The sequence below is a fragment of the Kitasatospora sp. NPDC002543 genome (genome assembly GCF_053594915.1).
This window is the reverse complement of the sequence record NZ_JBSFWR010000004.1, coordinates 123,237-174,855: the sequence shown is the minus strand read 5'-3', so window position 1 is coordinate 174,855 and position 51,619 is coordinate 123,237. Positions and strand designations below refer to the sequence as shown.

At 74.3% G+C, this 51,619-nt stretch carries 45 protein-coding genes, 1 tRNA gene and 1 pseudogene (1 of these 47 running past the window's edge); 21 read left to right on the top strand and 26 right to left on the bottom strand.

Annotated elements, in window-relative coordinates; all coding sequences use genetic code 11:
- Window positions 1-161: 161 nt before the first annotated feature.
- From ACWD4P_RS03755 to bldG, 3 genes are all read right to left on the bottom strand, one after another.
- A complete protein-coding gene (locus ACWD4P_RS03755) occupies window positions 162-929 on the bottom strand; it encodes a hypothetical protein (protein ID WP_449778440.1) in 768 nt (255 codons plus the stop codon).
- Between the two features lie 420 nt (window positions 930-1,349).
- Complete coding sequence (locus tag ACWD4P_RS03750) at window positions 1,350-1,769, bottom strand: ATP-binding protein (protein ID WP_359817035.1); 420 nt, start codon at window positions 1,767-1,769, stop codon at window positions 1,350-1,352.
- 159 nt (window positions 1,770-1,928) lie between these two features.
- On the bottom strand, window positions 1,929-2,270 hold the full coding sequence (gene bldG, locus ACWD4P_RS03745; RefSeq protein ID WP_030240921.1) for an anti-sigma factor antagonist BldG: 342 nt from the start codon (window positions 2,268-2,270) through the stop codon (window positions 1,929-1,931).
- A 222-nt stretch (window positions 2,271-2,492) separates the two neighbouring features.
- On the opposite strand from bldG, the gene ACWD4P_RS03740 reads away from it, so the two are divergent.
- Window positions 2,493-4,928 carry a DEAD/DEAH box helicase gene (locus ACWD4P_RS03740; RefSeq protein ID WP_449778439.1) on the top strand — a complete coding sequence of 812 codons (2,436 nt, stop codon included), beginning with the start codon at window positions 2,493-2,495 and terminating at the stop codon, window positions 4,926-4,928.
- On the opposite strand, the gene ACWD4P_RS03735 is transcribed toward ACWD4P_RS03740, so the two are convergent.
- From ACWD4P_RS03735 to ssd, 7 genes are all read right to left on the bottom strand, one after another.
- A complete protein-coding gene (locus ACWD4P_RS03735) occupies window positions 4,923-5,459 on the bottom strand; it encodes an Rv3654c family TadE-like protein (RefSeq protein ID WP_449778438.1) in 537 nt (178 codons plus the stop codon). The two genes, ACWD4P_RS03740 and ACWD4P_RS03735, sit on opposite strands and share 6 nt — an antisense overlap.
- Window positions 5,447-5,809 (bottom strand): TadE family type IV pilus minor pilin, encoded by a 363-nt coding sequence (locus ACWD4P_RS03730; protein ID WP_449778437.1) that lies wholly within the window; start codon window positions 5,807-5,809, stop codon window positions 5,447-5,449. Before ACWD4P_RS03730 ends, ACWD4P_RS03735 begins: the two co-directional genes overlap by 13 nt.
- A gap of 340 nt (window positions 5,810-6,149) precedes the next feature.
- Complete coding sequence (locus ACWD4P_RS03725) at window positions 6,150-6,443, bottom strand: DUF4244 domain-containing protein (protein WP_449778436.1); 294 nt, start codon at window positions 6,441-6,443, stop codon at window positions 6,150-6,152.
- A gap of 69 nt (window positions 6,444-6,512) precedes the next feature.
- Window positions 6,513-7,286 carry a type II secretion system F family protein gene (locus ACWD4P_RS03720; protein ID WP_449778435.1) on the bottom strand — a complete coding sequence of 258 codons (774 nt, stop codon included), beginning with the start codon at window positions 7,284-7,286 and terminating at the stop codon, window positions 6,513-6,515.
- The gene (locus ACWD4P_RS03715) at window positions 7,286-8,326 is read right to left on the bottom strand and encodes a type II secretion system F family protein (RefSeq protein WP_449778434.1); all 1,041 of its coding nucleotides are present in this window, start codon (window positions 8,324-8,326) and stop codon (window positions 7,286-7,288) included. Before ACWD4P_RS03715 ends, ACWD4P_RS03720 begins: the two co-directional genes overlap by 1 nt.
- A 139-nt stretch (window positions 8,327-8,465) precedes the next feature.
- Window positions 8,466-9,803: a TadA family conjugal transfer-associated ATPase gene (locus ACWD4P_RS03710; protein ID WP_449778433.1), complete on the bottom strand. Its 1,338-nt coding sequence runs from the start codon at window positions 9,801-9,803 to the stop codon at window positions 8,466-8,468.
- Window positions 9,803-10,927 carry a septum site-determining protein Ssd gene (gene ssd / locus ACWD4P_RS03705; RefSeq protein ID WP_449778432.1) on the bottom strand — a complete coding sequence of 375 codons (1,125 nt, stop codon included), beginning with the start codon at window positions 10,925-10,927 and terminating at the stop codon, window positions 9,803-9,805. The genes ACWD4P_RS03710 and ssd overlap by 1 nt, the downstream gene beginning before the upstream one ends.
- Before the next feature lie 725 nt (window positions 10,928-11,652).
- Between ssd and ACWD4P_RS03700 the strand changes: the two genes are divergently transcribed.
- Window positions 11,653-12,552 (top strand): HAD family hydrolase, encoded by a 900-nt coding sequence (locus tag ACWD4P_RS03700; protein ID WP_449778431.1) that lies wholly within the window; start codon window positions 11,653-11,655, stop codon window positions 12,550-12,552.
- Between the two features lie 383 nt (window positions 12,553-12,935).
- Here the strand turns inward: ACWD4P_RS03700 and ACWD4P_RS03695 are convergent, their stop codons facing one another.
- A complete protein-coding gene (locus ACWD4P_RS03695) occupies window positions 12,936-13,826 on the bottom strand; it encodes a Fic family protein (RefSeq protein WP_359822579.1) in 891 nt (296 codons plus the stop codon).
- 216 nt (window positions 13,827-14,042) lie between these two features.
- Here ACWD4P_RS03695 and ACWD4P_RS03690 point away from each other — a divergent pair, with 216 nt between their 5' ends.
- The 7 genes from ACWD4P_RS03690 (at window position 14,043) to ACWD4P_RS03660 (ending at window position 24,697) form a co-directional block, all read left to right on the top strand.
- A complete protein-coding gene (locus ACWD4P_RS03690; protein ID WP_449778430.1) occupies window positions 14,043-15,050 on the top strand; it encodes an ATP-binding protein in 1,008 nt (335 codons plus the stop codon).
- Window positions 15,051-15,530: 480 nt separating this feature from the next.
- Window positions 15,531-17,963, top strand: a complete 2,433-nt coding sequence (locus ACWD4P_RS03685) for a SulP family inorganic anion transporter (RefSeq protein WP_449778429.1) — start codon at window positions 15,531-15,533, stop codon at window positions 17,961-17,963.
- 242 nt (window positions 17,964-18,205) lie between these two features.
- Complete coding sequence (acs, locus tag ACWD4P_RS03680) at window positions 18,206-20,164, top strand: acetate--CoA ligase (RefSeq protein WP_449778428.1); 1,959 nt, start codon at window positions 18,206-18,208, stop codon at window positions 20,162-20,164.
- Between the two features lie 455 nt (window positions 20,165-20,619).
- Window positions 20,620-22,053, top strand: a complete 1,434-nt coding sequence (gene nhaA / locus ACWD4P_RS03675; RefSeq protein WP_449778427.1) for a Na+/H+ antiporter NhaA — start codon at window positions 20,620-20,622, stop codon at window positions 22,051-22,053.
- A gap of 329 nt (window positions 22,054-22,382) precedes the next feature.
- Window positions 22,383-22,859: a phage holin family protein gene (locus tag ACWD4P_RS03670; RefSeq protein WP_049652144.1), complete on the top strand. Its 477-nt coding sequence runs from the start codon at window positions 22,383-22,385 to the stop codon at window positions 22,857-22,859.
- Between the two features lie 296 nt (window positions 22,860-23,155).
- Window positions 23,156-24,283 carry an alpha/beta fold hydrolase gene (locus tag ACWD4P_RS03665; RefSeq protein ID WP_449778426.1) on the top strand — a complete coding sequence of 376 codons (1,128 nt, stop codon included), beginning with the start codon at window positions 23,156-23,158 and terminating at the stop codon, window positions 24,281-24,283.
- Between the two features lie 204 nt (window positions 24,284-24,487).
- On the top strand, window positions 24,488-24,697 hold the full coding sequence (locus ACWD4P_RS03660) for a hypothetical protein (protein ID WP_359822594.1): 210 nt from the start codon (window positions 24,488-24,490) through the stop codon (window positions 24,695-24,697).
- A 143-nt stretch (window positions 24,698-24,840) separates the two neighbouring features.
- On the opposite strand, the gene ACWD4P_RS03655 is transcribed toward ACWD4P_RS03660, so the two are convergent.
- From ACWD4P_RS03655 to nth, 4 genes are all read right to left on the bottom strand, one after another.
- Complete coding sequence (locus ACWD4P_RS03655) at window positions 24,841-25,539, bottom strand: metal-dependent hydrolase (RefSeq protein ID WP_449778425.1); 699 nt, start codon at window positions 25,537-25,539, stop codon at window positions 24,841-24,843.
- Between the two features lie 238 nt (window positions 25,540-25,777).
- On the bottom strand, window positions 25,778-26,965 hold the full coding sequence (locus ACWD4P_RS03650) for a MarP family serine protease (RefSeq protein ID WP_359822600.1): 1,188 nt from the start codon (window positions 26,963-26,965) through the stop codon (window positions 25,778-25,780).
- Between the two features lie 46 nt (window positions 26,966-27,011).
- Window positions 27,012-27,785: an NUDIX hydrolase gene (locus tag ACWD4P_RS03645; protein WP_359822613.1), complete on the bottom strand. Its 774-nt coding sequence runs from the start codon at window positions 27,783-27,785 to the stop codon at window positions 27,012-27,014.
- An 11-nt stretch (window positions 27,786-27,796) separates the two neighbouring features.
- Entirely contained in the window at window positions 27,797-28,690 is an 894-nt protein-coding gene (gene nth, locus ACWD4P_RS03640) for an endonuclease III (protein WP_359822602.1), read from the bottom strand.
- A gap of 123 nt (window positions 28,691-28,813) precedes the next feature.
- On the opposite strand from nth, the gene ACWD4P_RS03635 reads away from it, so the two are divergent.
- Together ACWD4P_RS03635 and ACWD4P_RS03630 are read left to right on the top strand one after the other, a co-directional pair.
- Window positions 28,814-29,428: a response regulator transcription factor gene (locus tag ACWD4P_RS03635; RefSeq protein ID WP_359822604.1), complete on the top strand. Its 615-nt coding sequence runs from the start codon at window positions 28,814-28,816 to the stop codon at window positions 29,426-29,428.
- Between the two features lie 189 nt (window positions 29,429-29,617).
- Window positions 29,618-32,152, top strand: a complete 2,535-nt coding sequence (locus ACWD4P_RS03630) for an FtsX-like permease family protein (protein WP_449778424.1) — start codon at window positions 29,618-29,620, stop codon at window positions 32,150-32,152.
- Window positions 32,153-32,208: 56 nt separating this feature from the next.
- On the opposite strand, the gene ACWD4P_RS03625 is transcribed toward ACWD4P_RS03630, so the two are convergent.
- From ACWD4P_RS03625 to ACWD4P_RS03615, 3 genes are all read right to left on the bottom strand, one after another.
- Window positions 32,209-33,408 carry a sensor histidine kinase gene (locus ACWD4P_RS03625; protein ID WP_449778423.1) on the bottom strand — a complete coding sequence of 400 codons (1,200 nt, stop codon included), beginning with the start codon at window positions 33,406-33,408 and terminating at the stop codon, window positions 32,209-32,211.
- Between the two features lie 155 nt (window positions 33,409-33,563).
- Window positions 33,564-34,064, bottom strand: a complete 501-nt coding sequence (locus tag ACWD4P_RS03620; RefSeq protein ID WP_359822611.1) for a MarR family winged helix-turn-helix transcriptional regulator — start codon at window positions 34,062-34,064, stop codon at window positions 33,564-33,566.
- Between the two features lie 51 nt (window positions 34,065-34,115).
- A complete protein-coding gene (locus ACWD4P_RS03615) occupies window positions 34,116-35,747 on the bottom strand; it encodes an FUSC family protein (RefSeq protein ID WP_449778422.1) in 1,632 nt (543 codons plus the stop codon).
- Window positions 35,748-35,913: 166 nt separating this feature from the next.
- On the opposite strand from ACWD4P_RS03615, the gene ACWD4P_RS03610 reads away from it, so the two are divergent.
- Complete coding sequence (locus ACWD4P_RS03610; RefSeq protein WP_449778421.1) at window positions 35,914-36,702, top strand: alpha/beta fold hydrolase; 789 nt, start codon at window positions 35,914-35,916, stop codon at window positions 36,700-36,702.
- Window positions 36,703-37,114: 412 nt separating this feature from the next.
- Complete coding sequence (locus tag ACWD4P_RS03605; RefSeq protein WP_030288117.1) at window positions 37,115-37,789, top strand: Crp/Fnr family transcriptional regulator; 675 nt, start codon at window positions 37,115-37,117, stop codon at window positions 37,787-37,789.
- Window positions 37,790-37,932: 143 nt separating this feature from the next.
- Here the strand turns inward: ACWD4P_RS03605 and ACWD4P_RS03600 are convergent, their stop codons facing one another.
- The 5 genes from ACWD4P_RS03600 to ACWD4P_RS03580 all read right to left on the bottom strand — a co-directional run bounded on the left by ACWD4P_RS03600 (window position 37,933) and on the right by ACWD4P_RS03580 (window position 40,902).
- On the bottom strand, window positions 37,933-38,766 hold the full coding sequence (locus tag ACWD4P_RS03600) for an MBL fold metallo-hydrolase (RefSeq protein WP_359824115.1): 834 nt from the start codon (window positions 38,764-38,766) through the stop codon (window positions 37,933-37,935).
- 106 nt (window positions 38,767-38,872) lie between these two features.
- Window positions 38,873-39,049 (bottom strand): hypothetical protein, encoded by a 177-nt coding sequence (locus ACWD4P_RS03595; protein ID WP_449778420.1) that lies wholly within the window; start codon window positions 39,047-39,049, stop codon window positions 38,873-38,875.
- 182 nt (window positions 39,050-39,231) lie between these two features.
- Window positions 39,232-40,098: an NUDIX hydrolase gene (locus ACWD4P_RS03590; protein ID WP_449778419.1), complete on the bottom strand. Its 867-nt coding sequence runs from the start codon at window positions 40,096-40,098 to the stop codon at window positions 39,232-39,234.
- Between the two features lie 181 nt (window positions 40,099-40,279).
- Window positions 40,280-40,747 (bottom strand): RidA family protein, encoded by a 468-nt coding sequence (locus ACWD4P_RS03585; RefSeq protein ID WP_359824107.1) that lies wholly within the window; start codon window positions 40,745-40,747, stop codon window positions 40,280-40,282.
- Window positions 40,744-40,902, bottom strand: coding sequence for a hypothetical protein (locus ACWD4P_RS03580; protein WP_359824105.1), 159 nt, complete (start codon window positions 40,900-40,902; stop codon window positions 40,744-40,746). The genes ACWD4P_RS03585 and ACWD4P_RS03580 overlap by 4 nt, the downstream gene beginning before the upstream one ends.
- Window positions 40,903-41,114: 212 nt before the next feature.
- Here ACWD4P_RS03580 and ACWD4P_RS03575 point away from each other — a divergent pair, with 212 nt between their 5' ends.
- Together ACWD4P_RS03575 and ACWD4P_RS03570 are read left to right on the top strand one after the other, a co-directional pair.
- On the top strand, window positions 41,115-42,188 hold the full coding sequence (locus tag ACWD4P_RS03575; RefSeq protein WP_359824102.1) for an ArsA-related P-loop ATPase: 1,074 nt from the start codon (window positions 41,115-41,117) through the stop codon (window positions 42,186-42,188).
- Entirely contained in the window at window positions 42,185-43,402 is a 1,218-nt protein-coding gene (locus ACWD4P_RS03570) for an ArsA family ATPase (RefSeq protein ID WP_359824099.1), read from the top strand. The genes ACWD4P_RS03575 and ACWD4P_RS03570 overlap by 4 nt, the downstream gene beginning before the upstream one ends.
- A 138-nt stretch (window positions 43,403-43,540) precedes the next feature.
- Here the strand turns inward: ACWD4P_RS03570 and ACWD4P_RS03565 are convergent, their stop codons facing one another.
- Window positions 43,541-43,864: a WhiB family transcriptional regulator gene (locus tag ACWD4P_RS03565; protein WP_195911063.1), complete on the bottom strand. Its 324-nt coding sequence runs from the start codon at window positions 43,862-43,864 to the stop codon at window positions 43,541-43,543.
- A gap of 502 nt (window positions 43,865-44,366) precedes the next feature.
- Between ACWD4P_RS03565 and ACWD4P_RS03560 the strand changes: the two genes are divergently transcribed.
- Window positions 44,367-46,640, top strand: coding sequence for a transglycosylase domain-containing protein (locus ACWD4P_RS03560; protein ID WP_449778418.1), 2,274 nt, complete (start codon window positions 44,367-44,369; stop codon window positions 46,638-46,640).
- A 247-nt stretch (window positions 46,641-46,887) separates the two neighbouring features.
- Here the strand turns inward: ACWD4P_RS03560 and ACWD4P_RS03555 are convergent, their stop codons facing one another.
- Window positions 46,888-47,340: a GatB/YqeY domain-containing protein gene (locus ACWD4P_RS03555; protein WP_359824093.1), complete on the bottom strand. Its 453-nt coding sequence runs from the start codon at window positions 47,338-47,340 to the stop codon at window positions 46,888-46,890.
- Between the two features lie 756 nt (window positions 47,341-48,096).
- Here ACWD4P_RS03555 and ACWD4P_RS03550 point away from each other — a divergent pair.
- From ACWD4P_RS03550 to ACWD4P_RS03530, 5 genes and pseudogenes are all read left to right on the top strand, one after another.
- Window positions 48,097-48,258, top strand: a pseudogene (locus ACWD4P_RS03550) (helix-turn-helix domain-containing protein); the annotation flags it as partial.
- On the top strand, window positions 48,259-49,407 hold the full coding sequence (locus ACWD4P_RS03545) for an ATP-binding protein (protein WP_449778444.1): 1,149 nt from the start codon (window positions 48,259-48,261) through the stop codon (window positions 49,405-49,407).
- Window positions 49,408-49,579: 172 nt separating this feature from the next.
- The gene (locus ACWD4P_RS03540) at window positions 49,580-50,308 is read left to right on the top strand and encodes a CGNR zinc finger domain-containing protein (protein ID WP_449778417.1); all 729 of its coding nucleotides are present in this window, start codon (window positions 49,580-49,582) and stop codon (window positions 50,306-50,308) included.
- Entirely contained in the window at window positions 50,308-51,252 is a 945-nt protein-coding gene (locus ACWD4P_RS03535; protein ID WP_449778416.1) for a metallophosphoesterase, read from the top strand. Before ACWD4P_RS03540 ends, ACWD4P_RS03535 begins: the two co-directional genes overlap by 1 nt.
- 100 nt (window positions 51,253-51,352) lie before the next feature.
- A tRNA-Pro gene (locus ACWD4P_RS03530) sits at window positions 51,353-51,426 on the top strand.
- 172 nt (window positions 51,427-51,598) lie between these two features.
- On the opposite strand, the gene ACWD4P_RS03525 is transcribed toward ACWD4P_RS03530, so the two are convergent.
- Window positions 51,599-51,619: the end of an MrcB family domain-containing protein gene (locus tag ACWD4P_RS03525; protein ID WP_449778415.1), read on the bottom strand. The gene runs 1,083 nt beyond the window's last position; the window shows 21 of its 1,104 coding nt (coding positions 1,084-1,104); the start codon falls outside the window, past its right edge; it ends in the stop codon at window positions 51,599-51,601.

Below are 51,619 nucleotides of genomic sequence, written 5' to 3'. Positions count from 1 at the left end.
GCCTCGGCGGCGAGGACAGCCGGCTCTCGCTGACCGACACGGCGGGCGCCCTGGCCGACACCGCCACCACGACCACCACCACCGTGGTGGGGCAGGTCCGCCGGTGGCCGGTGGCCGGTGGCCGGGAGGGCGTACGCCGGGTCCTTCCGGGCCCTCCGGGCTCAGCTCGCGCTGGGGGCGGGGGACGCCGGAGCGGTGGTCGCACCGGTCGCGGCCGGGCTCGCGCCGTCGGTCGGGCCGGCCGCCGGGGTGGTGGCCGGAGCGCTCGGGGCGTCGGTGGCACCGGGGCCCGGGGCCGGGGCCGTGCCGGTGCCGCCCGGGGCCGGGGTCCCACTCGCGCCGGTACCCGCACTGCCGCTGGCGCCACCCGTCGGAGCGGTGGTCGGGGACGGCTTGCAGCCGTCCTGCTTGGCCATCGCCGCACCGAGGTCACCGTGCTGAAGCTTGCTCTGCGCCTGGGTGGAGAGCGAGGCGAGCTGCTGCACCTGGTCGGCCACGCTGCGCAGCCCGTCGGCGAACTTGGCCTGGTCGTCGTTGGGCAGCGCGTCCAGCTTCTTCTGGACCTCCAGGTAGCCGTCGGCCGCCTTCTTCAGTTCGTCGACGGTGTCCTTCTGGAGGGTCGCGCCGTCCTTCACCTTGGGCGCCCCGGCCGTGTCGATGGCGGCGGCTATGTCCTGGTTGGTCTTCGCCAGCCGCCCGATGTCCGTGGAGAGCCGCTTCTGGAGGTCGGCCGGCGCCTCGCCGGTCTTCACCTGGCCGGTGTCGGCGAGCGCGGTCTGCGCCTGGGCGATCGGGTCCTTGGCGGCGCCGCAGACGTTCGACGCCCAGGACTCCAGCTGCTTGCTGTTGTTGTCGTCGCCGCCGCAGCCGACGGCGCCGAACGCGAGCAGCACGCCGAGGGCGGGTACGGCCAGCAGTCGCTTGTTCACCGGGAGAGGCCTTTCGGTTTCGGTCGTCATCGGTCGTCGAACCTACACGGCCGGTGTCCGTTCCCCGGTTCCCGGTTCTCCCCCGAACCCCGCTGCCCGCTCCGCTCGACGCCCCGACCACGTGTCGTGCCGGGCGTGCGCGGGCACGGCGGGAACGGCCCACCGCGGCCGACCGCCGGGTACGGATCCGCAGGGCCGCCCTCGCCGCGGCTTCCGTGGCTTCCGTGGCTTCCGCGACACGGTCCGCGGGGTCGGCGACGTGCCGCCACGCCCGCCCCGGGATGGGGCGCAGCCTCATCCCGGGCGCGCACGAACCGGGCCCGTGCGCCGGGCATGTGAGTGGGGCCCGTGAGCCGGATGCGAGAAAAGCCGACGGCCCGGGGCAGCGTCGAAGCGGCGCCCGGGCAGCGCCGAAACGGCTCAGACCGCGATGGAGGCGACCGAAACCGGCCAGCTCATCCGGATCAGGCCACCGTCCGCCCCGTTGGTGACCTCCAGGTCCTCGACCAGGCCGGTGATCACGGCAAGGCCCAGGGTGTCGTCGTCCGGCTCGCCGCCCTCGGCGGCGCCGGAGGCCGGGACGGCGGCGGGGCCGGCCTCGTCCTCGACCTCGATGAGGAAACGCTTCTCCTGGTCGGTGAGCGCGACCCTGACCGTGCCGCCGATGCCACCGCGCTGGTGCAGTCCGACCGCACGGGAGCACGCCTCGCCGACCGCGAGCCGTACCTCGTCGAGCACCGACTCGTCGACCCCGGCCCGTCTGGCGACGGCCGCGGCGACCAGCCGGGCCGTCCGCACGTGCTCGGGAAGCGCGCTGAATCGAAGTTCGACGGTTGCCATCTCTCCCCCTCGGGGTACTCCGACGGGGGCCGGAGCTCCGGCCCCTGCGGGCCGGCGGAACCGGCCCAGGGGCGCCCGGCGACGCACCGGGCCACACGGACCCGGGCACCCGGACGCGAGGAACGAGCGGGGCCGGCCACGAGGGCCGGCCCCGCCGCGTCAGTCGGTCGCGCTGACCGCGTCGTCCACCGAGGTGTGGATCGGGAAGACCTTGGTCAGGCCGGTGATGCGGAAGATCTTCAGGATGCGCTCCTGGTTGCAGACGAGGCGCAGCGAGCCCTCGTGGGCGCGCACCCGCTTCAGACCGCCCACCAGCACACCGAGGCCGGTCGAGTCGAGGAAGTCAACGCCTTCCATGTCGACGACGAGGTGGTACTTGCCGTCGTTGACGAGCTCGACCAGCTGCTCCCGCAGCTTCGGGGCGGTGTACACATCGATCTCGCCGCCAACCTCGACGACCGTACGATCGCCGACTGAACGGGTCGACAGGGACAGGTCCACGGAACCTCCAGCACCTTGCCTTGCTACGTCATGTGCGATCCTCGGCCGGACGGCCGCCACCGCATGGTCGCGAGCCCGGGCGCGCCCAGCCAACGCGTGGCAAGCCTCAGCGCTGCGACCCACGGCCATACGGCCGTCACGGCCACATTCAACCACCTGCGGCCATGCCCGCACGATGGCTTACGACGATTCTCCGTCACGCCGGTGACACACTGGGTCCTCATGCCGCCCCGACACAGCCCGCCCGAGGCACTGCTCACGACCCTGGCCACCAGTCGGGGGCGGTCCGACCGGCTCACCCATACGGAGCATCTTCCCGCCCGACCTGCGCGTTATTCACCGTGGCCCGACTCGATCCGTCCGGAGGTCGTGGCGGCGGCGCGCGCCGTCGGGGTGGAACAGCCGTGGGCGCACCAGGCAGAAGCGATGAACCTGGCCAAAAGCGGCCAGACTGTGGTGATCGCCACAGGAACCGCCTCGGGCAAGTCGCTGGGCTACCTCGCCCCGGTGCTCAGCGACCTGCTGGACGGCACCGAGGCCCGCAACGGCCGCGGCGCCACCGCGCTCTACCTGGCCCCGACCAAGGCACTCGCCGCCGACCAGCGACGCCGGGCCGCCGAGCTCGCCCCGCCGCGGGTGCGCGCCGCGCTCTACGACGGCGACACCCCGCCCGAGGAGCGCGAGTGGGTCCGCCAGTACGCGTCCTACGTGCTCACCAACCCGGACATGCTGCACCGGGGGATCCTGCCCGGACATGCCCGCTGGTCCTCCTTCCTCAAGGCGCTGCGCTACGTGGTCGTCGACGAGTGCCACAGCTACCGGGGCGTGTTCGGCTCGCACGTCGCCCAGGTTCTGCGGCGGCTGCGCCGCATCTGCGCCCGTTACGGTTCGTCACCCACCTTCCTGCTGGCCTCCGCGACCACCGCCGACCCGGCCGCGACCGCCCGGCGGCTGACCGGGCTGCCCGCCGTGGCCGTCACCGAGGACGCCTCGCCGCGCGGACCGATGGTCTTCGGCCTCTGGGAGCCGCCGCTGACCGAGAACGTCGGCGAGCACGGCGCGCCCGTGCGCCGCACCGCGACCGCCGAGGCCGCGCACCTGCTGACCGACCTGGTCGAGCGGGAGACCCGCACCGTCGTCTTCGTGCGCTCCCGGCGCGCCGCGGAGCTCGTCGCGCTCCAGACCCAGGACCAGCTCGCCCGCCCGCTCGCCGGACGGGTGGCCGCCTACCGCGGCGGCTACCTCGCCGACGAACGCCGTGCCCTGGAGCGCGACCTCCACACGGGCCGACTGCTCGGCCTCGCCTCCACCTCCGCTCTCGAACTCGGCGTCGACATCTCCGGTCTCGACGCCGTCCTGATGGCCGGCTATCCCGGCACCCGGGCCTCGCTCTGGCAGCAGGCAGGCCGGGCCGGCCGGGAGGCCCAGGGCGCGCTGGCCGTCCTGATCGCCCGCGACGACCCGCTGGACACCTACCTGGTGCACCACCCGGAGGCACTGTTCGCGGCCCCCGTCGAGGCCACCGTGCTCGACCCCGACAACCCGCACGTGCTCGCCCCGCACCTGTGCGCGGCCGCCGCCGAACTCCCGCTCACCGATGCCGACCTGGAACTGTTCGGGCCGTCCACGGCACCGCTGCTGCCGGTCCTGGAGCGACGCGGCCTGCTGCGCCGCCGCAGCGACGGCTCCTGGTACTGGACCCGTCGCGAGCGCGCGGCCGACGCGGTGGACCTGCGCGGCAGCGGCGGCAGTCCGGTGCAGATCGTCGAGGCCGACACCGGCCGGCTGCTCGGCACGGTGGACGCCGCCGCCGCGCACACCACTGTCCACACCGGAGCCGTCCACCTGCACCAGGGTCGCACCTACCTGGTCCGGGAGTTCGACCTGGAGAACTCCGTCGCCCTGGTCGAACCGGCCGACCCGCCGTACACCACCGCCGCCCGAGACATCACCTCCATCTCCGTCCTCGACACCGACACCACCGTGGACTGGGGCGAGGGCCGGCTCAGCTTCGGTTCGGTGGAGGTGGTCAACCAGGTGGTCGGCTACCTCCGCAAACGGATCTCCACCGGGGAGATCATGGGCGAGAGCAAGCTGGACCTGCCGCCCCGCACGCTGCGCACCCGCGCGGTCTGGTGGACCGTCACCGAGGACCAGCTCCTCGACGCGGACATCCCGCTCGACCAGCTGCCCGGCGCCGCCCACGCCGCCGAGCACGCCTCGATCGGCCTGCTGCCGCTGTTCGCCACCTGCGACCGGTGGGACATCGGCGGAGTCTCCGTCCCGTTGCACCCGGACACCGGCCTGCCGACCGTGTTCGTCTACGACGGCCACCCGGGTGGGGCCGGCTTCGCCGAACGCGGCTTCCAGCGGGCAGTCCAGTGGTTGACGGCCACCCGGACGGCGATCGCCTCCTGCGAGTGCGAGCGCGGCTGCCCCTCCTGCGTCCAGTCACCCAAGTGCGGCAACGGGAACGATCCGCTGGACAAGGCCGCCGCCGTCCGGCTCCTGGACGTCCTGCTGGCCGGGGCCCCCGGAGCCGCGGAGGCCCAGGGCGGGCCGGGCGGGTCGGAACCGGACCGGCCCCGGACGGCCGGAGCCAGGGCCGTCCCCGAGGCGGCCCCCGAGGCGGACGACGGAGCGCCGGACGGTTCATGAGGCCGCGGAGGCCGCCACCGCGGAGCTCGGGGCTCCGGACGGAGCACCGCCCGGCCCGCCGTCCGGCACGTCCTCGGGGCCGCCCGTGACCGGGGCACGCACCGGCCCGGCCCTGGCCCTCGCGCGTGCCGGACCGACCCGGAACCGGACCGGGAGCCCGCGGACCTCCGCCTCGGCCACCACCTCGACGGCATCCGCCGAGCGGTCGACCGCACAGGCCACCAGCCCGGCGCCCTGGGCGGCGGCGATCGCGGCGGCCCGGGCGCAGCCGCCGTCCCCGTCCAGCAGCAGCCGGCCGGCCGCGGCGAGGGCCGCGAGGTCGGCCGCCGACTCCGCCCGGTGCCGGGCCGCGACCGCCGACCCCACCGCGAGCGTCCCGCCGAACACCGCCGTGCCCAGCATCGCCAGTGCGAGCAGCCAGACCGTCGCCGAGCCGGCGTCCGGCCCCCGGCCGCCCGTCGCTGCCGCTCGGGCGGCTCGGACGCGTGCCAGCCGCTGCGCCGTGCCCCGCGGCCCGGTCAGGACGGCCATGGGCCACCACCCCGCTCCGCGGCCGCCACCAGGACGTCCTCCCGTGCCGCCACGGCCACCGCCCCGAGCCGGACGGCGAGCAGTCCGCCGAGCCTGCCCGGCCCCGCGCACGGCGCCTCCACGTCGACCCGGACCGTGTCGGCGGCCAGGGCCACCCGGACCTGCGCACCCGGTGGGGCCGCCGCGCGGGCGATTTCCGCCGCGTCCGCCTCCCCGCGTGCGGCCGCCCTGGCGCCGATCCGGGCGGCGTCCACACAGCGGATCTGCGCAGCCGCCGCGAGCACGCCCCAGATCAGCATCGCCGCGAGCAGGACGAGGGCCGGCAGTACCACCGCCGTCTCCGCCGTCACGAAGCCCGCGTCACCGCGCCGCCCCGGGCGCGGCGACCACGTCCGGCCGGCACCACGCGCCACCGACCGACCAGGGTCGGCCCTCAACTCGCTTTCGGCCGCCCGGAGTCCGGGCTGGGCGACGTCGCGACGGCGACGGCGGAGAAGGCGGAGAAGGCGGAGAAGGCGGAGGCCGCCGCGCGGCCCGGACGCGGGCGCCGGCGCGCCTAGCCGGCCGGAGCCGGGGGCGCCTCCCGACCGCCCGGCGGCAGGCCGTCGACGAACGACGGCCGCCCCACGAAGCTTGCGCGCGGGCCTCCCGGTCGACGGCGGCTCGCGCTCGGGAGCTCGGCGACAGTCCCTACGTCGCATGGAGCGCCCGCACCAGCATGTCGGTCAGCGCACCGGTGATGGCCTCGCTGGTCACCACCTTGTACAGCCCGGCCGCGAGGGCGCACGCGCCCAACGTTCCGACGGCGTACTCGGCCGTGGTCATCCCGGCGTCCGAGCGGCCCCGGAGGCCGGCCACCCGGCGGGCACGGCAGGTTGCCCAGCGCACCCGACGGGCAGCCCGACGGCTCCTGCGCCGCCAGGCCCCGACCGACGGGCGGAGCGGGCGGTCGGCGCCGGGCCGGATCGCGATCACTGCGGTCATGAATCTCTCCTGTCGTTCGTTGTTCGTTGTTCGTTGTTCGTTCGGCGGTCCCGCGCAGCCGATTCACCCTCACATCGCCTGGGCGAAGCGGGCGGTGATGCCGACGACCACCGGCACCACGCCGATCAGCACGAAGGCCGGGAGGAAGCAGAGCCCCAGCGGCGCGGTGGCGAGCACCGCGGCCCGGCGGACCCGGGCGTGGGCCGCCCGCGCGGCCGCCGCGCGCTGCCCCTGCGCCAGCCCGATCAGCGGGCCGGCGGCGGGGACGCCGCCGAGGCTGCTGCGCTCCAGGCATCGGGCCAGCGGCGCGAGTGAGGGGTGCTGCTCGCCCAGGCGGCGCCAACACAGCTCCGGCGGTGCGCCCAGGGCCAGTTCGGCCCCGATCGCCACCAACCGGGGCCCCAGCGGCGCCCCCACACTCCGACCCACCGCGGAAACGGCTTCCGAGGGCAGCGCCGCCGAACCGAGGCAGGCCGCCAACAGCTCCGCACCCAGCGGAAGTTGCCTGACCAGCAGCTCCTCCTCGCGGGCCTCCGCGCGGTCGGCGGGTGTCCGCGCCCCCGCCGACCACCGGTGGACGCCCACCGCCAGCAGCACCCCGACGGCCAGCCCGGAGCCACCTCCGAGCAACACCGCCACCCCGAGCCCCGCCGCGGCCGCCGTGACCACCCGCCGCCGGCGCCCTGCGCCCAGGACCGGCACGCCGGTTCGCTTCCCGCTCGCCTCCCGCGCTCGCGCCCGGACCAGCACCCGTCGACGCCTCGCCCGGCCGCGCACCGACGTCCACCCCGCGATGGCCACCCCGGTCGGAAGGGCGACCGCCGCCCACTCGACGCCCCGCATCACCTCACCCCCGCTCCCGCCCCGGGCAGCCGAGCGCGCAGCCGTCGGGACCCGCGTACGCGCTCGCCCGGCCGAAGAGCCGTCGCGGCACGGCCGGAGGCCCGACGCCGCCCGCTCCGCCCCGGCAGCGTCTCCAACGCGCCGTGGGCCGCCACCCGGACGATGCGTGCCGTCCAGAGCACGCCCAGCCCCTCCAGGAACGCCCCCGCCAGGAGGCATCCCAGCCCGGTCGGGGTGTGCAGCAGGACCTCCGACGGACGGGCCCCCAGCGCCGCGCCGAGAAGCAGCCCGATGCCCGGCAGCGCCGCCAGGACGGCGATCGTCGCCCGCGGACCGGCCAGTTCCCCGGCGATCTCCTCCGCGAGCACCCGCTCGCCACGCAACGCCTCCGCGACCCGCTCCAGCGCATCGGCCAACCCCGACCCGCTGTCCGCCGACACCCGCCAGCAGGCCGCGATGGCCGCGGCCCCACCGCCACCGGGACGTTCGGCCAACAGGTGCAGCGCGGCGGGCACGTCCGCGCCGTAGCGGCCGGCCGCCAGCCGGGCCACCGACTCCTCGCCGAGTCCGCGCAGCCCCTCCGGGTCGGCGGCGAGGCGCACGGTGACCAGGTGCAGCGCCTGCTCCGGCGTCGCCCCGCCGCGCAGCTCCCCCGCCAGGCCGACGCAGAGCTCCACCACCGCCGAGGCCCGGCGCCGCGCCTCGGCCGCCAGTCGCCGTCGCAGCCGCCATCCACGCAGCGGCAGAACGGCCAGGGCCGCCGCGAGCGCCGGCACCGGCGAGGCGGTGCCCTGCCCGGCAGCCAAACCCACCGACAGGAGCAGCAGTTCGGGCGCCAGGAACTCCGGCAGTCGTCCACCGACCCGCGCCGTGGCCTCCGAGCCGGGCCCCCGCACCGGGGGCCCGCTGCCGGCCAGGACCAGCCTGGAGCGCCGCCCGCCCGGCAGCTGCTCCTGCACCGCGCGCCAGGCCGCTGCGGCCGCCAGGCACAGCACCACCGTCCAGCAGAGCGCCAACTGACTTTGCGTCACATCGCTCACCTCCGTTCCCCTCGGCCTTTCCGGCCCACGCCGCCGAGCAGCAGCAGGGCACCCGCTGCGCACCCGCCCAAGAGCAGGGCGAGGGCGAGTTCCACCACCCGTACGTCCACACCCACCGCCTTCACCGGCGTCGTCTCGATCACGGCCGCCCCGGTCCGAGCGACACCCCGCGCGCCGCGAGCAGCCCGATCAACCGCTCCCAGCCCGCACCGGGACGCAGGCCGCCGGAGGCTGGGAAGGCCACCGCGGGTGTGGTCACGGCAGATCCGTCACCGGCCCCGGCCAGCGTGTGGATCTCCGCCACCCGACGCCGCCCCGAGCCCGGATCTCGGACCAGGTGCACCACCACGTCGAGCGCGGCCCGCAGTTGGCTGTGCAGCGCCGTCCGGTCGAGACCGGCGAGCGCGCCCAGGGCCTCCAGCCGGACCGGCACGTCCGCCGCCGTGTTGGCGTGGACGGTGCCGAAGCCGCCCTCGTGGCCGGTGTTCAGCGCGGCCAGCAGGTCCGACACCTCGGGCCCGCGGACCTCGCCGATCACCAGCCGGTCCGGGCGCATCCGCAGCGCCTGACGGACGAGGTCCCGCAGCGTGAACTCGCCCAGCCCCTCCTGGTTGGGCGGCCGGCTCTGCAACCGGACCACGTGCGGGTGGGCCGGTTGCAGCTCGGCGGAGTCCTCGGCGACCACGATCCGCTCGTCCGGCCCGACCAGGCCGAGCAGCGCCGACAGGAGCGTCGTCTTCCCCGAGCCCGTCCCACCGGACACCAGCAGCGACAGCCGGGCCCGCACGATGCCCGCGAGCAGTTCCGCGCCCACCGGGGGCAGCGATCCGCCCGCCACCAGTTCGTCGAGCGTGAAGGGCCGGGGCCGGCAGACCCGCAGCGAGATGTGCGTGCAGCCGGCCGCGATCGGCGGCAGCACGGCGTGCAGCCGGGTGCCGTCCGGCAGTCGGGCGTCCACCCACGGGCGGGCGTCGTCCAGCCGACGGCCGGCCGCGGTGGCCAGCCGGTGGGCCAGCCGCCGCACCGCCCCGGCGTCGGCGAAGCGGACTCCGGTGGCGCGCTGCAGGCCGCCGCCCCGGTCGACCCACACCTCCTCCGGGCCGTTCACCAGGACGTCCGTGACGTCGGGCGCCGCCAGCAGCCGCTCCAGCGGGCCCGCACCCACCAGTTCGGCGCGCAGCGAGCGCACGGTGTCCAGGACCTCGTCCCCGCCGAGCGGCGGGCGGGTGGCCCGCAGGGCGGCCGCGACCGATCCGGCCGTCGGGGCGGCGCCCGATTCGGCCAACCGCAGCCGGACCGCGTCCACCAGGGCCGCCGTCCGCTGCTCGCGGGCCGTCCGGCCGTGCGGGCAGGGCCCGTGCCCGGGCTCCGGCGGACCGCCGGACGGCGGCACGCTCCGCAGCGGCGGGTGCTCCCGCGCACCGCCGCCCGGGCCGGGCGGCCCGCTCCCGAGGACTGTTCTCCGCAGACGGACCATCAGTACACCCCTCCTCCGACCGCCGGCACCGGCGGCAGCACTTCGTTCAGGAAGCCCGCGCAGAAGCGCGCGAGCGGGCCGTTGTCCCGGCTCCCGGGCGGGACGCCCTTCACGACGTCCTGGGCCAGGCCCGGCTCCGGCTCCAGCTCCCCCGCCAACGGCAATCGCAGCCCGCGGACGATCTGCCGGGCCGGGAGCCCGCCGGCCCGCACCGGCCGCACCACGGCCCGGACGTCCCCGAGCCGCATCCCGGCGGCCGCCGCGACCCGGTCAGCGGCAGCCACCGCCCGCAGCTCGGCCGACACCACCAGGAGCGCCACGTCGGACTGCTCCAGCGCCTGCCCGGCGGCCGCGTCGAGGTGGCGGGGCACGTCGACCACCACCAGCCCGCCGCGCCGTCTGGAGGCGGCCAGCACGCTGCGCATGGCCTCGGGCGGCACGGTCAGGGTGTCGCCGCGGTCCCAGGAGAGGCAGGACAGGGCGGAGAGCCGCTTGAGCACCGGCAACGCCCGGGCCAGCTCGGCCCCGCTGACCCGCCCGCGGGAGCCGGCCAGATCGGGCCAGCGCAGCCCGCTGACCCGCTCGCCGCCGAGCAGGATGTCGAGGCCGCCGCCCAGCGGATCGCCGTCCAGGAGCATCGTCCGCCGGCCCGCCCGCGCGGCCGTGACCGCCAGCGCGCAGGCCAGCGTCGAGGCCCCGGCCCCGCCGGACCCGCCGAGCACCGCGACGGTGACCGCCGGACAGCCGACTCCCTCGGCCGCGTCGGCGACCCGGTCGAGCAGCCAGGCCTCGGCGTCGGGCAGGAACAGCACGTGCTCGGCCCCGAGTCGGACGGCCCTGACCCACACGCCGGGGTCGTCGAGGTCCAGCCCGAGCAGCAGTACCCCGGCACGCCGCCCCAGCTCGGAGCAGCGGACCGCCTGATCGTCCCCGACCAGGACCAACGAGGCCCCTTCCCAGAGGTCCCGCGTCGGCGGCGCGCCCCGGACCAGCCTCGGCTCGGTGCCCGCGGCCGCGCAGATCCGCAGCAGGTGCTCGGCCAGGCCCTCGTCCTCGGTGACGACGAGCGGCCCGGCGATCGCGGGGCCCTCGGCCGTGATGTGGTCGGCGATCGGCGTCGACATGGTTTCTCCCCTCCGCGCCGCCGGCCACCTGGGGCGGCCGGCGGCGCACGTCGGACGGTTCCGGCAGACGGCCGCCCGACAGACCTCTGGAAGAAGGGGGATGAGGCCCTGCCCGGCGACCGCCGCCGGTCATCAAGGTGGGGGGAGATCCGGATTCCGTCATCCGAGTTCCGATTGCCTGTGGATAACTCGTGGCCGCGGAGGAAAACGTTCACCCGGGCGGGGGGCTATTCGGCGAAGAATTGACGAATGGGGGTCACCGAGATGAACCGGCGGTCAGCCGCATCGCGTTCGGGCGTTCTCCCCGCCGATGTCCGCCGCCCTCCGGACACCGCCTCCGGACGGGCCCGCGGCACCGATCGGAACCAGCCGTTCGGTTCCCGACGGACATGAGCAGATGGCGACGGAGAGTGACGAAAGTCGATCGGCGCGCCGATCCGGCGACACCCCCCGTAGATCGTCCGCGCCACGGCGGCGAACGCGCCGCGAGGGGCGTTCAAGCCCTGAAAATGGCCCCGGACGTGCGACGACCCCCGCCGGGGGGGGAGAGCGGGGGTCGTCTATCCACAGCCCGGCTCGGGGGGGAGGAGCCGGACCGGGTTAGCACGGTCGCGAACGATCCGTGACTTCCATGGTGTACCCGAGCGGCCAGAAACACAAACCCGCACGCCCGCGAGTACACCGAATGGCGGGGTGTTTTGCGGCTCCCTCTATCCTCGGTTCCCGTGGACACCACCGAGAACGCCGACGACCACGCCGACGAGTCCCCGGGCGACACCACCGGGCCCGAAGAGCTCCGCCCGCCCGTTCGCCACCGACCCGGCGGACCGCGCACGGCGGCCTTCTTCGACCTCGACAAGACCATCATCGCCAAGTCGAGCGCGCTGGCCTTCAGCCGCCCCTTCTACCAGGGCGGTCTGATCAACCGTCGGGCGGTCCTGCGCAGCGCGTACGCCCAGTTCGTCTTCCTGGTCGGCGGCGCGGACCACGACCAGATGGAGAAGATGCGCGAGTACCTCTCCGCGCTCACCCGGGGCTGGAACGTCCAGCAGGTCCGCGAGATCGTCGCCGAGACCCTGCACAACCTGATCGACCCGATCATCTACGACGAGGCGGCCTCGCTGATCGAGCAGCACCACGCGGCCGGCCGGGACGTGGTGATCGTCAGCAGCTCCGGCTCCGAGGTGGTCGAGCCGATCGGCCGGCTGCTCGGCGCGGACCACGTGATCGCCACCCGGCTGAAGGTCGAGGACGGCTGCTACACCGGCGAGATCGAGTACTACGCCTACGCCGAGAACAAGGCCGCCGCCATCCGGGAGTTGGCCGCGACCGAGGGCTACGACCTGGCCTCGTCCTACGCCTACAGCGACTCCTCCACCGACCTGCCGCTACTGGAGGCGGTCGGCCGCCCTTCGGCGGTCAACCCCGACCGCGCGCTGCGGAAGGAGGCGCAGGCCCGGGAGTGGCCGGTGCTGGTCTTCGAGAAGCCGGTGGAACTTCGGCGCCGGCTGCCCGAGTTCTCCGCCCCGAGCGGTTCGGTGCTGACGGCCGTGGCGGTCGGGACGGCCGCGGTGACCGCCGGGGTGATCTGGTACCTGGCCCGCCGGCGGCGCCCCGGCGCCTGAGGCACAACCCTGCCCCACCCCTTTGGCCAAAACGGGCAATCGGGACAGACTTCTCGTTTCGGGTTCCCCTTTCCCCCGAAACGCGATACAAATGAAGCACGGCCCGCGAGACCCGGTCAGGACCTAAGAGGTCAAACCGACAACGCAGTTCAGGCCCCACGGACCGCACGTACAGATATCCGGGCACCCACATGCAGCCGACCCGCTGTCGGGCCGCCGGACCAGACGAACGGGCAGGATCCCCGTCTGATCGGCACTTCCGGTGCATGCATGGTCACCCGGTATCTGCACCAGCGGCGGCACCCGGCAGGATCAGGTGCCGCCGCATCCGTGTCTCCGCGCGCCCCCTGGGGCGGGCGCGCGCCGTCCGGCCGGTGCGCCGCTCAGACCATCCCGCGCTGCATCGCCTCGCAGACCGCCGTGCTCTCCCGGGTCCCGAGCCGCAGCGCCCGGCCGCAGTGCGCGATCCAGGCCGCCATCCCCTCGGGGGTGCCCGCCAGGTAGCCGGCCAGGGCGCGGCGGTACGCGGCGGTGCCGAGTTCCGCCAGCCCGACCTCGGCCGGGCAGATCGACTTCGGGTCGAGCCCCTCGGCGATCAGCACGATCCGCTGGGCGGCCCGCGCGATCACGCCGTTGTGGGTGCCGAAAGGCCGCAGCGCGAGCAGTTCGCCGTGCACCACCGAGGCCACGACGAGGGCCGGTGTGCCCACGCCCTGGCCCTCCGCGCGCGCCACCAGCAACCGGGAGAGCTGATCGAGCCGGGCCGCGACCTCCTCGGCGCCCGGAGCGGGCGGCAGCGCGGGCAGCGGCCCGTCCGCGACCTCGGCCTCGACGCTCTCCACCGGCCGGAGCTCCAGCGGGAACAGGTCCTCGGCGTCCTCTCCGGCGCGCCGCGGGCGACCGGCGGCCGGATCGCCGTCGCCGACCGCGAGCAGGTGCAGCCGGGCCAGCACCTGGAGCGGCGAGTGCCGCCAGATGCTGAGCAGCTGGCCGGCCTCGGCGGCGATCCGCAGGGCCGCACCGACCGTTCGGGATTCGGGGTCCGCGCCGAAGTCGCTGCGGCGGCGGACCTCCTCCAGCGGCCAGTCGGCCCCGGCCAGGGCCGCCGACGCGCGGGCCCCGCGCAGCGCGGACTCGGAGGTGACCTCGGCCGCGCGGCGGCGCATCACCCGGTGGCCGTAGAGCCGGTCGACGGCCTTGCGCACCTCGGCCACCGCGTCGGGCACCCCGGGGAGCTGGGCCAGCGGGGCGAGGGGATCAGTTCCAGTGCTCACCTACCCGAGAGTAATGAACGGGCCGCCCCTCCCGGAACAGCAACCCCGCATCACCCGTTAGAGGCAATCCTCACTTCCCGCCCCCGGTGAAACCCGAACCCCGGCTAGCATGGCCACTATCGGAGACGATAACGATTTCCAACTAGGGTCCGCGCGACGCGGCCCCTGGGCAGTCGGCCCACTGCGAGGGCCCTGAGCGAGAGCCGGAGTCCCCAGATGAAGATCGCCTTCGTCGGCAAGGGCGGCAGCGGGAAGACCACGCTGTCCGCGCTGTTCATCCGCCATCTGGCAGCCCTGGGCCGGCCCGTCGTCGCCGTGGACGCCGACATCAACCAGCACCTGGGCCCCGCCCTCGGGCTGACCGACGATCAGGCCGCCGAACTGCCCCCGCTGGGCGGATACCTGCCGGAGATCAAGGAGTACCTGCGCGGCAGCAACCCGCTGATCCGCTCCTCCGACGAAATGATCAAAACCACGCCGCCCGGCCGGGGTTCACGGCTGCTGCGGATCGTCGAGGAGAACCCGGTCTACGCCGCCTGCGCCCGTCCGATCGCGCTGGACGAGGGCTCGGTCCGGCTGCTGGCCACCGGCGCGTTCACCGAGGAGGACCTCGGGGTGGCCTGCTACCACTCCAAGGTCGGCGCGGTGGAGCTGCTGCTCAACCACCTGCTGGACGGCCCGGGCGAGTACCTGGTGACCGACATGACCGCGGGCTCGGACTCCTTCGCCTCCGGCCTGTTCACCCGCTTCGACCTCACCTTCCTGGTCGCCGAGCCGACCCGCAAGGCCGTCTCCGTCTACCGCCAGTACCGGGACTACGCCCGCGACTTCGGCGTGCAGCTGCGTGTGGTCGGCAACAAGGTGCAGGGCCCGGAGGACCTGGCCTTCCTCCGCCGCGAGGTCGGCGGGGACCTGCTCACCACCTTCGGGCAGTCGGAGTGGGTGCGCCGCCTGGAGCAGGGTGCCGAACCTCCGCTGAGGTCCCTGGAGCCGGCCAACCGGGCCGTGCTGGACGAGCTCCGGATCGAGGCCGACGCGGCGTACGGGCGGCGGGACGCGCGCCGCTACACCGAGCAGGCGGTGCTCTTCCACCGCCGCAACGCGGAGAGTTGGGCCAACTCCAAGGTCGGCATCGACCTCGCGACCCAGGTGGACGAGGACTTCGTCCTGGGCGAGTGCGCGGAGAGCGACGCGCGCACGGCCCCGGCGGGCGCCCGCGCCTGACCTACGACACCACAGCACCGCGACACCACGACACCACAGCACCACGGCACCGCAGCCGGACGGGCCGCGGTCTCCCCACGCCACGGGGAGGCCGCGGCCCGTTCGCCGTGTCCGGCCCGGGCAGACGGACCCGACCACTGCCACCAGCAGATTCCCAGCCGTTCGGCCACCACCCAATGGAGTGAACCAGGGGGTTTTCCGCTTCCCTCCCGGAACCACGCTGTGCAAAGCTTTCATTACCCTCGGTTTACCGAGTCTTGATGGTTCGCCCGACGGCCCCGGTGAGACGTCCCGCACCTCGCCCGGAGCCCTGGCGTGCCAGATGGTCGACGCCGGCCGGTGACACCCGCACTCCCCCGCCGCGCCCACGCCATCCCGCCACACCGTCGCGACCCACGACAGCCGATCCGCCCCGGAACCCCACCCCGGACATGCCACCGGACCTGACTGCGTTCGCTCCCCCGGACAGACGGGAAGACCATGACCCTCGACATCTCCAGCGCCCCCATCGCCTCCGACACCACCGACCACGCGCCACCGAGCCCGGGCCCCCGGATCCGGTGGGCCCAGGACCTCTCCGCCTCCCTCGTGGTCTTCCTCATCGCGGTGCCGTTCTCCCTCGGCATCGCGCTCGCCACCGGCGCCCCGCTCACCGCCGGCCTGGCCGCGGCGGCCGTGGGCGGGATCGTGGTCGGGCTGTTCGGCGGCACACCGCTCCAGGTCAGCGGCCCCTCGGCCGCCCTGACGGTGATCACCGCCGGGCTGATCGCCCAGTACGGCTGGCAGGCCACCTGCGCCATCACCGTCGCCGCCGGCCTGCTCCAACTCCTGCTCGGTGCGCGCCGGGTGGCCCGGACCGCGCTCGCCGTCTCCCCCGCGATCGTGCACGGCATGCTGGCCGGGGTCGGCATCACCATCGCCCTCGCGCAGCTGCACGTCGTCCTCGGCGGCTCGCCGCAGAGCTCCGCGATCGCCGACATCCTGGCCCTGCCCGGCCAGTTGGCCGGCCCGCACCCGCCCGCGCTTCTGGCCGGAGCGGTGACCGCGGCCGTCCTGGTCGGCTGGCCGCGCCTCGGCCGACTTCCGGGCCGTGCCGGCGAATTGGGCGCCCGGCTGGCGAAGGTGCCCGGCCCGCTGGCCGGTGTCGCGCTGGCCACCGTCCTCGTCCTCGCCCTGGACCTGCGGCTCGCCCACATCGAACTGCCCGCCTGGCGGCCGCAGGTGCTCCTGCCGGCGCTGCCGCACGGCCCGGTCCTCGGAATCCTCGCCGCCGTCCTCACCGTCACCGCCGTGGCCAGTGTGGAGTCGCTGCTGTCCGCCGTCGCGACCGATCGGATGTCCCGTCGCACCGGCGACCTCGACCGCGAACTGCGCGGTCAGGGCCTCGCCAACCTGGTGAGCGGCCTGGCCGGCGGGTTGCCGGTCGCCGGCGGCGCGGTGCGCAGCACCGCCAACGTGCGGGCCGGTGCCCGGACCAGGTGGTCCTCGGTGCTGCACGGCGTCTGGGTGCTGGCCGCCGCGCTCGTCCTGACCGGCGGGCTGCGCCGGATCCCGCTGGCCGCGCTCGCCGCGCTGGTGCTGGTGGTCGGGTTGCAGATGGTGAGCTTCGCGCACATCCGCAAGGTCCACCGGCACCGCGAGTTCCCCGTCTACCTGGTCACCGTGCTCGGCGTGGTGGCCGCCGGGGTGCTGTGGGGCGTCGCGATCGGCGCCGGCACCGCCATACTGCTCGCCCTCTACCGGCTGACCCGCGCCCACGTGGACGTGGAGACCGGCCCCGACGGCACGGTCACCGTCCGGACGCACGGCCCGCTCACCTTCGCCTCCGTGCCCCGGCTCGGCCTGGCCCTGGCCGGCATCCCGGCCGGGGCCGGGGTCACCGTGGTCCACGACGGCTCCTTCCTGGACCACGCCGCGTACGAGACGCTGCACACCTGGCGGGCCGGGCACCAGGGATCGGGCGGCCGGGTCTCGATGGTGACGCACCGCCAGGACGACGAGGTGCTCGACCCGGACGGCACCGTCCGTGCGGGAAGTTCGCCGGGCCCGCACCGCTGCCGCGCCTGGACGCCCTGGGTCGGCCACCACTGCATCGAGCAGCAGGAGGACCCGCACGGCCGACTGCTGGACGGCGTCCGGGTGTTCCAGCTGCACACCGCTCCGCTGGTCCGGCCGGAGCTCGCCCGGCTGGCGCGCGAGGGGCAGACGCCCTCCCAGCTCTTCCTGACCTGCGCGGACTCCCGGATGGTCACCAGCATGATCACCAACAGCGGTCCGGGGGACCTGTTCACCGTGCGCAACGTCGGCAACCTGGTGCCGGCCCCGCACGAACCCGGAGCGGCGGACGACTCGGTGGCCGCCGCGGTGCAGTACGCGGTCGAGGTGCTGGAGGTGCGCTCGATCACGGTGTGCGGCCACTCCGGCTGCGGTGCGATGCAGGCTCTGCTGGACGGCGTGCACGAGCGCCCCGGGCCGCCCACCCCGCTGGCCCGCTGGCTGCGCAACGGACGCGGCTCGCTGGACCGGCTCCGACGGGTCCCGGCGGAGTTCGCCGCCCGGCCCGTGGTGGACGTCGTGGAGCAGCTCTGCATCACCAACGTGGTCCAGCAGCTGGACCAGTTGATGGCGAACCCCGCGGTGGAGCGCCGGGTCGAGGAGGGCACCCTGCGGCTGGTCGGGATGTACTTCGACTTCGCCACGGCCCAGGCCTACGTCCTCGACCGGGCCGCCGGGACGTTCAGCCCGGTCGAGGCCCGCGCCGGAGGGGGCCCGAACGGAATCGAACGCCACACCGAGGGCGCCTCCGGAACCGATCCCGGTGTCCGGCCGGACACGGCGTCGGCCGAACGGGTGAATGTGGATGATCGTGTTCCGGTCGAGGCGGGCGAGGAGGGCCCCGGACTGGCCGCCTGAGAGCCGGGTCCGTGTCCCCGCCGGGCGGGCCGGGGCACGGGCCCACCCACCCCCGGGCGGTCTCCCGGCCCTCCTCGGCGCGCCGCGCACGACGCCGACCGGTCGCCGGTCAAAGGTCTACACCAATTCACAGGAGCCTCTTGTCAACTGCCCCGTTCGCCTGGTGAGCTGTGCGCTGGGACACACGGGACAATCCCCACGCACGGGATCGCCCCCGATCATGACTCGATGAGGAGTGCGCGTTGAGCAACGAGAGCCTGGCCAACCTGCTCAAGGAGGAGCGGCGCTTCGCCCCGCCGGCAGAGCTCGCCGCAGCCGCCAACGTCACCGCGGCCGCGTACGCGCAGGCCTCCGAGGACCGTCTGGGCTTCTGGGCCGAGCAGGCCCGCCGCCTCACCTGGGCCGTCGAGCCGACCGAGACCCTCGACTGGTCCAACCCTCCCTTCGCCAAGTGGTTCGCCGACGGCAAGCTCAATGTCGCGTACAACTGCGTCGACCGCCACGTGGAGAACGGCCTGGGCGACCGGGTCGCCATCCACTTCGAGGGCGAGCCCGGCGACGGCCGTTCGATCACCTACGCCCAGCTCAAGGACGAGGTCTCGCAGGCCGCCAACGCGCTGCTGGAGCTCGGTGTCCGCAAGGGCGACCGGGTCGCCGTCTACCTGCCGATGATCGCCGAGGCGGTCGTCGCGATGCTCGCCTGCGCCCGGATCGGCGCCACCCACTCGGTGGTCTTCGGCGGCTTCTCCTCCGACGCCGTCGCCTCCCGCATCCAGGACGCCCAGGCCAAGCTCGTCATCACCGCCGACGGCGGCTACCGCCGGGGGAAGCCCTCCGCCCTCAAGCCGGCCATCGACGAGGCGCTCACCAAGGCCGACGGCGTCGAGCACGTCCTGGTGGTCCGCCGCACCGGGCAGGACATCCCGTGGACCGAGGGCCGCGACGTGTGGTGGCACGAGGCCACCGCGCGCCAGTCCACCGAGCACACCCCCGAGGCGCACGACGCCGAGCACCCGCTGTTCATCCTCTACACCTCGGGCACCACCGGTAAGCCCAAGGGCATCCTGCACACCTCGGGCGGCTACCTCACCCAGGCCAGCTACACCCACAACGCGGTCTTCGACCTCAAGCCGGAGACCGACGTCTACTGGTGCACCGCCGACATCGGCTGGGTCACCGGGCACTCGTACATCGTCTACGGCCCGCTCTCCAACGGCGCCACCCAGGTCATCTACGAGGGCACCCCGGACACCCCGCACCAGGGCCGCTTCTGGGAGATCGTCCAGAAGTACGGCGTGACCATCCTCTACACCGCGCCGACCGCGATCCGCACCTTCATGAAGTGGGGCGACGACATCCCCGCGAAGTTCGACCTGTCCTCGCTGCGGGTGCTGGGCAGCGTCGGCGAGCCGATCAACCCCGAGGCGTGGGTCTGGTACCGCGAGCACATCGGCGGCGGCAAGTGCCCGATCGTGGACACCTGGTGGCAGACCGAGACCGGCGCCATCATGATCAGCCCGCTGCCGGGCGTCACCGAGACCAAGCCGGGTTCGGCCCAGCGCGCCCTGCCGGGCATCGCGGCCACCGTGGTGGACGACAACGCCGCCGAGGTGCCGAACGGCTCCGGCGGGTACCTGGTGCTCACCGAGCCGTGGCCGTCCATGCTCCGCACCATCTGGGGCGACGACCAGCGCTACATCGACACCTACTGGTCGCGCTTCGAGGGCCGCTACTTCGCCGGTGACGGCGCCAAGAAGGACGAGGACGGGGACATCTGGCTGCTCGGCCGGGTGGACGACGTCATGCTCGTCTCGGGCCACAACATCTCCACCACCGAGGTCGAGTCGGCCCTGGTCGGCCACCCGTCCGTCGCCGAGTCCGCCGTGGTCGGCGCGACCGACGCCACCACCGGCCAGGCCATCGTCGCCTTCGTGATCCTGCGCGGCGGCGTGGCCGAGGGCCCCGAGCTGGTCGAGGAGCTGCGGGCGCACGTCGGCCGCACGCTCGGCCCGATCGCCAAGCCGAAGCAGATCAAGGTCGTCGGCGAGCTGCCGAAGACCCGCTCCGGCAAGATCATGCGCCGCCTGCTGCGCGACATCGCCGAGGGCCGCGAGGTCGGTGACACCACCACGCTGGCCGACAGCACGGTGATGAGCCAGATCCAGGCCCAGCTGCCGTCCTCGGACAACGGCAACGGCTGACGGGCAACGGCTGACCTGAGTCGTCCTGACACGACCCTGGACGCCTCAGGACGGACCGACGAAGAGCCGGGGACGAGCCGAGACGAGCCGGGGACGAGCCGGGACGAGCTGAACCGACGGCTGTGCCCCGGGCGGAGACCACCGCCCGGGGCACAGCCGTCTCGCATGCGCCGCTCGGGCATCGAGCCGCCAAGCGGGCAACGATCCGCCATCCGGGTGCCGATCTGCCGTTCGGACGCCGGGTCGCCGTTCCCCCGGAGTGCAGAACCAGCGCGCAGGGTTTAAGTCCTTTGTTAGGACAACCCGTATGTCACCCGAACGTCCCGCTAGACTATTAAGGACGCATCAAGATCCCTTGACGGGAGTCGTGGGCGTCACAGGGCGCGCCGGGAAGTCTGGTCGGCAACTGCACCACAGGTGCATCCGTTGCCGTTCCCAGCCCCAGGAGGTCCCGCGTGACCGACCAGCCGCCCGTCCCCCGGCCGACGACCCGCCGCCGGCAGTTCCTCGGTCGGCTGTCACTGCCCGAGCGCACCTTCATCGCCGACGCCCTGCGCACCGAGACGGTCGGCGGCATGCTGCTGCTGGGCGCCGCCGTCGTCGCCCTCGTCTGGGCCAACGCCTGGCCGCAGGCCTACCAGAGCGTGCTCGACTACACCGTCGGGCCCTCCGCCCCGCTCCACCTCGACCTCTCCCTGGCCACCTGGGCCAAGGACGGCCTGCTGGCGATCTTCTTCTTCGTCGCCGGGATCGAGCTCAAGCGCGAGTTCGTCGCCGGTGAGCTGCGCACGCCCAGTGCCGCGCTGCTGCCCGTGGTCGCCGCCGTCTGCGGGGTGGCACTGCCCGCGATCCTCTTCGCCCTGGTGAACTCCGGCAGCGGCGGACATCCCGGCGGCTGGGCGATCCCGACCGCCACCGACATCGCCTTCGCCCTCGGTGTGCTGGCCGTGGTCGGCAGCCACCTGCCGTCCGCGCTGCGCGCCTTCCTACTCACCCTGGCCGTGGTCGACGACCTGATCGCGATCCTGATCATCGCGATCTTCTACAGCCACGGCATCAAGTTCTGGGCGCTCGGCCTCGCCTTCGCCGGGCTGGTGCTGTTCTGGTTCCTGCACCGGCGCGGCGTCCACGGCTGGTACCTCTTCGTGCCGCTGGCCGTCGTGACCTGGGCGCTGATGCACGAGAGCGGCATCCACGCCACGGTGGCGGGCGTCGCGATGGGCCTGATGCTGCGCTGCCACCGCGAGGGCGACGAGCAGCACTCCCCGGGCGAGCACATCGAGCACCTGGTCCGCCCGCTCTCGGCCGGCCTGGCCGTCCCGGTGTTCGCGCTGTTCTCGGCCGGGGTGGCCGTCTCCGGTCCGAAGCTGCGCGAGGTGTTCACCCAGGCCGCCCCGCTCGGCATCGTGATCGGCCTGCTGGTCGGCAAGACCATAGGTGTGCTCGGCGGTGCCTGGCTGACCGCCCGGTTCACCAGGGCCGAGCTGAACCCGCGGCTCAAGTGGGCCGACATGGTCGCGGTCTCGGTGCTCGCGGGCATAGGTTTCACCGTCTCGCTGCTGATCAGCGAACTGGCCTTCCCCGACGACCCGGCGCTCGCCGCCCGGGCCAAGACCGCCGTGCTGGTCGGCTCGGTGCTCTCCGCGGTGGTCGCCACCATCCTGCTGAAGCTGCGCAACCGGCACTACCGCGCGATCTGCGAGGAGGAGGACCGGGACGTGGACGGGGACGGCATCCCGGACATCTACCAGGAGGACGACCCGGCCTGGCAGGCGAGGACGGCCGGGTTCGCCCCCCGGCCCGACGCGGAACACGGCACGGAGAACGGCGCCGACGCCGACGCCGGATCCGGTCACCGGAACCGCCACGGACACCCCGGACAGCCCTGACGGTCCCGCCGGGGCGCCCCCGAAGAGACAGTGCGGGGCCCCTCGGGAGGCCTTCGGGAGTCCCCCGGAAAAGCCTTCCGGGGCCGGCGCCGGGCCCCGTCGGACGGCTCGGGCCGACGCGCCCGGAACGTCCTCGCGGGGACGCCCGGAGCGTCCCGGCCCCCGGGACACGTCCCTCCGCCGGGGCCCCGGAGTGGTGTCCGACTGACCGGTAGGGGCATGATTCTGAGCTGTCGACAACCCACAGACGCCTCCGGACCCCCCACCGGCCCCCGGAACCGCACAACCGCGGCGGCGTCACGCCGTACAGCCGCAGAGGAGAACCGCTGATGCCCGCAGGAGCCGCAGACCCGTCCAGCAACGGCCGGGCGCCCTACGAGGGCGAGCGTTCGGTGGGGCAGCTGTTCGCGGCGGCCACCGCCGACCTGTCCGCGCTGGTCCACGACGAGATCGCGCTCGCCAAGTCCGAGATCCGGGCGGACGTCAAGCGGGGCGTCTCCGGCGGCGTCTCGCTGATCGTCGCCGGTGTGGTGGCGCTGTTCTCCATCCCGATGCTGAGCGCCGCGGCGGCCTTCGGCATCCACGCCCTGGGCCTGTCGCTGGGCTGGTCCTTCCTGATCGTGGCGGGCGCCTACCTGCTGCTCGCGGTGCTGCTCGGGATGCTGGCCTGGCGCTCGTTCAAGAAGATCGAGAAGCCGGTGCGCACCATCGAGGGTGCCCAGAAGACCGCCGACGTGCTGAAGAACGCCAGGCCGCGCCCGGCCACCCAGGAGGAGATCGACCGGGCCTTCGGCCGCATCCCGTAACCGGGCCCGCGTCGGCGGGCGCCGGTGACCGGCCCCGCCGACGGGCGGCCCCACCGACGGACGGCGCCACCTCGGCGCGCACCGAACCGGCCGATGGGCACCGAACGCACCGGCGGGCACCGCACCCGCCGATGAGTACCGAACGCACCGGCGGTCACCGAACCCGCCGATGAGCACCGAACGAGCCAACGGTCACCGAACCAACCGATGGGCACCGAACCGGCCGATGCGCGCCGAACCCGCCGACAACGAGTGCCGGGCACGTGTCCGGCGCGCGGATGTGACACGCTCTCGGTATGCCGCTTGACCAGAAGCCCGTGCCCGCGCAGCCGTCCGCCGACTCCGGCCCCGACTCCGGCGCCGGGCTCACTCCCGAAGGCCCCGCCGGCCCGGAAGGCCCCGGCACCGCCCCCGAGGGCAGCGGCCTGGCACCCGCGCGCGAGCCCGGCCCGGAGCCCGGACGGGAGCCCGGCCGGGAACCCCGCGAGTCGGCCGCCGCCGGGGCCCCGACGGAGAGCGGCGAGGCCTGGAGCATCCGGCAGACCGGGCCGTGGACGCACCGCGACCTCGCGGCCAACGGCGCCCGTTTCCACATCGCCGAGCTGGGCTCCGGCCCGCTGGTGCTGCTGGTGCACGGCTGGCCCGAGTACTGGTGGGCCTGGCGCCACCAGCTGACCGCGCTCGCCGAGGCCGGCTACCGGGCGGTGGCGCTCGACCTGCGCGGTATCGGCGGCAGCGACCGCACCCCGCGCGGTTACGACCCGGGCAACCTCGCGCTGGACATCACCGGCGTGATCCGCTCGCTCGGCGAGCGCCGGGCCCACCTGGTCGGGCACGCCTCAGGCGGCACTCTGGCCTGGGTGGCGGCGGTGATGCGGCCCTCCGTCATCCAGAGCCTCACCGTGGTCTCCGCCGCGCACCCGAGGGACCTGCGCCGGGCGCTGCTGACCGACCGCCGGCAGTTCGCCGCCTTCGAGCACGTGCTGGGCTTCCAGCGGCCGTGGATACCGGAACGCCGTCTGGTGGCCGACGACGCGGAGCTGGTCGGTCGCTACCTGACCTCCTGGACCGGCCCGAACGGCCTGGACGAGGCCGCGGTGCGGGCGTACCGGCAGGCGATCCAGATCCCCAGCACGGCGCACTGCTCGATCGAGCCGTACCGCTGGCTGCTGCGCTCGATGGCCCGGCCCGACGGCATCCAGTTCGCCCGGCGGATGAAGAAGCCGATCACCGCGCCGACCCTGCACGTCCAGGGCGCCGCGGACCCGGTGCTGCTGTCGCACACCGCCCTGGGCGGCGGCGAGTACGTGGCGGCGCCGTACCGCTGGCGGTTGCTGCCGGGGGTCGGGCACTTCCCGCACGAGGAGGCGCCGGAGGAGTTCACCACCGAGCTGCTGGACTGGGTCGGCCGCCACAAGGAGTGACGCGCACTCCCCGGGAGCGCCGCCAGGGAACCGGGGCACCGCGAAACGCAGCGGTGCCCGGCGGGACACAGCCGAACGTGCGGTCGAGGGGAAGGGCCGGAAGCCCCAACTCCCTTGTTTTGTCGCTCATATGACAACCGCATAGGCCAATTTCGGCACGGCCCGGGCGGTTACCTCGACCGGCCCAGGGGCATCCCTTCCGGTATGAGTTGGATGCCCGAAAGCGGCGGCGCCCCGCGCGGCCGACGTCACAACAGCCCCCAGCGCTCCGCCCACCGGCCCGACCGGGCGGACGACCTCGGCTTCGACGGCCCCGACGGCCGTCAGCGCACCGAGCGGCGGCACCTCGGCATCCCCCGCATCCTCGGCCGACGCGCCCGCTGGGTGGGCGCACGGCTGCGGCGCGAGACCTGAGCCCCGCGCCGCGCCCGGCGCCCGGCACACCACCGCCCGGCCCACCACCGCCCGGTACGCCTTCGCCCCGGTACGCCTTCGCCCGGCACACCACCACCTGGTGCACCGGGCGATACACCGGGCATCCGATGCCCGGCGCCCCGTCAGTTGACGATCGTCGGCGACAGCGCGGTGAACCAGAGCAGGACGAAGGTCGCCACCGACATGATCGGTACCAGCACCTTCGTCTCGACGCTGTTGCCGCTGCGCTTGATCAGCACGATCTCGTAGCGCTCCTTGTGCGGCCAGAGCAGCGGCGCGCCCTTCTTGGTCAGACAGTCGCCGAGCAGGTGCGCCAGCGTGCCCAGGGCCACCGCGTACGGCAGCCAGCCGGGCGAGTTGGGCATCCAGGTGTTCATCCCGAAGGTGCCGAGCGCGGCCAGGCCGATGACGGTGATCCACGCCTCCGGGCCGTCGCCCGGCGGGCAGAGCCGCAGGGCCCGGATCGCGAGCGCCAGCAGGAAGAACGTCAGCCCGAGGGTGAAGTAGCGGCCCACGAAGGTGACCCCGGCCCAGGTGCCCGCACCCATCAGCGCGACGAACAGCAGCGAGTGGGTGGCGTGCCGGTGGCCGCCGGAGATCCAGGCCACGAAGCGGCAGAGCACCTTGGAGACCGGGCCGAGGAAGTTGGCGATCGAGCCGTCGTGGTGGTCGAGGTCCGGCAGCAGGGCCGCGCCCGCGCACAGCACCGTGCCCATCAGTATGTCCGCGGGCTGCAGGGTGGTGTGCAGCAGCAGCGGGGGCAGGAAGGGGGCCGAGGCCGCGTACAGCATCGCCCCGCTCACCGCATGCGAGTGACCCATCATCGGACTGCCAAGCCCTCCCGTCGGGCCCACTCCGGGACGGCGCCCGGTTGAGCCGAACGGGTGAGCGCGGCCGAGGCTACCAGGGCCGCCTGACGGAGTGACGGATATCGGATGCCACGCCCCCCGCACGAAGGGGATGGCCCGCCCCCGGGCCGACCGGACCGCCCGCCCGCGCGTCGCCCACCGGACCGCCCGCCCTCGCGTCGCCCGCCGGGCGGCCCGCCCCCGGGCCCGGTCAGAGCGCGCAGCCCTGGGTGTCCACCCGGGCGGTCGCGGCGCCGCCCTGCAGGGCGTCCTCGCGCACCTCGGCCGCGGTCAGCACGTAGCCGGTGTCCGCGCTGTCCAGGGACTTGGCGAAGACCACCCCGTACACCTCGCCGTCCGGGGTGAGCAGCGGGCCGCCGCTGTTGCCCTGCCGGACCACCGACCGCACCGAGTAGACGTCCCGCACCACCTGGCCGCGGTGGTAGATGTCCGGGCCGTTGGCCTGGATCCGGCCGCGGATGCGGGCCGGCTGGACGTTGAAGGCGCCGTTCTCCGGGAAGCCGGCGACGATCGCGCTGTCGTTGGTCCTCGCCTCGCCCGCGAAGGCCAGCGGCGGCGCGTTCAGCTTGGGCACGTCCAGCACGGCGATGTCGCGCTGCCAGTCGTAGCGGACCACCGTCGCGTCGTACAGCTGGCCCACGCCGCCGATCTGCACGGTCGGCTCGTTGACCCCGCCGACCACGTGGGCGTTGGTCATCACCCGGTGCGGGGCGAAGACGAAGCCGCTGCCCTCCAGGGTCTTCCCGCAGGAGGTCGCCGTGCCGACCACCTTGACCAGGCTCTGCCGGGCCCGCGCCACCGCCGGGCTGCCGGCCAGCGCGGGGTCCGGGGTGTCCACCTGGGTGATCGGCTCGTGCTCGAAGGGGTTGAAGACCTGCGGGAAGCCGTTGCGGGCGAGCACCTTGGAGAAGTCCGAGAACCAGTTCGGCGCGTCGCTGGGCAGCGCGTTCTGCACCCCGCCGAGGACCGCCGAGGAGCGGACCTGCCGGGAGACCGTCGGGAGCGACGCCCCGGCCAGCGCCGAACCGATCAGCCAGGCCACCAGCAGCATCGAGACGACGTTCACCACCGCGCCGCCGCTCGCGTCCAGGACCCGGGCCGGGCGGCGACCGATGTGCCCGCGCAGCTTCCAGCCGAAGTGCGCGGTGACCGCCTGGCCGATCGCGGCGAGGACGATCACCACCACGACGGCCACCACCGAGGCCGTGGTGCCGGGGCCGATGCGGTCGAGCAGCAGCAGCGGCAGCAGTTCGACGGCGAGCAGGCCGCCGCCGAGGAAACCGACCAGCGACAGCACGCCGACCACGAAGCCCTGCCGGTAGCCCGACACGGCGAATGCCACGGCCGCGGCGATCAGCAGCACATCCAGGACGTTCACTCGGACACCCTCCCACGGCCCGCGCGCCGGACGCGCCGACGGCCCGTCACGAAGCGTCGGCGTCGCCGCCCGGCAGCACCCGGGAGTGTTCGAGGTCGCCCTGGACCAGGGCCAGGGCGTCGTCCGAGAGGTCGACGATCCGGGACTGGTCCCAGGGCAGCTCCAGGCCGCTGTGGTGCAGCACCCGGTCGATCACCCCGGCGGTGAAGCCCCAGACCAGCCGCCCGGCGACCGCGAAGGCCGGCCCGAGGTGCCCGGACGGCTGGCGCAGCCGCACCCGGTTCGCCGGGTCGGCCAGCTCCGCGATGGTGACCCGGAACACCGCCCCGGTCTCGGCCGCGTCCACCGGGCGCACCGGCGTCTCCTCGCGCCACCAGCCGAGCACCGGGGTCACCACGAAGCTGCTCACCGGGATGTACAGCCGGGGCAGCTCCGCGAAGACCTGCACCCCGGCCGGGTCCAGGCCGGTCTCCTCCCAGGCCTCGCGCAGCGCCGCCGCGATCGGGCCGGGGCCGCTCGGGTCGCCGTCCTCCGGGTCCAGCGCACCGCCCGGGAACGACGGCTGCCCGGCGTGCGAGCGCAGCGAACGGGCCCGCTCGATCAGCAGCAGGTCGGGGCCCTCGGGCCCCTCGCCGAACAGCATCAGCACGGCCGCCGGCCGGCCGCCCTCGACCGGCGGCAGGAAGCGGCTCAGCTGCTCCGGCAGCACCCGCTCGGCCGCTTCCCGGACCGGCTCCAGCCAGCCCGGCAGCCCGTCCAGCTCGATGCCCCGGGCGACTCCCCCGGCCTCCGGTCCGGCGTGCCCCGGGTGCCCGTTCATCCGTCCGCCGCTCACGCGTCCACCCCCAGGTCCGCGACCCGTCCGTGGTGGACGGCGGCGTCCGCGCGGGCGGCCGCCTCACCGGGGAAGTCGGCCGGCGGCCGCAGCCGCTGCCCGGGCTGGCCGCCCATCTCGTACTTCAACAGCTTGCGTGCCTTCTCCGGGTCGGTCTCCCCCTCGCCGAACGAGGGGCAGAGCGGCGCGATCGGGCAGGCGCCGCAGGCGGGCTTCTGGGAGTGGCAGATCCGGCGGCCGTGGAAGACCACCCGGTGCGAGAGCATCGTCCACTCCGACTTCGGGAAGATCGCGGCAACGGCCGCCTCGACCTTCACCGGGTCGTCCTCGGTGGTCCAGCCGAACCGCCGGGCCAGCCGTCCGAAGTGGGTGTCCACGGTGATGCCGGGAACCCCGAAGGCGTTGCCGAGGACGACGTTGGCGGTCTTGCGGCCGACGCCCGGCAGGGTCACCAGGTCGGCCAGCCGGCCCGGCACCTCACCGCCGAACTCGTCGCGCAGCGCTATCGAGAGGCCGATGAGCGACTTCGCCTTGTTCCGGAAGAAGCCGGTCGGGCGGATGATCTCCTCCAGCTCCTCCGGGTTCGCCGCCGCCATGTCCTCCGGCGTCGGGTACGCCGCGAACAGCGCCGGGGTGGTCTGGTTCACCCTCAGGTCGGTGGTCTGCGCCGACAGCACGGTGGCCACCAGCAGTTGGAAGGGGTTCTCGAAGTCCAGCTCCGGATGCGCGTACGGGTACAGCTCCGCCAGCTCGCGGTTGATCCTCCGGGCCCGCCGCACCATCGCCAGACGCGATTCCGGCTTCCTCGGCTTCACCGCCGCCGTCTTCACCGCCGCCGTCCTCGCCACCGGCTCCTTCGCCGCGGCCTTCCGGACCTTGCTCTCTGCCATGCACGAAGGCTACGCCGACCGGCGGACCGCTCGGGGCCGATCAAACACGGAAACCGGCCCTGGCAAGGGCTGTTGTCTGATGAACTCCGTCCGTGGCCGTCACCTGACAGGGGGAGATCGCGGATGATCAGGGTTCTGCTGGCCGAGGACATGAGCATGGTGCGCGGTGCGCTGATGGCCCTCCTCGCGTACGAGGAGGACCTGGAGGTCGTCGCCGACGTCGAGCGCGGGGACGAGGTGGTGCCGACCGCTCTGGAGGTGCGCCCGGACGTCGCGGTGCTCGACATCGACCTGCCCGGACTGGACGGGCTGCGGGCCGCGGCCGAGCTGCACGAGCGGCTCCCCGGGTGCCGGACGCTGATCCTCACCGGACTGGTGCGACCGGCCTACCTGCGCGCCGCGTTCTCCGCCCGTGCGCTCGGCTTCCTCGGCAAGGACGCACCCGCCCGGGACCTGGCCGCGGCGATCCGCCGGGTGGCCGCCGGTGAGCGCGTCGTCGACCCGGAGCTGGCGCTGGCCGCCCTGGACACCCGGGATAACCCGCTGACGCCCCGGGAGTCGGAGGTCCTGCGGCTCGCGGCGCGGGGGGACTCCGTCACCGAGATCGCCGCCCGGCTCTTCATCTCGACGGGCACGGCACGCAACCACCTGGCCGCCGCGGTGGCCAAGACCGGGGGGCGCGGCCGGGTCGACGCGATCCGGATCGCCGAAGAGATGGGCTGGCTGCCGACGACATAGGGCCGGAGCGCCCCCGGTACCCGGACGGGCGGTTCGGCGGCCCGTGCGTTTCGCACGGATCCGGCCGTGGCCGACCCACGGTGAGGCTTGACGGGGCCTTCCTTCGCCAACGAATGGAATTCGGCCGGGCCGCCCCGGAGCTAGGCTCGCGAGGTCGTCGAGCGCACACCACCCGGGGGGCCGAGCCACGTGTTGAAGCTTGCCTGGCGGACGGTGCGGGGCCGGAAGGCGGCCTTCTCGGGCGCCTTCACCGCACTCGTCTGCGCCCTGGTCCTGACCGTCGCCTGCGGGGTCCTGATGGAGTCCGCCGAGCGCGCGGGAGCCCCCACCGAACGCTGGGCCGCGGCACCGGTGGTCATCGGCGACGGTCACCGCGTCCCGGATGCCGGACCGCTGACCGCCGCACTCGCCGGGCTGCCCGGCGTCACGGCCGCCGTCCCGGAGGTCTCCTTCCCGGCGGCCGTGGTCACCCCCGACGGGAAGGTCCTGTCCGGACCGCGGGGCGGCCCCTCCCTCGGACACTCCTGGGCCGGCGCCGTGCTCGCCCCGTTCCGGCTGACAACCGGCCGCGCCCCGACCGGCCCCGACGAGGTGGTCCTCGACACCGCCACGGCGGCCCGCGCCGGGGTCACGGCCGGCGACACCGTACGGCTGGCCGCCATCGAAGCGCCGCGCGACTACACCGTGTCCGGACTGGCGGCTCCACCCCGGGTGCCGACCCGTCAGAGCACGCTCTTCTTCAGCCCCGCGCAGGCCGCCCGACTCGCCGGAACGGCGACCGGCGCGGACGCGATCGGCCTCACCGCCGAGACGGGGACCGACCTCCGGGCACTGGCCGAGCGGGCCCGGCAGGCGGTGGCCGCGGCCCGGCCGGACGGCGGCGACGCGTACCGGTCCGGGCCCTGGGCGCACACCGGCGACGAGCGCGGCGAACTGGAGTTCTCCGGCGCCCCCGGGGACGGCCTCTCCTCGCTCGCCGGGACGATGGGCGTGCTGTCCCTGCTCGTCTCGGTCTTCGTGCTGTCCGGGGCGCTCGCGCTCTCCGTCCGGCAGCGGCTGCGCGAGATGGCCCTGCTACGGGCGGTCGGCGCCACCGCCCGGCAGGTCCGGCGGATGATCGCACTGGAGACACTGGTCCTGACCTTCGCCGCCTCGGCCGTCGGCCTCCCGCTCGGAACCGGCCTCGCCGCGCTGCTGCGGGCCGAACTGGTCGACCGCGGGGTGGTCGGCGAGGACGTGCCGCTGTACGTCGGACCGACCGCCCCGCTCGTCGTCCTCGGCGGTGTCCTGATCACCGCGCAGTTGGCCGTCCTGGCCGCCGCCCGCCGGGCCTCCCGGGTCGAACCCACCCGGGCCCTGCGCGACGCCTCGGCCCCGCCGCCACGGATCGGCCGGATCCGGACCGCCCTCGGGCTGGTGACGCTCGCCGTGTCCGGCGTGGTGCTGGCCGACTCGGCGGGCAGCCGCGCCGGGGCCGGAACGGCCGAGAGCATGGTGCTGGCGCTGCTGCTCGGGGTGGCCCTGCTCGGGCCGCTGATCGGACGGGTCGCCGGCGTGCTGATCGGCGGACCGGTGGGTCGGCTCTTCCCGGTCACCGGGTTCCTGGCCTCCGCCGCCCTGCGCTCCCAGCCCCGCCGCTTCGCCGCCACCGTCACCCCGCTGGTGCTGGCCGTGGCCTTCACCGGCAGCGTGCTGTTCGTCCCGGTCGTCAAGGCGCGGGCCGGTGCGGCCGAGGACGCCCGACGGCTGCTGGCCGACCACGTGGCCCAGGCGAGCGGCGTCGGCCTGCCGACGGAGTTCACCGAAGCCGTCCGCGGCTTGCCCGGCGTCGGGGCGGCCGGCGGCCTGCTCCCCGGCTTCGTCATGGTCTCCTCCGACAGCACGGAGGACGCCGCCGGCTCCCACGGGGCGACCGCCCTGATCGTGGACCCGCAGGGGCTGGAGCAACTGGTCGACCCCGGAGTGACGGCCGGTTCGCTGGACCGGCTGCACGGCGACGGCATCGCGCTGGGACGGCGGACGGCCGCCCGACTCAAGGCCGGCGCCGGCGCCACCGTCCGGATCCACTGGAACGACGGCGGTGACAGCACCGCCACCGTGGCGGCCGTCTACGACCGTGACGCCCGGTTCGCCGACGTGCTGCTGCCCACCGGCCTCGCCGCCGCCCACACACCTGACCCGCTCGCACCGACCGTGCTGGTCCGCACGGCCCCCGGCGCCGACCCCCGGCAGGTGGGCCGGGCCCTCCGGAGCCTCACCCCGGCCTACCCGATGGCCCGGATCAGCGACCGGGCCGACTACGACGCCGCACGCCGGCACCAGCAGGAGGCGGCCACCGCGGTCGGGCGGCTGCTGCTCGGCGTGATCAGCCTGTTCACCGCGATCGCCGTGGTCAACACCCTGGTGATGGCCACCGGCGAGCGGCTGCGCGAGTTCGCGCTGCTGCGGCTGGTCGGGACCACGCGCCGCCAGGTGCTGCGGATGGCGGCCTGGGAGGGCGGGATCATGTTCGCGGTGGCGCTCCTCCTCGGGTCGGCGGTCACCGCCGCCGTCCTGGTCCCGGTCAGCCTCGCGCTCACCGGTGCGGCCTGGACGCCGCTGCCCACGAGTTGGGCGGCCGCGGTGCTGGGCGGGGCGGCGCTCCTGGGGCTGGGCACCGTGCTGCTGACCACCCGGTCGGCGCTACGGCGGGAGCCGGTCGAGGCGATGGGGCTGCACGAGTAGCCGGGCCGTACGTACAGGCGGGCCGTACGTACAGGCGGACGGACGGGACGGGACGGTCAGGCGGCGCGGGCGGCGTCCCGGGCGGGCGCGGCCTCGACGACGGCCGTCAGGCGGAACCAGCCCGTCCCGTCCCGCTCGGCGGTCAGCCGGCCCCCGACGGCCCGCAGCCGCGCGGTGAGGTTCCCGATGCCGCGGCCGTCCCCCGGTGCGCGCGGAGCGCCGTCCGGGCCGTCCGGTTCGCCCGGCACACCGTCGTTGGAGACCACCAGGCGCACGGTGCCGAGCCCGTCCCGCTCGGCCCGGATCCCGCAGCGCCGGGCCGCGCTGTGCCGCAGCAGGTTGGTGACCGCCTCCCGCACCACGGTGGCCAGCACCGCGTCGACCTCGGACGGCAGCCCCGCGCAGTCCAGTTCGGCCTCGACCTCGATCCCGGCCGCCCGCAGTGCCGCGACCGCAGACCGCGCCTCCCGCGCCAGGGACAGCCGGAGGTCCCCGCTGGAGAGCCGGCGGGTGTCCGTCATGGCCTGCCGCACCAGCGCCAGCACCTCGGCCATCTCCGCGCGGGCGCGCTCCGGGTCCTGCCCGGCCAGCCGCTCGGCGAGCTGGCACTTCAGCGCCGCCACGGAGAGGCTGGAGCCGAGCAGGTCGTGCAGGTCGCGGGCGAAACGCAGCCGCTCCCGGTCCACCGCGAGCTCGGCCAGCTCGGTCCGGGCCGCCCGCAACTCGGTGATCAGGTCGGCGAGTCGGGCCACCCCGTAGACCACGATGCCACCCACCGCGGTGGACACCGAGGCGTTGACGCACTGGCCGAGGGCCCCGCCCAGCGCCGCGCAGATCGGGTACTGGGCGGCCACCAGCGCGGCGAACAGCGCCCAGGAGCGCGGCGCGACCGTCAGCAGCAGCGATCCCGCGAACGAGCCGGGTAGGCCGACCCACGTCCCGTCGAAGAACAGGAACGGCAGGTAGGTGAGCACCCCGTGGGCGGCCAGGCTCCACGGCCACCAGCGCCGGGCCAGCCGCCACGGGCCGGCGTGCCCGATCTGGAAGCCGAGCAGGACCAACAGCATTGCCACGGCGGGCAGTTGGTAGGCCAGGCCGTCGTGGTTGCGGACCGTGGCCACCGCCGAGGCGGCGCAGAAGCCGACGGCGACCATGACCACGATGCCCCGGGTGAGCCGGGAGAGGGGGTCGCCGGAGCCACCCGTGCGCTCCGCCGGGGACCGGCCACCGCCGGTCCGGTCCGCGCTGTGGTCCAATGCGACTCCCGGTGGACGACTCGACGGTCCGCGCCGCACGGGAGCCCGATTCGCACAGGCGCTCCCCGTACGCCCGCCCCACGAGCATAGTTTCCCGGCGGAGCAACGCTGTTGGCGCTCCGTCACGGTCCGCGGGCTCGGCCCGGGGTGCGGGCTCAGCCCGGGGTGCGGCCGATCGTCCCCTCCAGGCTGTTCAGCAGGCCGCTGAGGGACTCGGCGAGCCGGTCCTGCTCGTCGGGGGTGAGGCCGGCCAGCAGGGCGCGGTCGTAGGCGACGAGTTCCTGGATCAGGCCGTCCACCAGCGTCCGGCCCTCCTCCGTGAGCGAGAGGTGGGCGACCCGGCGGTCCCGGTCGTCGGTGCGGCGGCTGACCAGGCCGCGCTCCTCCAGCAGCCGCAGGCGCTTGGTGACGGCGGCGCCGGAGGCGAAGCTCTCCCGGGCCAGCTGGGTGGGGGTCAGCTCGCGGTCGAGGCGGAGCAGGGCGCCGAGGATGTCGAACTCGGCACGGGTGAGGCCGGCCCGGGTGAGCGGGTCGGGGGTCTGCTGGAGCAGGGCGGCGCAGCGGTTGATCCGGCCGAGGACGGCGATCGGGCCGGTGTCCAGCCCCGGGTAGGCCCGCTCCCACTGGCGCAGCACACCTGCGACGACGTCCTCCACGTGTGCTGCTCCCGTTCTGCGGCCTGCCGGTCGGCTTCGACCCTGTCGATCCTAGGGCGTGTCCGGCAGGTCGCCGCGGCCGCGGCGCTCCAGCAGGGCGGCCAGCAGGTGGTGGGCCTGCCGTTCGGTGGCGGTGGCGCGCTGGTGCGGGAGGGCGGGTCGGCGCCACTCGCCGGCGGCGGTGTCGGCGGCCTCGCGCAGCTCCAGCACGGCGGCGGCGAGGCCGGTGCGGGCGGCGCGCGCCTCCGGAGCGCTCACGGCCGCGGCGGCGGAGACGGCGGCGAGCGCCCGGTGGCCGGCGGCCTCGGCTCCGGCCAGGGCGCGGGTCAGCCGGGTGGCGGTGCGGCGGTTGGTGACCAGCAGGCAGGCCGCGAGGCCGGTGAGCGCGCCGACGCAGGTGTCCAGCCAGCGGTCGGCGACCAGTGCCCCGGCCGGCTGCGGGCCCGCGAACTCCGTCATCAGCAGTGCCATCGGGGTCACGAAGACCGTCGCCAGCCAGTAGCTGCGGGCGATCGTCGCCTCCGCGCCGAACTGGCAGACCAGCCCGAGCCCGATCAGCGCCACCGGACCCGAGTGCGCGACCGGCAGGACGGCGGTGAACAGCAGCAGCCCGAGCAGGTTGCCCAGCACCCGCTGCAGCGCGCGCTGCGAGGACAGCATGCTGTTGGCCTGGAACACCGAGGCCGCGGTGACCACCGCCCAGTACGGCCGGCCGACGCCGAGCGCCAGCGAGAGCCACCCGGCGCCGGCGCAGCCGACGGCCACCCGCAGGGCGATCGGCAGCAGCGCCGAGCCGGGCCGCAGCGCCCGCCGGAGCGGGGGCCGGGGGCCGGGGCGGCGGGCGGCCGGTTCGGCGGCCTCCGCCTCGGTGAGGTCGATCGACGGCAGCGGGCGGCCGCGCCGCAGGTCGCGGGCCCAGCCGAGGTACCGCTCGGCGTCCTCGGGCCGGGCCTGGCCGGCCAGCGCGGACTCCGCGCGCACCAGCAGCCGCTCGGGCGCGTCGCCGAGGGCGCGCCGCCGGGCCGGGGTGGAGAGCGCGAGGCTCTGCCAGGCCGCCTCGACCGCGCCGACCAGCGCGGTGCGGGCGGCGGCGTCCGGTCGGCCGGGCCCGGTCCGCAGCAGCCGGGCCGCGGCCTCCAGGGCACGGGCGGTGGCGATCCGCTCGGGCCCGTACGGGCGCACCAGGGCCGGGGCCATGCAGACCAGCCACGCCACCGCGGCGCCGAGCGCGGTGAGCGCCAGGTGCGGCGGCACCTCGGCGAGCCGCTGCGGGAGGAAGGCGCAGCTGGCGGAGGTGAAGGTGATGATCAGGCTGCCGGGCGGGCCGACCCGGGCGGCGTCGCAGAGCAGCTTGTGCAGGGCGGCGAGCACCGCCGACACCGCGACCAGGACGGCGGCGTCCCGGGTCAGCGCGGCGGCGGTGAGGGCGGCGCCGGTGCTGAGCACGGTGCCGAGCAGCACGCCGGACAGCATCCGGGCCCGGGGCCGGTACGGCAGGCCGTGCCCGTACAGCGCGCCCAGGCCGCCGGCCGAGGTGTAGAGGGCGAGGTCGAGCCGGCCGAGGCCGAGCAGGGTGAGGTTGAGCGTGCCGAGGGTGACCACGGCGCTGAGCGCGGGCTTGTGCCAGCCGTCTCCGGCCGGACCGACCCGAAGTGCCTGGCGGAACTGGGCGGTTGTGACCATGGAAAAAGATTAGCAGGTAATTTACCTGTGAAACATCTGAGCGGGACCCCTCGGGCCGGGGGTCCCGGACACCCGCCCGAAAAAAGTCGCGGCCGGAGCGATGAGTTCTGCGGCGCACCCCGGTCTACCCCCATGACCGACTCGCGCGACAGAAGGAACACACCGAATGAGCACCGTGGTCTCCACCGACGGCACCGTCCTCGCCTGCACCGTCATCGGCTCCGGCCCGGCGGTCGTCCTGGTCGACGGCGCGCTGTGCCGCCGCGACATGGGCCCGAGCGCCGCGATCGCCGGACAGCTGGCGGAGCACCACACCGTGTGGAGCTACGACCGGCGCGGTCGCGGCGACAGCGGGGACACCCTGCCCTTCGCGGTGGAGCGCGAGATCGAGGACCTGGCCGCCGTCATCGCCGCGGCCGGCGGCTCGGCCGGCGTCTTCGCCCACTCCTCCGGCGGCGCGCTCGCCCTGCGGGCCGCCGCCGCGGACATCGGCATCACCCGGCTCGCCGTCTACGAGCCGCCGTTCAGCACCGACGAGGCGCAGAGCGAGCGCTTCCGCCAGTACGTCGCCGAGCTGACGGCGGCGCTCGCCGAAGGACGCCGCGGGGACGCCGTCGCGGCCCTCATGGTCTACGCGGGAGCGCCGGCGGAGATGGTCGACGGGATGCGCGGCGCGCCGGTGTGGCCGGCGTTCGAAGCGGTCGCCCCGACCCTGGCGTACGACGCGGCGGCGCTCGGCGACCGGACCGGCGCGGTCGTCCCGGTCGACGTCCTGGGCAAGATCTCCGTGCCGACCCTGGCCCTGGACGGCGGCGCCAGCCCGGAGACGCTGCGGGCCCCGACCCGCGCGGTGGCGGCGGCCGTGCCGGGCGCCGAGCACCGGACGCTGGAGGGCAAGACCCACGAGGTGGCGGCCGAGGTGCTGGCTCCGGAGCTGCTGGCGTTCTACGCCTGACACTCCGCCCGGACGGCACCGGGCGCGGAAACCGCCCGCGGCCCCGGACGGCACCGGGCACGGAAACCGCCCGCGGCCCCGGACGACCCGCCGGGGCCGGGCGGTCTTCCCGCCGACCGCCGCGCCGTACGCCGTACGCCGTACGCCGTCCATGGGCCCGTACGCCCCCGCGACGGGGGTCGATTGCCCGTTCGAGCAGAGCGGACAGAGGTTCGACCGACGCCCTCCCGCGGGCTCCCGCCACCGGGCCCGCCCGGTGACCCGCCGGTACGAATGGCCCCGCACGGCACACCTCGGCACACCCCCTCCTCATATGATCGGAGCGACATGCGCCATGCTTGGTGATGCAGAACACTGAACGGAACTTGCGCCGGACGGCCCACCCGCCGTACGGCCGAGAAGGAGGAAGCACGTGGACGACGTTCTGCGGCGCGCCGCACTCTTCGCGGCACTCGACGACGAACAGGCCGGCGAGCTGCGCGCTTCCATGACCGAGGTCACCCTCGCCCGTGGGGAGTCGCTGTTCCACGAGGGCGACCCGGGCGACCGGCTGTACGTCGTGGCGGAGGGCAAGGTCAAGCTGCACCGCGCCTCGCCGGACGGCCGCGAGAACATGCTGGCCGTGCTCGGCCCCAGCGAGATGATCGGCGAGCTGTCGCTGTTCGACCCGGGCCCGCGCACCGCGACCGCCAGCGCGCTGACCGAGGTCAAGCTGCTGGGCCTCGGCCACGGCGACCTCCAGCCCTGGCTGCACGCCCGCCCCGAGGTCTCCATCGCGCTGCTGCGGGCCATCGCCCGCCGCCTGCGCCGGACCAACGACGTGATGTCCGACCTGGTCTTCTCCGACGTGCCCGGCCGCGTCGCCAAGGCCCTGCTGGACCTCTCCCGCCGGTTCGGCGTGCAGTCCGAGGAGGGCATCCACGTCGCCCACGACCTCACCCAGGAGGAGCTGGCCCAGCTGGTCGGCGCCTCCCGCGAGACGGTCAACAAGGCGCTCGCCGACTTCGCCGGCCGCGGCTGGCTGAAGCTGGAGGCCCGCGCGGTGGTCCTGCTGGACGTCGAGCGGCTGTCGCGCCGCTCGCGCTGACACGCACCCGCTGACGCGGAAGGGCCCGTCCGGTTCGGACGGGCCCTTCCGCGTTCGCCGAGGCGTTCACCGATACGTCCACCGAGGCGTTCACCGAGGCGTTCACCGAGGCGTTCTCCGGGTCGAGTGGCCCGGCTCCGGGATCAGTCGAGCTCGGGGATCAGCCCGTGCTCCTCCAGGTAGTCCAGCTGGGCCCGCACCGACAGCTCGGCGGCAGGCCAGAGCGCCCGGTCCACGTCGGCGTAGACCCGGGCCACCACCGCCGGCGCGCTCCGGTGGCCCGCCTCGACCGCGGTCTCCACCTGGGCGAGCCGGGCGGCCCGGTGGGCCAGGTAGTAGTCGACGGCTCCGAGCGCGTCCGCGAGCACCGGGCCGTGGCCCGGCAGCACCGTCCGCACGCCCTGGTGGGAGGCCATGGTGTGCAGCCGGCGCAGCGAGTCCAGGTAGTCGCCCAGCCGGCCGTCGGGGTGGGCGACCATCGTGGTGCCGCGTCCGAGCACGGTGTCGCCGGTGAGCACCGCCCCGTCGTCCGGCAGGTGGAAGGTCAGCGAGTCCGAGGTGTGCCCCGGAGTGGCCACCACCCGCAGGTCCAGGCCGCCGACGTCCAGGCGCTGGCCACCCACCAGGCCCTCCGAACCCAGCCGGTGCGCCGGGTCCAGGGCCCGCACCTCGGTGCCGGTCAGCTCGGCGAAGCGGGCCGCGCCTTCGGAGTGGTCGGCGTGGCCGTGGGTGAGCAGGGTCAGCGCGATCCGCTTGCCCCGCTCCTCCGCGAGGTCGATCACCCGGCGCAGGTGGCCCTCGTGCAGCGGGCCCGGGTCGATCACCACCGCGAGGTCCGAGCCCGGCTCGGAGAGCAGCCAGGTGTTGGTGCCGTCCAGTGTCATCGGCGACGGGTTCGGGGCCAGCACGCACAGCGCCCGGGGGGTGGCCTCGCCGCCGACGGCGGCGGCGGGGTCGCCCGGCAGGAGGCCGCTCATGCGCCCGCCTCGCCGCGTTCGGTGGCCGCCTCGCCACGTTCGGTGGCCGCGTCGCCGCACTCGGTGGCCGCTGCGCGCGACGGGCGCCTCTCGACGGTTCGCCGGCTCACCGGCCGCCTCCGCCGTCTCGGTGCAGGGCCCGCAGCGGCAGCTCCCGGACGAGGGCGCGCCGCGCCGTCGCCTCGGCGGACGGGACCTGGCTCTCGCAGGCGGGGTCACGGGGGATCAGGCGGCGGGCGGGCAGCTCGGGTGCCGTCCGGCGAGCCACGGCGTTGTGGGTCATCGGGCGTCGGTCCTCTCTCTGCGTCGGTGCGGGAAGGGGGTACGGGGTGGTACGGGTCCTGCGGGTCCAACCGGCCGTGCGGCTCGTGCGGGCCGTGCCGGTCGCACGGGTCCGACCAGCCGTACGGGTCGTACGGGTCGTACGGGTGGTCCCGACCGGCGGGACCGTCACCGGGAGAACGCTCAGGCGCCCTCGGGGAACTCCCCGTCGATGGTCAACTCCTCGTATCCGGGCCAGCGGACCGTCAGGCGGTCGCCCCGGACCTCGGCCCGGCCCAGGACGGGCGCCAGCGGGCGGGCGGCGGCCGCGGCCAGGGCCTCGGCCGCGGTCCGCGCCGACGACAGCTCGCGCAGCACCGTCACGGTCGGCGGCAGCATGCCGAACCGGCCCTCCCGGTAGCCCCGCACCGCCTCGGTTGGGGTCAGCCAGGCGACCCGGTCGGCCTCGCCGACCTCCAGGGCCGCGCGCTGGCCGGCCGGCAGCACGGCGACGAAGAACCAGGTGTCGTAGCGCCGTTCCTCGAACTCCGGGGTGATCCAGCGGGCCCAGCCGCCCAGCAGGTCGCTGCGCAGCACCAGCCCGTGGTCGCGGAGGAACTCGGCGAAGGACAGCTCGTGCGCCTCCAGCGCGGCCCGCTCGGCGGACCAGTCGCGCGGCGCGGCGACGCTGTCGGCGTCCGGACCGGCCAGCAGCACGCCGGCCTCCTCGAAGGTCTCCCGGACCGCCGCGCAGACCACCGCCCGCGCCGTCCCGGCGTCCACGCCGAGCCGCCGCGCCCACTCCTCGGGCGCCGGCCCGGCCCAGCCCGGCTCGACCTCGGCGTCCCGCGGGTCCACCCCGCCGCCCGGGTAGGCGTACATTCCGGCCGCGAAGGCCATCGAGGTGCGCCTGCGCAGCAGGTAGGCCTCCGGCCCCTGGGCGGTGTCGCGCAGCAGCACGACGGTCGCGGCGGCCCTGGGCACCGGCGGGGTCACCGCGCCGGATTCGACCGCCCGGATCCGGGCAGGCCAACCGGGCGGCATCGGCAGCGTCGTCGCTCGATGGTCCATGCCCGGATGCTAGGGCGTGTCCGACAATTCCCGCCAGGCTCACGGGTCGGGCGGAAACGCCCCGGCCACACTCAGGCCGTGCCCGGCAGCGCTCCGAGCGCGTTCCGGCCGGCACCGCGGTGGCACTCCGGTGGCGCGGAGGCGGGGCCGGACAGGCCCGGCCCCGCCTCCGCGATCACGCTCAGGCGGCCTTGACGCGCACCACGAGCTCGACCTCGACCGGCGAGTCCAGCGGCAGCACCGCGACGCCGACGGCGCTGCGGGCGTGCACGCCCGCGTCGCCCAGCACCTCGCCGAGCAGCTCGCTGGCGCCGTTGACGACGCCCGGGACGGCGATGAAGTCGGGGGCGGCGGCGACGAAGCCGACCACCTTGACGACCCGCTCGATCCGGTCGAGGTCGCCGATCACCGACTTCACGGCGGCCAGGGCGTTCAGCGCGCAGATCTGCGCGAGCTCCTTGGCCTCCTCCGGGGACACCTCGGCGCCGACCTTGCCGGTGGTCGGCAGCTTGCCGCCGACGACCGGGAGCTGGCCGGACGTGAACACGAGGTCGCCGGACTCCACGGCCGGCACGTAGGCGGCGACCGGGGCGGCCACCGGCGGCAGGGTCAGGCCCAGCGCGGCGAGCTTCTCCTCGGCCTTGCTCATGCGTTCTTCTCCCGCTTGAAGTAGGCCACCAGCTGCTCCGGGTTCGGGCCGGGCACGACCTGGACGAGCTCCCAGCCGTCCTCGCCGAAGTTGTCCAGAATGGCCTTGGTCGCGTGCACCAGCAGGGGCGCCGTCATGTATTCCCACTTGGTCATGGCCAGACTCTAGACGAGCCGTCGCGGCGTTCCGCGCCGACCGCCGCGAGGCGTGTGAGGTGGGGCACAAAGAGGGCATGATCCGGCCTGACGGACCAGGTGCTCACGGCATCCGGCGCGCTCCCTGGTTACCCTCGCGGGAGGGCACCCTGGCGAGGGGCACCCTCGTCAGGAGGGGACGCCCGTAGGACGGAGACGGACGGAGACGGAGCGTGGCACGCACCCCCGGCCAGGCGGCCCGGCGCGACCCCGACTGGGAGGGCGTCCGGCTGCACGTGGTCAGCGGCAAGGGCGGCACCGGGAAGACCACGCTGGCCGCGGCGCTCGCCCTGGCGCTCGCCGCCGAGGGCGGACGGGTGCTGCTGATCGAGGTCGAGGGCCGGCAGGGCGTCGCCGAGCTGTTCGGGATCGCCGCGCTCCCGTACGAGGAGCGCCGGATCGCCTCGGTCTCCCGCGCCCAGCTGGGGCTGCCGGCCGGGCCGGGCGGTCCCGGCGAGGTCTTCGCGCTGGCGATCGACACCGAGCTGGCGCTGCTGGAGTACCTGGAGATGTTCTACAAGCTCGGCCGGGCCGGGAAGGCGCTGCAGAAGGTCGGCTTCGTCGACTTCGCCACCACCATCGCGCCCGGCGTGCGGGACGTCCTGCTCACCGGCAAGGCCTGCGAGGCGACGAGGCGCAAGGACCAGGACGGCCGGCGGCGCTACGACGCGGTGGTGATGGACGCCCCGCCGACCGGGCGGCTGACCCGCTTCCTGAACGTCAACGCCGAGGTCGCCGGGCTGGCCAGGATCGGCCCGATACACACCCAGGCGCAGGCCGTGATGCGGGTGCTGAAGTCGCCGGAGACCGCGGTGCACCTGGTCACCCTGCTGGAGGAGATGCCGGTGCAGGAGACGGTCGACGGCATCGAGGAACTGCGCGAGGCGCGGCTCCCGGTGGGCGGGGTGATGGTCAACATGGTCCGGCCGCCGGTGCTGGACGCGGCGGCGGTGGCCGCGGTGGACGGGGACCACCGCGAGGAGGTCGCGCTGGCCCTCGGGGAGGCCGGGCTCGGCGGGCGCACCCGCGCCGCGGAGAAAGTCCGGGCGACGGTGGAGCCGCTGCTCGACCCGCTGCTGGAGCAGGCCAGGGAGCACGCCGAGCGGGTCGAACTGGAGCGCGCGCAGCGCGCCGACATCCAGCAGCTCCGGCTCCCCACGTACGAACTGCCGCTGCTGGGCGAGGGCGTGGACCTCGGCGGGCTGTACCGGCTGGCGGGCGAACTGAAGCGGCAGGGGGCGGCATGACCTCGAACGGGGTGCGGAGCACCGGGAAGCGGCTCGCGGTGGACGAGCTGATCGACGACCCGAAGACCAGGATCATCGTCTGCTGCGGCTCGGGCGGCGTCGGCAAGACCACCACCGCCGCGGCGCTCGGGCTGCGGGCGGCCGAGCGCGGCCGCAAGGTCGTGGTGCTGACCATCGACCCGGCCCGCCGGCTCGCCCAGTCGATGGGCCTGACCGAGCTCGACAACACCCCCCGGGTGGTGAAGGGGGTCACCGGCATGGAGGGGGCGCCGCTCCGCGCCCCGGACGGGGACGGTGAGCGGCGGGAGGGCGAGCTCCACGCCATGATGCTGGACATGAAGCGGACCTTCGACGAGGTCGTGCTGGCCCACGCCGAGCCCGAACGGGCCCGGGCGATCATGGAGAACCCCTTCTACCAGTCCCTGTCGGCCGGCTTCGCGGGCACGCAGGAGTACATGGCGATGGAGAAGCTCGGGCAGCTGCGCGCCGCCGAGGAGTGGGACCTGATCGTCGTGGACACCCCGCCGTCCCGCTCGGCGCTGGACTTCTTGGACGCGCCCAACCGGCTCGGGTCCTTCCTGGACGGCCGGGTGATCCGGATCCTCACCGCCCCGGCCAAGGTCGGCGGGCGCAGCGCGATGCGCTTCCTGAACGCCGGGATGGGCCTGCTCACCGGCACCCTCGGCAAGATCTTCGGCGCCCAGCTGCTCACCGACGTGCAGACCTTCGTCAGCGCGATGGACTCGATGTTCGGCGGCTTCCGGGAGCGCGCGGACCGCACGTACCAGCTGCTCAAGGCGCCGGGCACGGCGTTCCTGGTGGTGGCCGCGCCGGAGCGGGACGCGCTGCGCGAGGCCGCGTACTTCGTGGACCGGCTGGCCGCGGACCGGATGCCGCTGGCCGGGCTGGTGCTCAACCGGGTGCACGGCACGGGGGCGCCCCAGCTCACCGCGGAGCGGGCACTGGCGGCCGCCGAGGCCCTGGAGGAGAACGGCTCGGAGCACGCCTCGCCCGAGGCGGAGCTGCTCGCGGCCGGGCTGCTGCGGCTGCACGCCGAGCGGATGCAGATCATGGGGCGCGAACGCCGAACCCGCGACCGCTTCGTCTCGGTGTACCCGGACGTGCCGATCGTGGAGGTGCCGGCGCTGCCGGGCGACGTGCACGACCTGGACGGACTGCGGGCCATCGGGGACCGGCTCAACGGCGCGGTGTGACCGGGCGCCGGTGGTGCCGTCGCGGCGTGGTTCGCGGTGGTGCCGTCGCGGCGTGGTTCACGACGGTCTCGTCGCGTCGCGGCGCGGCGCGGGCCGTGCCCGAGGGCCGACCGGCCCGGATCGCGTGCGCGGCCGGGCTCAGCCCGCCTGGGCGTAGTCCGTCAGTATCACTCCGGTCGCGAGCGACTCCTCGTACTCGGTGCGCGCCGTCTCCAGCAGCTTCCGCCACGAGATGACGGTCGGACGGCGGCGCAGCAGCGCCCGGCGCTCCCGCTCCGTCATCCCGCCCCACACCCCGAACTCCACCCGGTTGTCCAGGGCGTCCGCGAGGCACTCCGTCCGGACGGGGCAGCCGCTGCACACCGCCTTCGCGCGGTTCTGTGCCGCCCCCTGGACGAACAGTTCGTCCGGATCACTCGTGCGGCAGGCGGCCTGCGCACTCCAGTCGTCAACCCAGCCCATGCCGGCGCCGTCCTCTCCCGTATTCGAGGCTCCCCCACGGCGGCAACGGCATATTCACCGTTGCCAGTTGAGGACGTTACGGAAGAACGACAGCTTGCAACAGCCCCTTCGGGCTCAATCTCGCATGACCCAATTGGACTATGGGTGGCGGTCAGCTCACTCGTTGGAGTGATCGCAGGTCGCGCGCCTTGCCAAAAGCGGAGCCCGTACTCTCGACACAGGCGCCATCACTGAGCGCAACCGGCCACAGGGGTACAGCCAGCCACAGCTGCCTCAAAACCCAGCCATCAGCGGGCAATCCGGGCAAGTCTCCTCGCCCACAAGAGTGAATGATGTTGACGCACCGCAGCTGTCGCAAGCTTGTGACAAGCCTAGGCGAACACCTGCCCCTGCGGGCGGGAATCCGCGACGTAGGGTTCTCCTCATGGCACCGAAGCGCCCACAGGCACCCCAGCCCCCAGGCAACACCGGAGCTCCGCGCGGCCGGACCGGCGGATCACCGTTGGAGCACGCCGGCAACGGCGTGAAGTTCCTGGGCGTCAGCGTGCTCTCCGGAGTCCTGCTGGCAGGCCTCGCCCTGCCCGCCGTCGGCGCCATCGGGCTGACCGCCAAGGACACGGCGGAGAGCTTCGACAACATCTCCGACGACTTCAAGACCCCGCCGCTCACCCAGGCGACCCAGATCTTCGACGCCAAGGGCGGCCTGATCGCCAAGGTCTACGAGCGCGACCGCACCGTTCTGACCGCCGATCAGATGTCGCCCTTCATGCGGCACGCCCAGGTGGACATCGAGGACGCCCGCTTCTACGAGCACGGCGCCGTCGACCTCAAGGGCGTCCTGCGCGCGATCAGCAAGAACGCGGAGAGCGGCACCGCCTCCCAGGGCGCGTCCACGCTCACCCAGCAGTACGTGAAGAACGTCAACGTGGAGAAGGCCGGCGACGACCAGGCGGCCGTCCTGGAGGCCCAGCGCAAAACCCTGGGCCGCAAGATCCAGGAACTCAAGGTCGCCATCAAGCTGGAGGAGGACCTGTCCAAGGACCAGATCCTCACCAACTACCTCAACATCACCTTCTACGGCCACCAGGCCTACGGGGTCGAGGCCGCCTCCCAGCGCTACTTCAGCAAGAGCAACAAGGACCTGACCATCGCCGAGGCCGCCACCCTGGCCGGCATGGTGCAGAACCCGTCGTCCTACGACCCGGTGCGCTACCCCGAGAACACGGTCAAGCGCCGCAACGTCGTGATCGACAAGATGCTGGAGAACAAGCACATCACCCCGGAGCAGGCCCAGGAGGCCAAGGCCGCCCCGCTGGGACTGAAGTACAAGGACCCGCAGAACGGCTGCATCACCGCCCAGGCCGGCATGGGCTTCTTCTGCGACTACGTCCGCCACGTGGTCAAGCAGGACCCGGCCTTCGGCAAGAGCGCCGACGAGCGCAAGAAGGTGTGGAACACCGGCGGTCTGAACATCTACACCACGCTGGACCCGGACAAGCAGGCCGCCGCCCAGAACGCCGTCACCAAGAAGGTCAACGTGACCGACCAGGTGTCGGCCGCCGCGACCATGATGGAGCCGGGCACGGGCAAGATCCTGGCGATGGCCCAGACCCGCCCGTACGGCCTGGACCCGAACAAGAACCAGACCGTCGTCAACCTCAACGTGGACGCCGCGATGGGCGGCGGCAACGGCTTCCAGACCGGTTCGACCTTCAAGCCGATCCTGGCCGCGGCCGCGCTGGAGTCGGGCATGTCGAACACCCAGCCGTTCCCGTCCGAGAACAAGATCGACTACCCGCAGATGTCCACCTGCTCGGGCACCTGGAAGAACAACGCCAAGCCCAAGGAGACGGTCAAGAACGAGCAGGACAGCGAGGTCGGGCCGTACCAGCTGAAGGAGGCGATGGCCCGCTCGGTCAACACCTACTTCGTGCAGATGGAGCAGCAGGTCGGCCTCTGCGCGATGAAGCAGATGGCCAACAAGCTGGGCATCACCCAGTCCGCCAAGGGCGACGCCTTCCAGGAGGTGCCCTCGATGGTCCTCGGCACCCTGGAGCTCTCCCCGCTGACCATGGCGAACGTCTACGCGACCTTCGCCGCCCGCGGCAAGTACTGCACCCCGATCGCGATCAACAAGATCACCACGGTGGACGGCAAGGAGGTCGCGGTCCCGCAGTCCCAGTGCAGCCAGGCCTTCTCCGACCAGACCGCGGACTCGCTGAACGCCGTCCTGCTGAACGTGACCGAGAAGGGCACCGCGGCCGCCCTGACCATGGACGACGGCCGCAAGATCGCCGGCAAGACCGGCACCACCGACGAGAAGAAGGCCGCCTGGTTCAGCGGCTACACCCCGTCGCTGGCCACCGCGGTCTGGCTCGGCGGCCCGGCCGGCGGCGTCAAGATGAAGAACATCACCATCGGCGGCAAGTACTTCCCCGAGGTCTTCGGCGCCGACGGCCCCGGCCCGATCTGGGCGATGGCGATGAACCAGGCGCTCAAGGGCTCGCCGCTGGAGCCGATCCAGACCGCCAACATCCCGGACCCGCAGCCGGCCGCGCCCACCCCGGGCGCCACCCCGCCGGCCGACCCGAACGCCCAGCCGCCGGCCGGCAACCCGCCGCCGCCGCAGCAGCAGCCGGGAGGCAACCCCAACCTGCCCGGCGGCCTGCCCGGCGGGCTGCCCACCCTCCCCGGCGGATTCACCTTCCCGCCGATGCCCGGAGGGAACGGGAACGGCGGACGGCACGGCGGCGGCAACGGGAACGGGAACGGCTGACCCGCCCTCCGGCGGCGGCCGCCGGGCCCGGACGGCCGGGTGGCCGGGTGGCCGGGTGGCCGGGTGGCCGGGTGGCCGCCGGGTGCGGCGGCCGATGAACAGGCCAAGGGGCGCCCTCCGGTAGTACGGAGGGCGCCCCTTCGGCGTGCCACCGGGGCGCCGGGGTTTCCGCCGCCCGGCACGGGCGTTCGGGCTTTCGGGCGTTCAGGCTTTCGGGCCGGGCCTGATCGGGCCCACCCGGGCCGGCTCAGGCCAGGGCGGCCTTCACGGCGGCGGCGACCCGGCCGCCCTCGGCCAGGCCGTCGACCTTGGGCTTCACCAGCTTCATGACGGCACCCATCCCCTGCGGGCCGCTCGCGCCGCTCTCGGCCACCGCGGCGGCCACGATCGCGGCCAGCTCCTCGTCGGTGAGCTGCTTGGGCAGGTAGGTCGCCAGCACCTCGCCCTCGGCCAGTTCCCGGGCCGCCTGCTCCGTCCGGCCGGCGTTCCCGAAGGCCTCGGCAGCCTCCCGGCGCTTCTTCGCCTCGCGGCCGATCACCTTCAGCACGTCGGCGTCGGACAGCTCGCGCTTCTGCTTGCCCGCCACCTCCTCGCTGGTGACGGCGGCCAGCGTGAGCCGGATGGTGGACGCGCGCAGCTCGTCCCGGACCCTGATGGCAGCCGTGAGGTCCTCCTGCAGCTGCTCCTTGAGCGTTGTCATTTCCTCTTCTTATCCTTCGGCTGTGGGTGGGCTCAACCAGGTTTCCCGTGGCATCCACCGGGGTTTCCGCAGTTGAACGAGTATCCCCCGACAACCCCGGACGACCACCGCCCCGCGACGCGCCGGGCGGACGAGGTCCGGGCCGCGGCGGCCCGGACCGCAACCGTAAGGACCGGGAACGGACGGCGGTCGAGTCCGTGAACAATCGACGCCCCACCGCCGGTAACGGGCGAATGGATTCGGCCACACTGGCCGATAATGCTCCCACATTCTCGTCCGAAATGCCGAGAATTGCCGGTTCCGAAGCGAAGTTGCCGGTCCCTGGGGGACGAATCGAACGTTGTGATCGCTTCGCCGGAAATAGTCCGCGTAGTACACTCGTTCGCGCATCGCCGGAGCAGCCGGATGGCGGCGATCACCTCACCGCCGAATCACCTCGAACGCCGTCCTGAAAAGCCATTGAAAACCTTCACCACGTCCCCGATCCATTATTCCACGGCATTGGCAGACTGCCGCCCAGGCACCTGGCGATCCTGACACCTTGCACCCCGGTCGCCTCGCTGCCCGCCGCCGACACGGGCGTCGACCCGAGCGCACACGCCCGCGCTCCACCCGACCGCCCGGCCGTCCGGCTGCCCGACCGCCCTCCCGGACGGGCCGGACGGAAGCGACCGTTTCTCGGAGTGATTGGCGCCGCCAGCGGCGCACCTGAGTTCTGACTTTTATTCTGCTCACGACAGCAGGAAGCGCGGGGGAATGGACAGCAATCAGCTTCGCTCGATGTTGGTGACCCAACGGAAGTTGGTCGGATGGAGCCAGGAGCAATTAGCCGAGCACTCCACCGTCAGCGTCCGCACCATTCGCAATCTGGAAACCGGAGCCATCAGGAATCCGCGGCGCAGTTCCGTGGAACTCCTGGTGGGGGCACTGTTCTCCGCGGCCGCCGGCCGGGACGACGCCCTGCTCTCCCGGGTCGCCCAGGCGGGCGTCCCGGCCGGACTGCTGCCCGCCCGTCCGGAAGCCGGACCACCGGCCCCCGCCGCCGAACTCCCCGACAACGCGCGCTGGCAGGGGCTGCGGCCCAAGACGGACGTCACCGTCGGCCGTCAGGCCGACCTGCTGCACGTCGTGACCGCCCTGCGCCCGGGCCGCCCGCTCGTGCTCACCGGACCGGCCGGGGTCGGCAAGACCCGGCTGGCGCTCGACGCGGCCGCCCACCTGCTGGACCGCTTCCGGGACGGCGTCGCGGTGCTGGAGCTCGGCTCGGTCACCCCCGAGGCCGTCGACCCGGCGGCCGCCGCGGCCCAGGCGCAGCGCGCGCTCGACACCCTCCTCCGGGGCTTCGGCCACGACCCGCGGACCGGCCCCGAACCGCGGATGCTGCTGGTCGTCGACAACGCCGAGCACGTCATCGACACGGTGGCCCGGCAGGTCAGGGAGCTGCTCGCACGGCACCCGGCGCTCCACATCATGATCACCTCGCTGCGGGCACCCGCCGGCGTCCCCGCCGACCTGTGGGAGGTGTCGCCGCTGTCGGTCGGCCACCCGGACGACCCGTACGGCTGCCCGCCCGCCGCCGAACTGTTCTGCCGCCGGGTGCACTCCGTCGTCCCGACGCTCGACCTCGGCGACCAGATGCCGCAGGTGGTCGAGCTCTGCCGGCGCCTCGGCGGCCTGGCCCTGGCGATCGAGAACGCCGCCGTCCGGATGCGCTCGGTGCCCCTGCACGTCCTGGTGGACGAGTGCCGGGTGCTGCCGATCCTCGCCCAGGAGGAGGTCGGCGGGCTCTCCCACCACCGCTCGCTGCACCGCAGCCTCGCCTGGGCGTACGGGCTGCTCGACGAACGGCAGCGCCGGGCACTCAGACGGCTCTCCCGGTTCCCCGAGGAGTTCTCCATCGACGACGTCCGGCAGGAGCCGGTCGACGGCGGCCGGGAACCATCGCGCAACCTCGACGTGCTGGCCGAGCTGGTCGACTTCTCCGTCGTCCAGGTGAGGCGCGGCCACCAGTACGCGTACCGGGTCCCCCGGATGATGCGCGAGTACGTCAACGCCATCCCGGCTTGAGCCCGGGCCGGTCCGCCCCCGCCCCGTCCTGTCCCCGTCCCCGTCCCCGTCCCCGGGGCGCGGGTGCCGGGCGGGGCGCGGGTGGCGGGCGGGGCGCGGACCGCCTGAGCGGGGGTCAGCCCGCCCCGGCCGGCCGTCACCGCCCCAGCCGGTTACACCTACCCTGGGACGCATGACCGACGGAGCCGTCCCAGCTGCCGGGAACACCGCCACCCGGAACCAGGCCGCACGGAACGCCCCGCCCGGGCTGCTCCTCACCACCCCCGGCGGCAGCCGCTTCCACTTCGACCCCGGCGTCCTCTGCCTGGAACTGCTCACCACCGGCGGCCCCGACCCGTACGCCCGGTACGAGGTGCTGCACCGGCCCGCCGACCTCGCCGCCTGGCTCCCGCCGTCCCGGCTGCGGCTGCCCGCCGACGCCGTCCGGATCTCCCCCGCCGAACTCGCCGGCACCCGCACCCTGCGCGACGCGCTCTGGCGCCTCGCCGCCGCCCGGGCTCACGGCCGTCCGGGCGAACCCGCCGACTACGCCGTCCTCAACCGGGCCGCCGAGCACCCGCCCCTGGTCCCCCGGATCGCCCCGGACGGCACCGCGGCCGCCCCGCCGCCCGCCGACGGAGCGCAGCTGACCTCCACCCTCGCCCGGGACGCCATCGCCCTGCTCACCGGCCCGTACGCGGACCGGATCCGGGAGTGCGCCGGGCACGACTGCCGACTGATCTTCGTCGACACCTCACGGCCCGGCCGCCGCCGCTGGTGCTCGATGGAACGCTGCGGCAACCTCCACAAGGTCCGTGCCCTGCGCGCCCGCAGGGAGTCCCAGGAGGCACCGCCCGCCGCCCCCGACCCCGCCGACTCCGGGCGTGCGCCGGCTGATCCACCGTCTGAGAGCATGGGCTGATGCGACCGCTGTACTCCGTTCCCCTCGGCATCGCCGCCACCGGCGCCGCCTGTCTCGCCTACTCCGTCGGGTACGAGGTCCGGGCCTTCCGCCTCCGCCGGATCGAGGTCCCCGTCCTCCCGCGCGGCGCCCGCCCGATCCGGGTCCTCCAGGTCTCCGACATCCACATGGTGAGCGGGCAGGGCAAGAAGCAGCGCTGGCTGAAGAGCCTGGCCGGCCTGCGCCCCGACCTGGTGGTCAACACCGGCGACAACCTCTCCGACCCGCTCGGCGTCCCGGCCACCCTCGACGCGCTCGGCCCCCTCATGGAGTTCCCGGGCGTCTACGTCTTCGGCTCCAACGACTACTACGGCCCGGCCCGCAAGAACCCCGCCCGCTACCTCCAGGCCATGCGCAGCGGCGCCCACGGCATGAACAACCCCGACGGCACCGCCCGCCGCGGCATCACCGGCGCCGTCCACAACCCGTGGGAGAAGCTCCGCGACGGCTTCGACGGGGCCGGCTGGCTCGACCTCACCAACACCCGCGGCCGGCTCACCGTGAACGGGCTGGACCTGGAGTTCACCGGCCTCGACGACCCGCACATCCGCCGCGACCGCTACAGCGAGGTCGCCGGCGGCCCGTCCCCCGACGCCGACCTCTCCCTCGCCGTCGTCCACGCGCCCTACCTGCGCGTCCTCGACGCCTTCACCGCCGACCGCTACCCGCTGATCCTGGCCGGCCACACCCACGGCGGCCAGCTCTGCATCCCCTTCTACGGCGCCCTGGTCACCAACTGCGACATCGACACCCGCCGGGTCAAGGGCCTCTCCACCCACACCGCCGGCGGCCACCGCTCCCACCTCCACGTCTCGGCCGGCTGCGGCACCAACCGCTACACCCCCGTCCGCTTCGCCTGCCCGCCCGAGGCCACCCTCCTCACCCTCACCCCGGCCCCCCGCTGACCCCCGCCGGACGCCCGCTCGAAACCGGATTTCGTGTCTCGGCGAGCGTCCGGTAGAGTTCTACTCGTCGCGAAGGAGACGGAGCGACAAACAGAAAGACCGGGGTGTGGCGCAGCTTGGTAGCGCGCTTCGTTCGGGACGAAGAGGCCGTGGGTTCAAATCCCGCCACCCCGACCCACTGCAGAGGGCCTGCCGGAGAAATCCGGCAGGCCCTCTGTCGTTGTGCGTGACCGTCGATCACTGGCCAAGCCTGACCCGAGAAGAGATCGCGCGGCCGTGGTGCGGCTCACACGCCTCCCCTCTCGCGTGGGGCCAGCAAGCTCGTCCGGTCAGCGACGGCAGGAACCTAAGGGGCCCCTGCTGCCAC

Bases quoted from the DNA above. Each gene is read 5' to 3' on its own strand.
- ACWD4P_RS03670 (WP_049652144.1), top strand. From the start codon at position 22,383: ATGCCCGCAGGAGCCGCAGACCCGTCCAGCAACGGCCGGGCGCCCTAC.
- ACWD4P_RS03735 (WP_449778438.1), bottom strand. From the start codon at position 5,459: ATGGCCGTCCTGACCGGGCCGCGGGGCACGGCGCAGCGGCTGGCACGC.
- ACWD4P_RS03555 (WP_359824093.1), bottom strand. From the start codon at position 47,340: ATGACAACGCTCAAGGAGCAGCTGCAGGAGGACCTCACGGCTGCCATC.
- ACWD4P_RS03690 (WP_449778430.1), top strand. From the start codon at position 14,043: ATGAAGATCGCCTTCGTCGGCAAGGGCGGCAGCGGGAAGACCACGCTG.
- ACWD4P_RS03540 (WP_449778417.1), top strand. From the start codon at position 49,580: ATGACCGACGGAGCCGTCCCAGCTGCCGGGAACACCGCCACCCGGAAC.
- nth (WP_359822602.1), bottom strand. From the start codon at position 28,690: ATGGCAGAGAGCAAGGTCCGGAAGGCCGCGGCGAAGGAGCCGGTGGCG.
- ACWD4P_RS03585 (WP_359824107.1), bottom strand. From the start codon at position 40,747: ATGAGCAAGGCCGAGGAGAAGCTCGCCGCGCTGGGCCTGACCCTGCCG.
- ACWD4P_RS03740 (WP_449778439.1), top strand. From the start codon at position 2,493: ATGCCGCCCCGACACAGCCCGCCCGAGGCACTGCTCACGACCCTGGCC.
- ACWD4P_RS03565 (WP_195911063.1), bottom strand. From the start codon at position 43,864: ATGGGCTGGGTTGACGACTGGAGTGCGCAGGCCGCCTGCCGCACGAGT.
- ACWD4P_RS03725 (WP_449778436.1), bottom strand. From the start codon at position 6,443: ATGACCGCAGTGATCGCGATCCGGCCCGGCGCCGACCGCCCGCTCCGC.
- ACWD4P_RS03750 (WP_359817035.1), bottom strand. From the start codon at position 1,769: ATGGCAACCGTCGAACTTCGATTCAGCGCGCTTCCCGAGCACGTGCGG.
- ACWD4P_RS03660 (WP_359822594.1), top strand. From the start codon at position 24,488: ATGAGTTGGATGCCCGAAAGCGGCGGCGCCCCGCGCGGCCGACGTCAC.
- ACWD4P_RS03720 (WP_449778435.1), bottom strand. From the start codon at position 7,286: ATGCGGGGCGTCGAGTGGGCGGCGGTCGCCCTTCCGACCGGGGTGGCC.
- ACWD4P_RS03595 (WP_449778420.1), bottom strand. From the start codon at position 39,049: ATGACCCACAACGCCGTGGCTCGCCGGACGGCACCCGAGCTGCCCGCC.
- ACWD4P_RS03615 (WP_449778422.1), bottom strand. From the start codon at position 35,747: ATGGTCACAACCGCCCAGTTCCGCCAGGCACTTCGGGTCGGTCCGGCC.
- ACWD4P_RS03710 (WP_449778433.1), bottom strand. From the start codon at position 9,803: ATGGTCCGTCTGCGGAGAACAGTCCTCGGGAGCGGGCCGCCCGGCCCG.
- ACWD4P_RS03535 (WP_449778416.1), top strand. From the start codon at position 50,308: ATGCGACCGCTGTACTCCGTTCCCCTCGGCATCGCCGCCACCGGCGCC.
- ssd (WP_449778432.1), bottom strand. From the start codon at position 10,927: ATGTCGACGCCGATCGCCGACCACATCACGGCCGAGGGCCCCGCGATC.
- ACWD4P_RS03655 (WP_449778425.1), bottom strand. From the start codon at position 25,539: ATGGGTCACTCGCATGCGGTGAGCGGGGCGATGCTGTACGCGGCCTCG.
- ACWD4P_RS03610 (WP_449778421.1), top strand. From the start codon at position 35,914: ATGAGCACCGTGGTCTCCACCGACGGCACCGTCCTCGCCTGCACCGTC.
- ACWD4P_RS03590 (WP_449778419.1), bottom strand. From the start codon at position 40,098: ATGGACCATCGAGCGACGACGCTGCCGATGCCGCCCGGTTGGCCTGCC.
- ACWD4P_RS03645 (WP_359822613.1), bottom strand. From the start codon at position 27,785: ATGAACGGGCACCCGGGGCACGCCGGACCGGAGGCCGGGGGAGTCGCC.
- ACWD4P_RS03570 (WP_359824099.1), top strand. From the start codon at position 42,185: ATGACCTCGAACGGGGTGCGGAGCACCGGGAAGCGGCTCGCGGTGGAC.
- ACWD4P_RS03665 (WP_449778426.1), top strand. From the start codon at position 23,156: ATGCCGCTTGACCAGAAGCCCGTGCCCGCGCAGCCGTCCGCCGACTCC.
- ACWD4P_RS03635 (WP_359822604.1), top strand. From the start codon at position 28,814: ATGATCAGGGTTCTGCTGGCCGAGGACATGAGCATGGTGCGCGGTGCG.
- ACWD4P_RS03580 (WP_359824105.1), bottom strand. From the start codon at position 40,902: ATGACCAAGTGGGAATACATGACGGCGCCCCTGCTGGTGCACGCGACC.
- ACWD4P_RS03685 (WP_449778429.1), top strand. From the start codon at position 15,531: ATGACCCTCGACATCTCCAGCGCCCCCATCGCCTCCGACACCACCGAC.
- ACWD4P_RS03600 (WP_359824115.1), bottom strand. From the start codon at position 38,766: ATGAGCGGCCTCCTGCCGGGCGACCCCGCCGCCGCCGTCGGCGGCGAG.